Source organism: Trueperaceae bacterium (assembly GCA_023954415.1).
In the GTDB taxonomy this organism is placed as follows: domain Bacteria; phylum Deinococcota; class Deinococci; order Deinococcales; family Trueperaceae; genus JAAYYF01.
Genome location: JAMLIB010000003.1, coordinates 286,093 through 334,094 on the forward strand (window position 1 = coordinate 286,093; position 48,002 = coordinate 334,094).

General features: G+C 70.6%; 42 protein-coding genes (1 of these 42 running past the window's edge). 26 read left to right on the forward strand and 16 right to left on the reverse strand.

Going from position 1 to position 48,002, the window contains the following annotated elements; all coding sequences use genetic code 11:
• A protein-coding gene (locus M9914_05430; protein ID MCO5173617.1) for an Hsp20/alpha crystallin family protein crosses the window boundary here: on the forward strand, positions 1-313 show its 3' portion. Its footprint begins 167 nt before the window's first position; only the last 313 of its 480 coding nucleotides appear in the window; its start codon lies off the left edge, out of view; it ends in the stop codon at positions 311-313.
• A 15-nt stretch (positions 314-328) separates the two neighbouring features.
• Here the strand turns inward: M9914_05430 and M9914_05435 are convergent, their stop codons facing one another.
• The gene (locus M9914_05435; protein MCO5173618.1) at positions 329-1,120 is read right to left on the reverse strand and encodes an SDR family oxidoreductase; all 792 of its coding nucleotides are present in this window, start codon (positions 1,118-1,120) and stop codon (positions 329-331) included.
• A gap of 324 nt (positions 1,121-1,444) precedes the next feature.
• On the opposite strand from M9914_05435, the gene M9914_05440 reads away from it, so the two are divergent.
• On the forward strand, positions 1,445-1,858 hold the full coding sequence (locus tag M9914_05440) for a hypothetical protein (protein MCO5173619.1): 414 nt from the start codon (positions 1,445-1,447) through the stop codon (positions 1,856-1,858).
• Between the two features lie 155 nt (positions 1,859-2,013).
• On the opposite strand, the gene msrA is transcribed toward M9914_05440, so the two are convergent.
• Positions 2,014-2,565 carry a peptide-methionine (S)-S-oxide reductase MsrA gene (gene msrA / locus M9914_05445; GenBank protein ID MCO5173620.1) on the reverse strand — a complete coding sequence of 184 codons (552 nt, stop codon included), beginning with the start codon at positions 2,563-2,565 and terminating at the stop codon, positions 2,014-2,016.
• 26 nt (positions 2,566-2,591) lie between these two features.
• Complete coding sequence (locus M9914_05450) at positions 2,592-4,151, reverse strand: leucyl aminopeptidase (GenBank protein ID MCO5173621.1); 1,560 nt, start codon at positions 4,149-4,151, stop codon at positions 2,592-2,594.
• A gap of 210 nt (positions 4,152-4,361) precedes the next feature.
• Here M9914_05450 and M9914_05455 point away from each other — a divergent pair, with 210 nt between their 5' ends.
• The 9 genes from M9914_05455 to selD all read left to right on the forward strand — a co-directional run bounded on the left by M9914_05455 (position 4,362) and on the right by selD (position 14,339).
• Positions 4,362-5,132 (forward strand): IclR family transcriptional regulator, encoded by a 771-nt coding sequence (locus tag M9914_05455; GenBank protein ID MCO5173622.1) that lies wholly within the window; start codon positions 4,362-4,364, stop codon positions 5,130-5,132.
• A gap of 20 nt (positions 5,133-5,152) precedes the next feature.
• Positions 5,153-6,751, forward strand: a complete 1,599-nt coding sequence (locus M9914_05460; protein ID MCO5173623.1) for an ABC transporter substrate-binding protein — start codon at positions 5,153-5,155, stop codon at positions 6,749-6,751.
• Between the two features lie 19 nt (positions 6,752-6,770).
• Positions 6,771-7,718 (forward strand): ABC transporter permease, encoded by a 948-nt coding sequence (locus M9914_05465; GenBank protein MCO5173624.1) that lies wholly within the window; start codon positions 6,771-6,773, stop codon positions 7,716-7,718.
• Positions 7,711-8,595: an ABC transporter permease gene (locus M9914_05470; protein MCO5173625.1), complete on the forward strand. Its 885-nt coding sequence runs from the start codon at positions 7,711-7,713 to the stop codon at positions 8,593-8,595. Before M9914_05465 ends, M9914_05470 begins: the two co-directional genes overlap by 8 nt.
• 24 nt (positions 8,596-8,619) lie before the next feature.
• Positions 8,620-9,822, forward strand: coding sequence for a dipeptidase (locus tag M9914_05475; GenBank protein ID MCO5173626.1), 1,203 nt, complete (start codon positions 8,620-8,622; stop codon positions 9,820-9,822).
• Positions 9,819-10,718: an alpha/beta fold hydrolase gene (locus M9914_05480; protein MCO5173627.1), complete on the forward strand. Its 900-nt coding sequence runs from the start codon at positions 9,819-9,821 to the stop codon at positions 10,716-10,718. Before M9914_05475 ends, M9914_05480 begins: the two co-directional genes overlap by 4 nt.
• Positions 10,715-12,001 (forward strand): Xaa-Pro peptidase family protein, encoded by a 1,287-nt coding sequence (locus M9914_05485; GenBank protein MCO5173628.1) that lies wholly within the window; start codon positions 10,715-10,717, stop codon positions 11,999-12,001. Before M9914_05480 ends, M9914_05485 begins: the two co-directional genes overlap by 4 nt.
• Positions 12,002-12,096: 95 nt before the next feature.
• Positions 12,097-13,230: a hypothetical protein gene (locus M9914_05490; protein MCO5173629.1), complete on the forward strand. Its 1,134-nt coding sequence runs from the start codon at positions 12,097-12,099 to the stop codon at positions 13,228-13,230.
• Positions 13,209-14,339 carry a selenide, water dikinase SelD gene (selD, locus tag M9914_05495; GenBank protein ID MCO5173630.1) on the forward strand — a complete coding sequence of 377 codons (1,131 nt, stop codon included), beginning with the start codon at positions 13,209-13,211 and terminating at the stop codon, positions 14,337-14,339. The genes M9914_05490 and selD overlap by 22 nt, the downstream gene beginning before the upstream one ends.
• A 90-nt stretch (positions 14,340-14,429) precedes the next feature.
• Here selD and M9914_05500 read toward each other — a convergent pair whose 3' ends face one another.
• The 4 genes from M9914_05500 to M9914_05515 all read right to left on the reverse strand — a co-directional run bounded on the left by M9914_05500 (position 14,430) and on the right by M9914_05515 (position 18,128).
• Positions 14,430-14,753: a hypothetical protein gene (locus M9914_05500; protein ID MCO5173631.1), complete on the reverse strand. Its 324-nt coding sequence runs from the start codon at positions 14,751-14,753 to the stop codon at positions 14,430-14,432.
• Between the two features lie 19 nt (positions 14,754-14,772).
• Entirely contained in the window at positions 14,773-15,567 is a 795-nt protein-coding gene (locus tag M9914_05505) for an ABC transporter permease (protein ID MCO5173632.1), read from the reverse strand.
• Positions 15,564-16,502 carry an ABC transporter permease gene (locus M9914_05510; protein ID MCO5173633.1) on the reverse strand — a complete coding sequence of 313 codons (939 nt, stop codon included), beginning with the start codon at positions 16,500-16,502 and terminating at the stop codon, positions 15,564-15,566. The genes M9914_05505 and M9914_05510 overlap by 4 nt, the downstream gene beginning before the upstream one ends.
• Positions 16,503-16,634: 132 nt before the next feature.
• Positions 16,635-18,128 (reverse strand): ABC transporter substrate-binding protein, encoded by a 1,494-nt coding sequence (locus M9914_05515; GenBank protein ID MCO5173634.1) that lies wholly within the window; start codon positions 18,126-18,128, stop codon positions 16,635-16,637.
• A gap of 328 nt (positions 18,129-18,456) precedes the next feature.
• Here M9914_05515 and M9914_05520 point away from each other — a divergent pair, with 328 nt between their 5' ends.
• A complete protein-coding gene (locus M9914_05520; GenBank protein MCO5173635.1) occupies positions 18,457-20,388 on the forward strand; it encodes an EAL domain-containing protein in 1,932 nt (643 codons plus the stop codon).
• 4 nt (positions 20,389-20,392) lie between these two features.
• Here M9914_05520 and M9914_05525 read toward each other — a convergent pair whose 3' ends face one another.
• The 3 genes from M9914_05525 to M9914_05535 all read right to left on the reverse strand — a co-directional run bounded on the left by M9914_05525 (position 20,393) and on the right by M9914_05535 (position 25,367).
• The gene (locus M9914_05525) at positions 20,393-22,393 is read right to left on the reverse strand and encodes an ABC transporter substrate-binding protein (protein MCO5173636.1); all 2,001 of its coding nucleotides are present in this window, start codon (positions 22,391-22,393) and stop codon (positions 20,393-20,395) included.
• A gap of 302 nt (positions 22,394-22,695) precedes the next feature.
• A complete protein-coding gene (locus M9914_05530) occupies positions 22,696-24,504 on the reverse strand; it encodes a PQQ-dependent dehydrogenase, methanol/ethanol family (protein MCO5173637.1) in 1,809 nt (602 codons plus the stop codon).
• An 89-nt stretch (positions 24,505-24,593) separates the two neighbouring features.
• Positions 24,594-25,367 carry a c-type cytochrome gene (locus M9914_05535; protein MCO5173638.1) on the reverse strand — a complete coding sequence of 258 codons (774 nt, stop codon included), beginning with the start codon at positions 25,365-25,367 and terminating at the stop codon, positions 24,594-24,596.
• A 1,409-nt stretch (positions 25,368-26,776) separates the two neighbouring features.
• Here M9914_05535 and rpoD point away from each other — a divergent pair.
• Complete coding sequence (gene rpoD / locus M9914_05540; protein MCO5173639.1) at positions 26,777-27,988, forward strand: RNA polymerase sigma factor RpoD; 1,212 nt, start codon at positions 26,777-26,779, stop codon at positions 27,986-27,988.
• Between the two features lie 67 nt (positions 27,989-28,055).
• Here rpoD and M9914_05545 read toward each other — a convergent pair whose 3' ends face one another.
• On the reverse strand, positions 28,056-29,024 hold the full coding sequence (locus M9914_05545; GenBank protein MCO5173640.1) for a HAMP domain-containing histidine kinase: 969 nt from the start codon (positions 29,022-29,024) through the stop codon (positions 28,056-28,058).
• 1 nt (position 29,025) lies between these two features.
• The gene (locus M9914_05550; GenBank protein MCO5173641.1) at positions 29,026-29,685 is read right to left on the reverse strand and encodes a response regulator transcription factor; all 660 of its coding nucleotides are present in this window, start codon (positions 29,683-29,685) and stop codon (positions 29,026-29,028) included.
• Positions 29,686-29,917: 232 nt separating this feature from the next.
• Here M9914_05550 and M9914_05555 point away from each other — a divergent pair, with 232 nt between their 5' ends.
• The 5 genes from M9914_05555 to M9914_05575 all read left to right on the forward strand — a co-directional run bounded on the left by M9914_05555 (position 29,918) and on the right by M9914_05575 (position 35,403).
• Entirely contained in the window at positions 29,918-31,174 is a 1,257-nt protein-coding gene (locus tag M9914_05555) for an ABC transporter substrate-binding protein (GenBank protein MCO5173642.1), read from the forward strand.
• A gap of 136 nt (positions 31,175-31,310) precedes the next feature.
• Positions 31,311-32,357: a beta-propeller fold lactonase family protein gene (locus M9914_05560; GenBank protein ID MCO5173643.1), complete on the forward strand. Its 1,047-nt coding sequence runs from the start codon at positions 31,311-31,313 to the stop codon at positions 32,355-32,357.
• Positions 32,347-33,429: a hypothetical protein gene (locus M9914_05565; GenBank protein ID MCO5173644.1), complete on the forward strand. Its 1,083-nt coding sequence runs from the start codon at positions 32,347-32,349 to the stop codon at positions 33,427-33,429. The genes M9914_05560 and M9914_05565 overlap by 11 nt, the downstream gene beginning before the upstream one ends.
• 103 nt (positions 33,430-33,532) lie before the next feature.
• A complete protein-coding gene (locus M9914_05570) occupies positions 33,533-34,477 on the forward strand; it encodes an ATP-binding cassette domain-containing protein (protein ID MCO5173645.1) in 945 nt (314 codons plus the stop codon).
• The gene (locus tag M9914_05575) at positions 34,474-35,403 is read left to right on the forward strand and encodes an ABC transporter permease (protein ID MCO5173646.1); all 930 of its coding nucleotides are present in this window, start codon (positions 34,474-34,476) and stop codon (positions 35,401-35,403) included. Before M9914_05570 ends, M9914_05575 begins: the two co-directional genes overlap by 4 nt.
• Before the next feature lie 30 nt (positions 35,404-35,433).
• Here M9914_05575 and M9914_05580 read toward each other — a convergent pair whose 3' ends face one another.
• From M9914_05580 to M9914_05590, 3 genes are read right to left on the reverse strand one after another with little or no spacing between them, the layout of a single operon-like run.
• Positions 35,434-36,183 carry an ABC transporter ATP-binding protein gene (locus tag M9914_05580; GenBank protein MCO5173647.1) on the reverse strand — a complete coding sequence of 250 codons (750 nt, stop codon included), beginning with the start codon at positions 36,181-36,183 and terminating at the stop codon, positions 35,434-35,436.
• Positions 36,183-36,965: an ABC transporter permease subunit gene (locus M9914_05585; GenBank protein ID MCO5173648.1), complete on the reverse strand. Its 783-nt coding sequence runs from the start codon at positions 36,963-36,965 to the stop codon at positions 36,183-36,185. The genes M9914_05580 and M9914_05585 overlap by 1 nt, the downstream gene beginning before the upstream one ends.
• A gap of 11 nt (positions 36,966-36,976) precedes the next feature.
• On the reverse strand, positions 36,977-37,972 hold the full coding sequence (locus tag M9914_05590) for an ABC transporter substrate-binding protein (GenBank protein MCO5173649.1): 996 nt from the start codon (positions 37,970-37,972) through the stop codon (positions 36,977-36,979).
• Positions 37,973-38,268: 296 nt separating this feature from the next.
• Between M9914_05590 and M9914_05595 the strand changes: the two genes are divergently transcribed.
• Both M9914_05595 and M9914_05600 read left to right on the forward strand, forming a co-directional pair.
• Complete coding sequence (locus M9914_05595; protein ID MCO5173650.1) at positions 38,269-39,207, forward strand: glycerophosphodiester phosphodiesterase; 939 nt, start codon at positions 38,269-38,271, stop codon at positions 39,205-39,207.
• Positions 39,208-39,297: 90 nt separating this feature from the next.
• The gene (locus M9914_05600) at positions 39,298-40,518 is read left to right on the forward strand and encodes a CoA transferase (protein ID MCO5173651.1); all 1,221 of its coding nucleotides are present in this window, start codon (positions 39,298-39,300) and stop codon (positions 40,516-40,518) included.
• A 95-nt stretch (positions 40,519-40,613) separates the two neighbouring features.
• Here M9914_05600 and M9914_05605 read toward each other — a convergent pair whose 3' ends face one another.
• Entirely contained in the window at positions 40,614-41,258 is a 645-nt protein-coding gene (locus tag M9914_05605) for a hypothetical protein (protein ID MCO5173652.1), read from the reverse strand.
• 215 nt (positions 41,259-41,473) lie between these two features.
• Here M9914_05605 and M9914_05610 point away from each other — a divergent pair, with 215 nt between their 5' ends.
• From M9914_05610 to M9914_05635, 6 genes are all read left to right on the forward strand, one after another.
• On the forward strand, positions 41,474-42,157 hold the full coding sequence (locus tag M9914_05610; protein MCO5173653.1) for a Crp/Fnr family transcriptional regulator: 684 nt from the start codon (positions 41,474-41,476) through the stop codon (positions 42,155-42,157).
• Positions 42,158-42,202: 45 nt separating this feature from the next.
• Positions 42,203-42,787 carry a NifU family protein gene (locus M9914_05615; protein MCO5173654.1) on the forward strand — a complete coding sequence of 195 codons (585 nt, stop codon included), beginning with the start codon at positions 42,203-42,205 and terminating at the stop codon, positions 42,785-42,787.
• Positions 42,788-42,962: 175 nt separating this feature from the next.
• Positions 42,963-44,513, forward strand: a complete 1,551-nt coding sequence (locus M9914_05620; protein MCO5173655.1) for an ABC transporter ATP-binding protein — start codon at positions 42,963-42,965, stop codon at positions 44,511-44,513.
• Complete coding sequence (locus M9914_05625; GenBank protein ID MCO5173656.1) at positions 44,510-45,637, forward strand: ABC transporter permease; 1,128 nt, start codon at positions 44,510-44,512, stop codon at positions 45,635-45,637. The genes M9914_05620 and M9914_05625 overlap by 4 nt, the downstream gene beginning before the upstream one ends.
• Complete coding sequence (locus M9914_05630) at positions 45,637-46,566, forward strand: ABC transporter permease (GenBank protein MCO5173657.1); 930 nt, start codon at positions 45,637-45,639, stop codon at positions 46,564-46,566. The genes M9914_05625 and M9914_05630 overlap by 1 nt, the downstream gene beginning before the upstream one ends.
• A gap of 158 nt (positions 46,567-46,724) precedes the next feature.
• On the forward strand, positions 46,725-47,855 hold the full coding sequence (locus M9914_05635; GenBank protein MCO5173658.1) for a BMP family ABC transporter substrate-binding protein: 1,131 nt from the start codon (positions 46,725-46,727) through the stop codon (positions 47,853-47,855).
• Positions 47,856-48,002: the final 147 nt, after the last annotated feature.

The window sequence follows — 48,002 nt, forward strand, 5'->3', positions numbered from 1 at the left end:
GAGCGGCGACGATGTCGTCCTGGAGATGGCCGTCCCCGGGCTCAAGCCCGAACAGCTCGACATCAGCCTCGAAGGCCGTCAACTCAGCATCCGCGGGACGGTTCCCGAGGTCGAGGAAGGCGACGGCGAGGGGGGCGGTCGGCGCTACTGGTCGCGCGGCATCGTGCGCGGCGAGTTCCAACGCACCGTCACCATCCCGGCCGGCGTCGACCCGGAGAAGATAACGGCGCGCGTCGACCAGGGCCTCCTGGTCCTCACGATGCCGAAGGCCGTCGAGGCCAAGGCGCGCAGGATCGCCGTCCAGGCCCAGTAGGACTCGCCGGAACGCTCAGAGCGACGTGACCAGGCCGCCGTCCACCAGCAAGCTGACGCCGGTCACGTAGGACGAGGCGTCCGAGGCGAGGAAAGCGGCCACGCGCCCGAACTCCTCGACGGTCCCGATGCGACCGAGGGGGATGGCCGCGACGGACCGAGCGCGCGCCGCTTCGAGGCTGATGCCCTCCCTCTCGGACGCCTTGCCGTCCAGCTCCCGGATGCGCGGCGTGTCGATACGGCCGGGCGATACCACGTTCACCCTGATCCCCTCGCCGGCCAGGTTGGTGGCGAGGTCCTTGCATAGCGCCTGCACCGCGGGCCGGTAGGCGTTGGACAGGGTCAGGTTCTTGATGGGCGCGCGCACGCTCGACGAGCCGATGACGACGATGGAGCCTCCGCCGGCCGAGCGCATGTGGGGAAGCGCCAGGCGCACCGAACGCACCACGCTCATCAAGGTGAGCTCGAAGGCCTGGGCCCAGGCCGCGTCCGTCAGTGTGTCGAACCCGCCGGCGGGCGGCCCGCCGGCGTTGCCAACGAGCACGTCGATGCCACCGAGCTCCGCCGCCACCGCCGCGAACAGCCGCTCCAGGTCCGCACCGTCGGCGACGTCGCACTGGAAGCCGGTCACGCTTTCGTTGCCCGTCGCTTCGGCGATCTCGCCGGCCACGACCCGGGCGCGCTCGAGCGATCGTCCGCAGATGGCGACCCGGGCGCCTTCGCCGGCCAAGGCGGTGGCCGTGCCGCGGCCGAGGCCGCTCGTTCCCGCGAGGACGAGCGCCCTCTTGCCTGTCAGTCCAAGGTTCATCTTCGCCTCCGTAACTCGTTGAGCACGAGATCATCACAGCCTAGCCCCCGGCGGGCGCCTCGGTGGCGGTGAGGAGCGGTAGACCCGGCCACCCCCGACCCGGCCCCGACCGCCCGGGCCGCGGCCGACGGCCTCGCCGGGTTGGACGGTACCGGATGGTACGGTCGCGTTGCCCTTCGGCGACGACCGCTAATCGTTACGGAGTTTCGCCTGGGAGTAGTGCCCATCGGATGGTCGCTCGGGGTGTATGCTAGTAACCGAGCCTTCAGTTGGAAGACTCGCGTCAAAAGTCTGGTTCGGAAGAGCAAGCGATAGGAGATTCCCATGGCATTGACAGAAGTGATCGTGCTGATCCCCGAGGAGCGCGTAGGCGATTTCTACCGTGTCGTCGGAGCCTGGATGGGCGGCGCCAACCTCGTCGACGAGTCGAACGTCGGGCGCGGCCGTCGGCGCAACAACCCCAGCTCCACCCCGCTGGTGCTGTCCAACAGCAGCCGGTACTACCCGCTTCACCGCCACCTCGCCAACGTGAGCAAGGACACCAAGTCCTACGAGATGAGCTTCGACGAGATCACGACGGTCATGGGCGACAGGCTGCCGAAGTCCGCCGAGGACCACCGCGCGTGGTGGGCGAACACGGAATCGCACTCGCAGGCGCTCGCCTGGATCTCGGCCGGCTGGAAGGTCGACGGCGTCGACCTCGTAGGTCGCCTCATCCACTTCACGCGCCCCAAGTAATCACTCTCGACGGCCAGGGGGATCTTTCCGCCGCACCGATGGCGTGAAAGCGAGAGCCCGGGCACCATGGAGTTGGTGCCCGGGCTCTCGCTCGCGTTCGACAGGTCGTCGCGTCGGATGATCCGGCTCGTACGGGACGCGCGGCTGATTGCCGCTCAGGCGTACCCCGGCCGCAGCCTCTCGAGGTAGAGCTTGCGGAACTTCGCGACCTTCGGCGCGATGACGGCCGCGCAGTAAGGCTGCCGCGGGTTACGTGCGAAGTAGTCGTCGTGGTACTCCTCGGCCGGGTAGAAGTTCGTGAGAGGTTGGAGCTCGGTCACGATGGGGGCGTCGTACATGCCCGAGTCGGCCACCTCGCGTAGCACGGCCTCGGCCGTCCTACGTTGTTCCTCGTCCTGGTAGAAGACGGCCGAGCGGTACTGGGTACCGATGTCGTTGCCCTGCCTGTCCTTGGTCGTCGGGTCGTGCATGGTGAAGAACACGCGCAGGATGTCGGCGTAGGAGACGACGCTCGGGTCGAACACGAGGCGCACGACCTCGGCATGCCCGGTCCTGCCCGTGCAGACCTGCTCGTAGCTCGGGTCGGCCACCGTGCCGCCCGAGTAGCCGGATTGCACGCTCTCGATGCCGTTCAGGCCGGTGAAGATCGCTTCCATGCACCAGAAGCAGCCTCCGGCCAGTACCGCGGTCGACGTTCTCTCGCTCATGCCCTTCACCCTAATCCCGTCCGCGCTCACGCCCAGTCGCGCAAGAACTCGACGAACAGCCGCACGCCGTAACCGGTGGCGCCCGGCGTCAGGTAGCCGCGGCCCTTGGGGTTCTCGATCAGCCCCATGCCCGCCATGTCGACGTGCGCCCACGGGTACTCCGTGAACGCCTGCAGGAAGGCGGCCGACGTGCCGATGCCGCCCTTCGCGCCTCCACTGTTCTTGAGGTCCGCGACCTTCGACTCGATGGCTGCGCGGTACTCGGGGAAGAGGGGCATCGGCCACACGCGCTCGCCGGTAGCTTCCGACGCGGTCTCGATCCTGGCCCGCAACGTCGGATCCGTGAAGAAGAGCGATGCCGCCACGCCCTCGCCGAGCGCAGTGGCGCTCGCGCCGGTGAGGGTCGCGATGTCGATCACGGCGGCGGGGGCGTACCCCTTGGCGTGCACGAGCGCGTCTGCGAGAGCAAGGCGCCCCTCCGCGTCCGTCGAGATGACCTCGACCGAAAGCCCGTTGCCGGCGACGAGCACGTCGGAAGGCCGGTACGCCGCCCCGTCGGGCATGTTCTCGACGCACGGGGCGAGCCCAAGGACGCGCACGTTCAGGTCGAGCTCGGCGACCGTCTGCATCGCCCCTATGACGGCGGCGGCGCCCGACATGTCCGACTTCATCGGGACCATGCCGTCGCGCGTCTTCAGGGAGAGGCCGCCGGAGTCGAACGTGACGCCCTTGCCGACGAGGACGACGAGCGGCAGGTCCGTACGCGCCTCGTTGTGCGCCAGCTCGATGAACCTTGGCTCGAGGGCGCTGCCCTTGGCGACGGCGAGGAAGGCGCCCATGCCGCGCTCCTCCGCCCAGGCGCGGTCGCCGATCGTCACGCGCAGGCCCGTGCGCTCGGCCATGGCCGCCGCCGCATCCGCCAGGTACTCGGGCGTGGCATGGACGGGCGGGAGGTTGACGAGGTCGCGGGCGAGGGCGACGCCGCGGGCTATAGCCGCCGCGGCCGCGGCGCCTTCCCGGACCTGCGGCAGGTGGCCGCCGTCCAGTTCGACGAGCGCGACCTGGGTGAGGGCCCGCTCCGGCGCCTGGTCCTGGGCGCGCCACCCGCCGAAGCGGTAGCTCGCGAGCAGCGCGCCCTCCAACGTGGCCTGCGCCGCCTCGCCCGCGACCAGCCCGCCCCCGCCTGCGCCGTGGACGAGCGAGGCCAAGGTGGAGGCGCCCAGCTCGCGCGCCTTGGCCGCTGCCGCCGCGGACGCGCGCCGCACCGCCTCCAGGCCGAAGGATGTGCGGCTCCCGAGCCCCGCGACGATGACGCGCGGCGCTACGACGCCGCCCGACGGGTAGAGGACGGTGACCTCGCCGAGCTTCCCGGTGACGTCGCCGCTCGCGATCAGGCGGGAGATGGTGCCCCCCATGGCGGCGTCGACCGCGCCCGTCGCCCCGGTCGGGGCGGCCACGCCGGCGAACAGGTTGACCACGATGGCGTCCGCGGCGACGTCCTGGATCTTGCCGCTGATCACCTCGCTGGCCGGAAGCGTGCCTAGGCCGAGGCGCGGCGTGCGCCGGTCGCTGAAGTGGTCCGTCATGTTCCCTCCTGGGGCGCTCGAAGCGCCGAGGCCGGCCATGCTAACGCCGCCGGTCGCCGGTCGTTTGCATTCTGATCGGCGGCCGTCTATAGTCTCCCAATCGCTGGTCGTATGGCAGTGTGAAAACGTATCACCATCCGAGATGACGCGCTATCGCAGATAGCGACGCTGCTCGAGATAGCGGCGGTACTACCAGGGAAGGAGGCGGACATGAACCAGTACGTGATCCAGTCGGCCCTACGCACGCTCCAGGTCCTCCTGGCGTTCGGGAAGCCTCCGCACCGCTTCGGGCTATCCGATCTGATGCTAGTGACACCGTTCGAGAAGAACCAGCTCTACCGCTCGCTAAGGACCCTCGAGGCCGCCGGCTTCATCGTGGCGGACAGTGGCGGTCGCTACACCGTCACCCCCGTCGTCAACGTCCTCAGCGCCGCCAGCGCCCACGGGCGCCCGTTGACGCTCGTCGAGGTCGCGTCGCCGCATCTGGACGCCCTCGCCGAGGAGACGGGGGAGGCCATCAACCTCAACGTGCTCGCCGGCGACCAGGCCGTGTGCCTCGACCGGCGCGAGAGCCCCCACCGCGTGCGGCTCGCGTCCGTCCTCGGCCAGGCGTACCCATTGCACGCCGGGGCTGGTCCCAAGGCCATCCTCGCCTTCCTCGACGAGGAGCTGCGCGCCCAGGTCCTGCGGAAGCTCGATACCTACCCCAGCTACACCGCCACCACGCAGCGCGACCCCGCGTTGCTCGCGCGCGAGCTGGAACTCACGCGCGAGCGCGGCTACTCGATCAGCGACGGGGACTTCGACGATAACGCCAAGGGGATCGGAGCGCCCGTCTTCGACGGTCCCGGTCAGGTCGTAGGCGCGATCAGCATCGGAGGACCGTCTTTCCGCGTCGGCGAGGAAGAGCTGACGCGCTACACGCCGCTCATCATCCGGGTAGCCAAGGCCATCTCCAACGGCCTCGGGTACTCGGGGTGAGGAAGTTCAAGGAGGACCGCATGCCCCCGATCCGTGTCCGCTTCAAGCTCCTCAGGTTGCTGACCGCGCTGCTGGCGTCCATGGCCGTCGTCGTCGCGAGCGCGCAGGACCACGACCCCAACGGGTCGCTCACCTTCGCGACCAACGCCGACCCGACGCTCAACCCGTGGAACGCCTCCGCGGTCATCGAGTCCAACCTCATCAACACGATCCTGTTCGACCAGCTCGTGCGCTACGACCCGACCGACCTCCGCCCCGCCCCGGGTCTGGCCGAGAGCTGGGAGACGGCGGCCGACGGCCTCTCCTGGACGTTCCACCTGCGCCCCGAGGCCAAGTGGTCCGACGGCGTGCCGTTCACGGCCGACGACGTCGTCTTCACCTTCAACGACGTCGTCCTCAACAAGGACCTCGGAGCGCGGAGCGCCTCGGGCTTCGCGCCCGTCGACCGCGTCGTCAAGGTCGACGATCACACCGTCGTGTTCGAACTGAACCGCCCGTTCTCCTCCTTGCCCTACTTCCTCGCCTACTACGCCGGGATGATCCCCGCGCACGTCCTTGGCGACGCCGAGAACCCCCTCACGGTGGCCTCGTTCAACAAGGGCAACCCCGTGGTCACGGGCCCGTACCGCGTCGGCGAGTTCGTGCCGGGCGCCTACGTCAAGCTCGTGCCGAACGAGAACTACTGGGGGCCGGCGCCCAAGCTCGCGTCCATCACCTTCAACATCATCCCCGACGGCAACGCTCAGATCGCGCAGCTCCTGGCCGGCGGGCTCGACATGGTCTCGATCACGAACCCTGCGCTACTCGCGGGCGTGGCGAACAACCCCAACCTCGAGGTCATCAGGCAGAGCCAGAACATCTGGTACTTCGTGGCGCTCAACCTCAACGACGAGCGTTTCCAGGACGTGCGCGTGCGGCAGGCGCTCCTCAGCGCCATCGACCGCCCGGCCATCATCGACGCCGTCCTCGAAGGTTACGGCGTGGTCGCCACCGGCCCCATCGCCCCGCTGCAGCAGGCCCTCTACGACGACGACGTCGCGCAGTGGCCCTTCGATCCCGAGAGGGCCAAGGAGCTCCTGGCGGAGGCCGGCTGGACGCCCGGCCCTGACGGCGTGCTCCAGAAGGACGGCCAGCGCTTCGTCATCGACATGCCCACCGGGCAGTACGGCTACCTCGTGCCCTCCACGCTTCTCGTGCAGCAGTACTGGCAGGACATCGGCGTAGAGGCCAACGTCGAGACCATCGAGTGGAACGCCTTCATCCAGAAGGCCGTCGTGAACCGCGACTACGACGCCATGCTCGCCTGGTGGAGCACCCCGCCGACCCCGGACCAGTCGAGCTACTTCGCCTCCTCGAGCGCCGTCACGGGCAACAACATCCCGGACTACCGCGATCCCGTCCTCGACGAGATCTGGGAGCGCGGCCGCGCCGCCACCAGCCAGGACGAGCAGGTCGCCGTCTACCGCGAGGCGCAGGAGCGCATGGCGGAACAGCTGCCCTACCTCTTCCTCTGGTACCCCGACATGATCGCCGTGCAGAACAAGCGCATCGGCGGGATGCACGACATCAACAGCGCCGCGAACTTCCAGTACTCCTTCGACTGGTACGTTACGCGCTGAAGCCGCCGAGGAGCCGTAGATGACCGCGTTCATCGTCCGCAGGGTGCTCATGGGCGCGGTCGTCTTGTGGCTCGTGTCGGTCGTGACATTCTTCCTCATCCACCTCGCGCCGGGCGGCCCGTCGGCGGCCATCAGCTTCGACAGCACCGCCGAGCAGCGTGACGCGCTCTTCAAGCAGTTCGGCCTCTACGACCCGCCCCTCGTGCGCTACGGGAAGTGGCTCGCCGGCACGGTGCGAGGCGACCTAGGGGTGAGCTACAACCAGGGCCTCCCCGTCGGCCGGCTCCTCATGCAGCGCCTGCCCAACACGCTCACGTTGGGGCTCGCCGCCCTCGTCACCGCCACGCTCCTCGGTCTGCTGCTCGGGACCCTGGCGGCGGTCTACCGCAACGGCTGGGTCGACCACGTCGTCAGCACGATCTCCACGCTCGGCATGTCGATCCCCGGCTTCTGGCTGGGGATCGTCGCCATCATCCTCTTCGCCGTCGAGTTGCGCTGGCTGCCCGCTTCCGGCATCGTCAGCGCCAGCGGCGCAGGGAGCCTCGTCGACCGCCTGAGCCACCTCGTGCTGCCGGCCGGCGTGCTGGCCTTCACGCTCATGCCCAACGTCGTGCGCGTAACGCGTTCGGCGCTGCTCGAGGTGAACCGCGCCGACTACGTGCGCACCGCCAAGGGCAAGGGCCTGGCTCCCGGCACGGTCCTCTTCAAGCACGCCTTCAAGAACGCGCTCGTCCCCGTCCTCGCCGTCCTCGGCCTCGTGACCACCGCGCTCTTCTCCGGCTCCGTCGTCATCGAGAGCGTGTTCGGCTGGCCGGGGCTCGGGCGCCTCGCCATCGAGGCGGCGAACGGACGCGACTACCCCGTCATCCTCGGCGCAACGCTCCTGGCGGGCCTCATCGTCGTGGTCGTCAACCTGCTCGTCGACCTCCTGTACGCCGCCGTCGACCCGAGGATCCGCCATGAGTGACGCGCCGGGCTCGCTCGTAGCGGAGAGCAGGAACGACGCGCGCAGAGCGCGGCGGCTGCGCTTCTGGCGGCACGTGCGGCGCCAGCCCCTTGGCGTGATCGCCCTCGCCGTGCTCGTCCTGCTCGCCGCCGCCGTCTGGCTCGGACCGCTCGTCTACCGGACGGCGCCCAACCGCACGGACGCCCGCAACATCCTCAAGGCCCCGACCATCACGCACCCGCTCGGCACCGACGAGCTCGGCCGCGACGTGCTCGCGCGCGTGCTCGCCGGAGGGCGCGTCTCGCTCAGCGTCGGCCTGCTCGCCATGGTCGTCGGCCTCGCCATCGGCATGGTGGCCGGCGGCCTCGCCGGCTACTTCCGCGGCCGCGTCGAGGTCGTCGTCATGCGCCTCGTCGACGTGTTCATGGCCATCCCCAACTTCTTCCTCATCCTGGTCGTCGTCACGGCCTTCGGCAACCATCCTGTCACCGTCATCGTCACGGTCGGCATCGGCTTCTGGGCCCAGATGGCCAGGGTCGTGCACGCCGAGTTCGTCAAGGTCAGGGGCTTCGAGTTCGTCGAGGCCGCCCGCGCCTTGGGCGCCACCCACCCGCGCACCATGCTCAGGCACGTCATGCCGCAGGTCGCGCCCCAGGCGATCGTCCTCGCGTCGCTCGGGGTCGGGTGGGCCATCCTCACCGAGGCGGGCCTGTCGTACCTAGGCCTAGGCATCCAGCCGCCCCTCGCCTCTTGGGGCAACATGCTCCAGAACGCCCAGTCGTACCTCTGGCTCAAACCGGAGCTCGCCATCTACCCGGGCCTGTTCATCGCCGTGACGGTGCTGGCCTTCAACGTGCTCGGCAACGCGCTGCGCGACGTGTTCGACCCGCGCGGCTAGAGGCGCCCCGACCAAGGAGATCCGATGCAGAAGAAACGTTACGACGGCTACAAATCGTTCCAGTACCTCGAGCCTGGAGTCGACTACAAGGAGTTCGAGCTCGCCGCGGTGGTGAACCGCGTGCCGTCGAAGCAGGTGGAGGTGACGCCCGCCGAGGAGGAGCGGGTGAAACGCCTCTTCCAGGAGAAGCTCATGATCTCGCTCCACGACCACTGCTTCGTGGCGCCGAAGGACCTGCGCCAGTTCTTCGAGTTCCGCAGGTGGGGCCGCGACTTCACCGGCTACGAGGGGCTGGCCGTGAGCGGCCTCGACGCCGTGTTCGACAACATGATGGACGGCACCGCCATGGTCCACTCCCGCGGCGGCTGGAAGTGGGACGACGTCATCACCGACATCGGCCTGCGCCTCTCCGACATCGCCCACCAGGACATGGTCGAGCTCTGCACCACGACCGAGCAGATCGTCAGGGCCAAGGCCGATGGCAAGATCGCCTTCATCATCAGCATCGAAGGCGCAGCCATGATCGAGAACGAGCTCGACCGCCTCGACGTCCTCTACGGCCTCGGCGTGCGCTGCATCGGCATCGCGTACAGCGAGGGCAACGCCCTCGGCGCCGGCCTCAAGGAGCCGCGCGACGGCGGCCTCACCGCCTTCGGCCGCAAGGCCGTCGAGCGCATGAACAAGCTTGGCCTCGCCATCGACGTGAGCCACTCGGGCGACGTCACCGCCATGGACACGATCGAGCTCTCCAGCAAGCCCGTCTTCATCACGCACGCCGGCGCTCGCAGCCTGTGGGACTCGAGGCGCCTGAAGCCGGACGACGTCATCAAGGCCTGCGCCGCCAAGGGCGGGGTCATCGGCATCGAGGCCGCGCCCCACACCACCATCACGAGGAACCGGCCCCGTCACACCATCGAGTCGTTCATGGAGCACTTCGAGTACTGCGTCGACCTGGTCGGCATCGACCACGTCGCGTTCGGCCCCGACGTCCTCTTCGGCGACCACGTCGGCCTGCACACGACGCTCACGGAGGCCCTCTCGATCGGGGCGTCGCGCGGCCAGCTCGAGTACCCGCGCGTCGAGTTCGTCGACGGGCTCGAGAACCCCTCCGAGGCGTTCCCGAACATCGTGCGCTGGCTCGTCAAGCACGGCTACAGCGACGACGACATCGGCAAGGCGGTCGGCGGCAACGTCATGCGCGTCCTCAAGGCGACGTGGGCGAGGTGAGCGCTCCGGGCACCGGCAGGGCCGAGGAGGCGCCCACCACGCGCAGGCTCGAGATCAACGGCGCCACGTTGGCGGTCGACGACAGCGCGCTGAGCGACCCGGCGGCGGTGTCCAAGCCGGCGATCATCACGCTGCACGGCGCGCCCGGCATGGGCAGCCGCAGGAACGACTGGGAGGTCTACGCGGCGTTCACGGACCGCTTCCGGGTCGTGAGCTACGACCAGCGCGGCTCCGGGTCAAGCTCCGACACCCCGCCGTACACGCACGAGCAGTTCGCCGCCGACACGGACGTCGTGCGGCGGACGCTCGGCCTGGGCGACAAGGTGGTGATCGCCGGCGGCTCGTACGGCGGCTACCTCGCCCAGGAGTACGCGCTGCGCTACCCCGAGCACGTGAGCGCCGTGGTGCTGCGCGACACGGCCGCGCACTCCGGCCACAAGGGCGAGGCGATGCGCATCGCCCTCGAGAGCCCCTACCCGATGGACGAGGGCGAGCTCGAGCGGCTCTTCGAGGGCAGGACGACGTCCGACGACGACTTCCGGGCCCTCATCGCCATGATCATGCCGCTCTACACGACTACTTACGACCCGGCCCGCGACGCCGAGCAGGTCGCCGCGATGCAGATCCACCACGCCACCCACAACTACGCGTTCGCGCACAACCAACAGGGGTTCGACCTGCGCGACCGCCTGGGCGAGCTGCGCGTGCCCGTGCTCATCACCGTCGGCCGGCACGACTGGATCACGCCGCTCGTCGCGAGCGAGGAGCTCCACGCGCTGATCCCCGGCTCCGAGCTCGTCATCTTCGAGAACAGCGGTCACGGCCCGCAGAACGAGGAGCGCGAGGCGTGGCGCGCCGCCGTGAGGCGGTTCTTGGACCGCGTCGTGCCGGCGTGAGCGGACCGGCGGCGGCCGGGCCCGGACCGGGTCCTGCCGCCGGCCGCTCGACCGGGACCGGCGGAGGCGGGCCAGCCACGTCTGCGCTGGCCCCCATCGGGGCGGCGGAGTACGCGGAGCGCGCCCGGACGGCCTACGCCAGCGCGCAAGGCGCGGCCGGGCGTGGCGCGGACGTCATCGTCCTCTTCGACGACCAGTACATCCAGTACTTCACGGGCTTCGTCTTCAGCCCGACGGAGCGGCCGATAGCGCTGGTCGTCGGGCCGGGCGGGGAGCGCGTCCTCTTCGTCCCACGCCTGGAGCTCGAGCACGCGGAAGCCTTGGCGGACGTCGACCGCGTCGTCGCCTACCCCGAGTACCCCGGCGAGGTACACCCCCTCGAGCTGCTGCTCCGCGAGGTGCGCCGGCTCGGGGTGGGCCGCCGCGCCATCGCCGTCGACCACGACGGCTACCCGCCCGTCATGGGGTACGCCCCGGTGAGGCTCGGCGAGCTGGCCGGCGTCGACGTGGTGAGCTTCAGCGTGACCCTGGACGAGCAGATGGCCCGCAAGTCCGACCACGAGGTCGCCCTGGTGCGCGAGAGCGCCCGCTGGGGCGCGCACGCGCACAGGCTCCTGCAGGCCGGCACCAAACCGGGGCTGACGGAGGACGCCGTCGTCGGGGCCGCCTGCGCGGCGGCCACGCGCGCGATGAACGAGGCCTTCGGCGTGCCGTACCGCCAGCGCAACAAGTGGGTGAGGGGCGCCCTGGCCATCTACCGCGGCCAGATCGGTCCGGCCGGCGCCTTCCCGCACGCCTTGGCGCACGACGCCACGTTCCGGGTCGGCGACACGCTGGTGACGGGCGCGGCGGCGGACGTGTGGGGCTACCTCAGCGAGCTCGAGCGCACGCTGTTCCTGGGCGCGCCGAGCGCCGAGCAGCGGCACTACTTCGACCACATGCTCGCCTTGCAGGACCTCTGCTTCACCGCCATCCGGCCCGGGGCCGCCGCGGCCTCCGTCGACCTCGCGATGCGCGCCTACGTCGACGAGCACTCCTTGTGGCCTCACTGGCGCCATCACGTCGGGCACGGCCTGGGGCAGCGCATCCACGAGAGCCCGTTCCTCGACCTCGGTTACCGGGGGACCATCGAGGCCGGCATGGTCCTCTCCGTCGAGCCGGGCCTGTACGTGCCGGGGCTCGGGGGCTTCCGCCACTCGGACACGGTGCTGGTCACCACGTCGGGCATCGAGCTGCTGACCGACTACCCGCGCGACATCGCGAGCCTGACCCTCGACGTCTGAGGCCCGGCACGCGCGCGACCGTGAGCGCGGCCCACCAGCAGGCGGCCGGCCCCGAGGTCCAGGCACGCGCGCGACCGCAAGGCTATCCTGGCGCGGTGGACATAGCTCCCCGGCACGTCTACCCGTTGGGCGGCCGCGTGTCGCCCTACACGCTGCTCGACGTGCGCTCGCCCATCGAGGTCGGGCGCGGCGCCTTGCCGGGGGCGGTCTCGCTGCCGCTCATGACGGACTCGGAGCGCCACCTGGTCGGCATCCGCTACAAGGAGGCCGGCCAACAGGCGGCCATCGAGCTCGGCTACGAACTCGTCGGCGACTCCCTCGCCGAGCGGGTCACGGCCTGGCGCGGCGTGATAGACGCCGGCCGGCCGCAGACGGCCGTCGCCTGTTGGCGCGGCGGACTACGCAGCCGCCTCGTCGTCCAGTTCGCGGACCGCGACCGGGCGGCGAAGGTCGCGGGCGGCTACAAGGCCCTCCGCGCCCACCTCATGGACACCCTGCCAAGCGCCCTGGCGCACAAGCGGCTCGTCGTGCTGAGCGGCCTCACGGGGGCCGGCAAGACCCGGCTGCTGAGACGCCTCGCTGACGGCGCTCATGGCCGTGGCGCCGCGGCGCCGGCCGCGGCAGGCGTCGGCCCGGCGCCCGGCGCGCCGGCCTTGCAGGCGCTCGACCTCGAGGGCCTCGCCCGCCACCGGGGCAGCGCCTTCGGGCACGGCCAGGCCGCCCAACCGAGCCAGCAGACGTTCGAGAACGCCCTCGCCGCCGAGCTGGTCCTCGACCCGTCCGAGAGGCTCGTGGTCGAGGACGAGTCGCGCTTCGTCGGCGTGCGCGCGCTGCCCGACGCGCTCTTCGCCGCCATGTGCGCCGCGCCGGTCGTGGTGCTCGAAGCCGGGCTCGTCGAGCGGAGCACCGCGATCTACGACGAGTACGTGGCGGAGCCGACCACACGCCTCGGGCGCGAGGCCGTTGCCGCCGACCTGATGAGCTCGAGCCTCAAGCTCAAGCGGCGCCTGGGCGCGGCCGGCGTGCAGGACGTCATCGCCCGGATCGAGGCGTTGGCGGGGAGCGACGCGAGCTGGGCGGACCCGGAGGCCCACACGCCCTGGATCGGGGCGTTGCTTGAAGGGCATTACGACCCCCTATACCGCCGCTCGCTGGTTAAGCTGGCCAGGCCCGTGCTGTTCGCGGGCGACGAGGAGGCTGTGACCGGATGGCTGAGGACGGAGTGGTGACGGGGCACCGGACGGCGATCAAGGTGAGCTTGGAGGCGGCGGAGGCCACGCCGCCCGCTGACGCCGCGACGGCGCCCGTGCGCCTCACCAGCACGGTCAAGAAGGGCGGCTGCGCCGCCAAGATCGCGGCGGGCACGCTCTCGCGGCTCGTGCGCTCGCTCCCGGTGAGCACGCACCCCGATCTCCTCGTCGGCGCCGAGCACCTCGACGACGCCGCCGTCTGGCGCCTCACGCCGGAACTGGCCCTCATCCAGACGCTCGACTTCTTCACGCCCATCCTCGACGACCCCCGCGACTTCGGCGCCGTGGCCGCCGCCAACGCCATCTCCGACGTCTTCGCGATGGGTGGCCGGCCGCTGTCCGCCATGACGATCCTCGCCTACCCCCTCGGCATGCTGCCCGACTCGGTCCTGACAGAGCTGATGGAGGGCGCGGCGGAGGTCATCGAGGAGGCCGGCGCGGTCCTCGTGGGCGGGCACTCCATCGAGGACGACACGCTAAAGTTCGGCTTCAGCGTCGCCGGCGTCGCCCATCCGGACCGACTGTGGACGAACGCCGGCGCGCGGCCGGGCGATGTCGTCCTGCTCACGAAGGCGATCGGGACCGGCACGCTGTCGGCCGCCTTGAAGGCGGGCGAGGTGGGGACCGCCGCGCTGAGGGAGGCCGTCGCCTCCATGCGGCAGGTGAACCGGTCGGAGCTGCCGGACGACCTCCACGCCGCCGTCCGTGCCGCGACCGACGTCACGGGGTTCGGCCTGCTCGGTCACGCCTTGCACGTCGCCCGCGCCTCCGGGGTGGCCATACGGATCCACCCCGGCAGCGTCCCCCTGTTGCCCGGTGCCCGCGAGGCCCTCGCGGGCGGGAGCCTGACGCGGGCCCACCGCACCAACGGCGAGTACGTCGCCGAGGCCGTCGAGGGCCGGGACGCGCTGGACGAGGTCGCGTGGTTGACGCTCGTCGACCCGCAGACGAGCGGCGGTCTGTTCCTATGCGTCGCGCCCGAGCGGGCCGACGCCGTCGCCGCGCGCCTCGCGACGCGCTTCCCGTGCACGAGCCGTATCGGCGTCGTGGAGGAGCTCGGGTCCGGCCGGCCCCTCCGGCTGGCCTGAGGGTCGTCGGGGAGGTGAACGTCCGGCGCGAGGGCCGGGCCGGCCCGTCGCCTCACGGCGACCGGGAGCCGGCGGCCCGCCTAGCCCGGCCTAGTTATGCGACTGGCGTTCGCGTTCGAGCAGGTCGGCCACGGAGGTGACCTCGCGCACTTGCGTCCCGTCGCGGTAGGTGCCCCGCGCCAAGGTCGCGGTGATCAGGTCGTAGGCGAGGAACGCTTCCTGCTCGTCCTCGCAGGCGTGAACCAGGGCCTCGTCGCCCGAGGCGAGCACGGCCACGACCTCGAAGTAGTCCGGCTCGACGAGCTCGGCCTCGATGTCCTGCGGGTCGACCTCGTCCGGGTAGGTCTCGACGACCTCGAGGCTCTCGATCTGTAGGGAGTTGATCACACGGTCGTCGAGGGTGCGGATCCACATGCGCCGATCATACGACCGGTCAGGAACGGCGGTCGAGCACGTCGCGCAGGCCGTCCGACATGAACTGGAACGACAGCGACGCGCCCGCGAGGAAGAGGCCAGGCCCGACGGCGGCCCACGGCTGGGTGGTGAGGTACGAGCGGGCGTCCTGCAGGACGTTGCCCCAGCTTGGCGTCGGCAGCGGCACGCCGAGGCCGAGGAACGAGAGGGACGCCTCGACCAGGAGGAAGGCCGCCGCCGTGCTGGCCATCTGGACCACCACGCTGCCGAGGAAGTTCGGCACGGCGTGGCGCAGCAGCTGCCGCCCACGGCCTGCGCCGAGTGCCCGCGCGGCCGTCACGTACTCGGAGCGGAGCTCCTGGCGTGTGAACGACCTGGCCAGCCGGAAGAACACGGGCGCCCCGGCCACCCCCATGGCCATGACGGTCTGCAGCGAGCCGCCGCCGAGGGTAGCGACCACGATGAGGATGAGGAGGAAGCCCGGGAAGGCGAGGAGCGCGTCGAACACGCGGGAGAGCAGGAGGTCGGTGGCGCCGCCGACGCCCGCGGCCAGCACGCCTAGGGAGGCCCCGATAGCGAACGTCAGGAGGGTGGCCGAGAGGGCGACGACCAGTGAGACCCTGCCGCCCGCCAAAGAGCGGGCGAGCACGTCGCGGCCCAGCCCGTCCGTGCCGAGCGGGTGCTCGCTGCTCGGGCCGACGTAGCGGGCGCGGTAGTCCGGCTTGATCGGGTCGTGGCCCGTCAGCTGCGGTGCGAAGACGGCCGAGATCGCGATCAGCACGAGGAGGATGACGCCGAAGCGCGCCTGGTTCATGAGGCCCTCAGCCTTGGGTCGGCGATGACCTGCGAGAGATCGGCCAACCAGTTGACGAGGACGTAGACGCTCACGGCGAGGATGGTGACGCCCTGCACCACGGGGTAGTCGCGCGCGCCGATGGCGCCGAGGATGGTCGCGCCCAACCCGGGAAGCCCGAAGACCTGCTCGACGACGATGGTGCCGGTGAGGAGCCCGCCGAGCTCCAGTGCGAGCAGTGGGATGACGCCGGGGAGCGAGTTGCTGGCGATGTGCCTACCGACGGACGTGGGCTTGAGGCCCTTGCTGCGCGCCGTGCGGACGTAGTCGGACCGGCGCTCCTCGAGGACGCGGGCCCGCGCGAGGCGCGCCACCTGGGCCGCCCTCGGGATGGCGAGGGTGATGGCGGGGAGGAGCAGGTGCCAGCTGGCGGCCAGAGTCAACCCTTGGGGCGGCAGGCCGATCACGGGGAACCAGCCCAGCTGTACGGCGAACAGGAGGATGAGCAGGAACCCGAACCAGAACTCCGGCAGGGCGAGCGCGATCGTCGTGAAGAGCAAGGCGATCCGGTCGAACGGGCCGCCTGGTCGGAGCCCGGCGAGGAGGCCGAGGCCCAGCCCGATGACGAGCGCGAGCACGAACGAGATACCGGCGAGCGTCACGGTCACGGGCAGCCGGTCGACGAGCACGCGGACGACGGGCCGCCGCTCGCGCAAGGAGTTGCCGAGGTCGCCTTGTACGACGTCGGCCAGGTAGCCGACGTACTGGGCGGGCAGCGAGCGGTCGAGCCCGAGCTGCGCGCGCAGCGCGCTCGTCTGCGACTCGGTCGCGTCCAGCCCGCCCATGATCGTGGCGGCGTCGCCCGGCAGCGCGCGCATCGCGACGAACACGAGCGTCAGCACCGCCCACAGGGTGACGATGAAGGAGAGGGTCTGTACGAGCAAGTACCTTGGCACGGTGGGTTCGCTGGTCGGCTACGGCGCCAGGGCGTCGGCGACTACGGATGGGGTGCCTGACGGCTGACCCATCCGTAGTCGCCTCGAGCCTCGGCTAGTGACTCACGCCGCCACGCTCGGGCGGCCGGACCGTCACTGGAAGCTGGTCGTCCTGAAGTCGAAGGAGTCGAGGAGCGGCGTGATCCAGAACCCTTGGACGCTCGCCTTCCTGGCGTACACGCGTTCGGCCGTGCCGAAGTAGATGAACGGCGCGTCGTCGTGCAGGCGGATGAGGGCCTGGGAGTACAGCGAGCGGCGCATGGTCGGATCGGGGTTCGAGTTGGCCTGGGCGATCCAGTTGGCGACGTCGTCGTCGATCACGCCGGTGTAGTTCCGGTCGGTGCCGAGGCCGGTGACGCGACCGGAGGGGTCGAGCTTGCCCGTGTGGCCGATGACGGTGATGTCGAACTCGTGCGGGCCGCCGTAGACGTCGGAGAGCCACACGCCCCACTCGACGATGGAGATCTCGGCCTTGACGCCGACCTGGCTGAGGAAGTCCTGCACGATCTGGCCCGCCTGGATGTGCTGCGGGTACGGCTGCGGGAGGACGAGCCTGATCGTCCAGTCGGCCGGCACGCCTGCGTCCTTGAGGAGGGCCTTGGCCTTCTCGGGGTCGTACGGGAACGGCTGCACGGAGTCGGGGTACCAGGGGCTGCCCGCTTCCATGAACGTGCCGACCTGCGGGCCGCCGCCGTAGGCGACTTCCATGACGATCTCGGTGTCGACGGCCATGTTGAGGGCGCGGCGCACGCGCGCGTCGTTCAGGTACGGGTTGCGGGCGTTGAGGGCGGCGACGAGGACCGTGCCGGACGGCTCGCGCACGAGGGTGAGGGAGGGGTCGGCCTCGACAGTGGGCTGCTGCGCCTGGGGCACGTTGTCGATGATGTCGAACTCGCCGGTCACGAGGCCCTGGTACTGCACGGCGTTGTCCGTCACGAAGCGGATGACGACCTGCTCGAGGGCCGGGGCGCCCTGGTAGTAGCTGTCGTTGCGCTGGAGCGTGATGGCGTTGTCGCGGACCCAGGAGACGAGCTTGAAGGGGCCGGTCCCGATCGGCTGGTTGCCGAAGTCGTGGCCCTCGGCCAACTTCTCGCTCGGGAGCATGGCGCCCCAGCCGGAGGCGAGGCTGGCGAGGAGCGCGGGGCTCGTCTGCGACAGGGCGATGGTGACGGTGTGATCGTCAACGGCCGTCACGCTGGTGATGCTGGCGAACTCGCTGCGCTTCGAGGAGCCGGTGGCCTCGTCCCTGATGCGGTCCAGGGTGGCGACGACGTCTTGGGCGTCGAAGGCCGTGCCGTCGTGGAACGTGGCGTCGTTCAGCTCGAAGGTGTAGCTGAGGCCGTCGTTGCTGACGGTGTACGACTTGGCGAGGGCGGGCACGATGTTGCCGGCCTGGTCGACCTCGACGAGCCCGTCGTAGATGGACTTGCTCACCTGGAAAGCCGCCGTGGCGGCGGTGACCTGCGGGTCGAGCGTGTCCGGTTGGGCGCTCATCGCGATGGTGAGCGTCTGCGCCGAGCTCCAGCCGCCGACCGTGAGGGCGGCGACGAGCAGCACCAGCGCGCGTGGTACGACCTTGATCTTCATCCACTTCCTCCTTGGTCTCCAGACCTGCGGGTAGGCCCGCCGGGCGCTCGTGGTATCCGGTGTACCCCTCGACCGGAAGTAGCTTCCATGCCAAAGCGCCTCGCTGGAGATTGCCTCAATGCTACCCGCTTTGGCGCCTCCCAGTCACTACCTTCTGGTGTGAGCGACGCGTCTCCCCATGTGAGACGCCACGGTTCTACCGCGCGCGTGTCATCGGTCCGTGATGACCGGCGTTGGGCCGCCACGTCCGGCGGAGACGTCGGCGCGTGAGAGTTGTCACCTGGCGCGTAAGAAGCCCGTCACGCGGCCCGGCTAACCTGCTTGCAAGATGCCTGGTTGGCTCAAGAGACTGTCACCGCTGCTCCTATGGGGCGCCTACCTCGTCGGGTACGGGGAGATCGTCGAGCTGGCCGGCTCGTACGCCCCGCTCGTCGCCTTGCTCCCGGTGGCCGTCTCCGGCTGGAGTTGGGGCCCGGTCGGCGGGCTGGCGAGCGGCGTGCTCGGCTACCTCGCCGTGCAGGTCCGCATGGACGCGCTCGGGGTCGCGACGTGGAACCCGCTTAGCCTCCTGCAGGCCGATCAGATGTTCGCGTTCCTCGCCTGTTCGGGCGCCGGCCTCGTCGTCGGTTGGATGCGGCGCCTGGAGCACAACCTCCACCACGAGCGCGCCGCCCGGCGCAAGGCGCTCGTCGACCCCTTGACCGGCACCCTGGTACGCCAGGCCTTCGAGGAGCGCCTCAGGGCGGAGCTCGACGCCGCCACGGCCACCGGCAGCGGGCTGGCGCTCCTGTTCGTCGACCTGGACCGCTTCAAGTTCGTCAACGACACCTACGGTCACGACCTGGGCGACAAGCTCCTCAGGGAGGTCGGCCAGATCCTGCTGAGCAACGTGAGGGACGAGGACCTCGTCGGCAGGGTGGGCGGCGACGAGTTCATGGTCGCCCTCGTGGGGGTGCGCGACGAGCAGGCCGCCGGGCAGATCGCCAGGAGCTTAGTGCGCGAGCTGAGCACCCCGTTCACCGTCGACGGCCGCGAGTTGCAGGTCTCCGCCTCGATAGGCGTCGCCCTCTACCCGCGCGACGGGGGCGAGGTCGAGGCGCTCCTCCAGTCGGCCGACGCCGCCATGTACCAGGTGAAGGTCGCCGGCAAGAACGCCTACAACTTCAGCACGGTCGAGGTCCGCACGCGCCTCACGCGGCGTCTGGAGCTCGAGCGCGTGCTCAGGCGTGCCCTGGCGGAGAACGAGTTCAAGGTCGTCTACCAGCCACAGTTCCGGATCGTCGACGGCTCGCTCGTCGGCTTCGAGGCGCTGCTCCGCTGGCACTCGCCCGATCTCGGCAAGGTCTCGCCGGCCGAGTTCCTCCCCGTGGCGGAGGAAGCGGGCATGATCGCCCCGATCGGACACTGGATGCTGCGCGAGACCGCCATGCAGCTGCGCGCGTGGCTGCGCCAGGGTTTCGTGCCCGTGCGCGTCGCCGTCAACGTGTCGACGCTGCAGTTCCATCAGTCGAACTTCGTCGACACCGTGAGGGGCGCGCTCGACGACTCCGGCATCGACCCGGGCCTGTTCGAGCTCGAGGTCACCGAGAGCGTCCTCGAGCGCGACAACGACCTGGCGGTCCGCATCCTGAGGCAGCTCCAGCGGCTCGGCGTGCGCATAGCGCTCGACGATTTCGGGACGGGCTACTCGTCGCTCGCCTACCTCCAGAGCCTCCCGATCGGCACGCTGAAGATCGACAGGTCGTTCGTCCAGAGGCTCGCCCAGGGGCCGCTACGGGGTGCGCCGCCGGCGGCGGAGGTGGACCCGGCGGTCAGGAGCGCCCTGCAGCGCAACGTGGTGCGCACGTCCGGCGGCTCCGAGGACGCCGCCCCCATCGTCGAGGCCATCTGCGCCATGGCGCACAAGCTGAACAAGGAGGTCGTGGCCGAGGGCGTCGAGACGGCGTATCAACGCGACTTCCTCCGCAGGCTCGGCGCCGACACCGCGCAGGGCTACTTCTACGCCAAGCCGATGATGCCCGCTCAGGCGGAGGAGCTCCTCAAGCGCGTCACGACCGTCACGGCCGAAGCGATCGCCGCCGCCCGCGCCTCGGCCATCAGGCCGCCTCGGACCCCGAGCGACGCCCGAACCATCGATCCGTTCGGGGCGCGGGTCGTGCCGGAGACGACGATGGAACCGATCGCCCCGGCCAGGCACGACATCCCCTTGCGGGAGCTCGAGCGGGCGTCCTCGTTCGACGAGCTCGTCATCTGGAAGTGAGCCGCTAGAACCCGCAGGAGGGCGCGCCCGCGCCGCCGAGCGCGTCGAGCTCGACCGCGCCCAACGACCCTTCCGGCAACGTCCCCACCAGGCGACCGGCCGCGAGCCGCTGCGAGAGCGTCGTCCCCCACTGGGCGTTCCGGTCGACCGACACCACGTACATGGGCTGGCGCAGCTCGTGATCGCTCGAGCGGAAGGCCACGTCACCCGCCTTGCCGCCGAGGCTCCCCGCGTCCACCTCGAGCAGGGCGGCCGCCAGCGCGGCGCCGTCCGCGCTGTTCGCCAGCCGCGCCGCGGCCGTGAGCACGGCGACGGCCTCGTACGCCGCCCACGCCGGGGCGTCGAACGGCTGACCCCAGCGGGCCGCGAACCGTTCGTTCATGTCGGCCGCGGCGGAGCCGAGCGTGGGCTCCCAGAGCTGGATGCGCGGTACGTCCCTGCCTGCCCCGTAGCGGTTGGTCGACGCCAGGAACTCCCTCGTCTGCGTGACGGGGTCGGGGAAGGGCGCCATGCGCAGGGTGTAGCCGCCATCCTCCGCCTGACCGATCAGCGCCACCTGATCGGCGGCGTCGAGCAGCACCGCCACCGTGTCGGCCCCCAGGCTCTTCGCCTCGTCCAGGAGGTCGAAGTAGACGGGCCGCCCTGGCGGCACGGCGCGGCTCCCGGCGACGACGTCGCCGACGGTCTCGGCTGCCAGCGCCGCCCTGGCGAGGAGCGCCCCGCCTTCACCCCCCTCCGGGTAGACGACGTACCACCGCTGCGGGGCCGTCCCGTTCCGGTAGAGGCGCACCAGCGCGTCGAGGTAGGCCCCGGCGGACGGTTGCACGTGGAAGGTCGTCGGCCGGCACTCCGCCCGCAGCGCGAGGCTCGGCGAGCCGATGTTGACGAACGGCACGCCGTGCGCGGCGGCGAGCTCCGCGAGGGCTTCCGCCTGGCCGTCGCCGACGCCGCCGACGAGGGCGTCCACCTCGCCAAGCGCGAGCATGGCGTCCGCCGCCCGTGTCGCCGCCGCCGCGCTCGGGCTGCTGGCCAACAGGACGCGCACGTCCCGGTCGGTCGCGGCGCCGGACTGGTTGACGACCCCTTCCGCCTGCAGCGCGCCCATGCGGGCCGCGTTGCCGACGAGGTCGTTGACGCCGGCTATGAACGTGCGTCCGCCGGTCGGCATGGGGATCACCGCGCCGACCCGCAGCGTCGTCGGCGGCAGCGTGAAGTCGCCGAGGAAGGGCGCTGGCATGTCCATGAGGGGCACGAGGTACTCGCGCAGCACGGCCTGGATGTCGTCCCACCTGGCGACGATGGCGCGGTTGAGGCGCTCCTGCATGGCGACGTCGTTACGCCGCACCGCCACCGTCATGGGGATGTACTGGAAGATGGAAGGGAAGTCGAAGGCGGGCTCCACCGGCTTGACGACGAGCTCGACCGGGCTCAGGGCGGCGTAGTACGCCATCACGGGACCCCAGCCGAAGCCGACGTCGATGGCGCCGGATGCGACGTCCCTGACCACGACGCCGAGCCGGTCCTTGCCTTCTTCCCCGCCGTAGATGCGCGCCACCCTGTCGATGAGCCGGCGCTGCCGCAACGCCTCGTGGGGCGGGATGCCGAGCCCCTGCACGCCGAGCCTCAGGTCGGCGAGGTCAGGGTCGTCCATGTCGTCGATGTCGAAGCCGGCGTCGGCCCGGTAGACGAGCACGTAAGGGCTCTGGTAGTAGGTGATGGTGTTGAGGCCCTTCTCGAAGCCGTCCGGCACGCCCATGATCACGTCACACGTGCCTTCCGCGAAGTGCAGGTTGATGAGGTCGGAGGTGAAGGCCGTCCAGTCGTACGTCAGGCGCGCGCCGAGCTCATCGGCCAGGATGTCCGCGATGCGGTTCTCGAAGCCTTCTTCCGCCTGGTTGGAGAAGGGCATCTCGTCCGGGGCGGCGCAGACGCGCAGCTCCCATGCGTGGTCGGTGGCCTGCGCCGCGCCGGTCGAGAGCGTGGCCAGGGTCAGGGATACGAGCAACGTCAGATAAGTGGCGCCGAGCCTGCGGGCGGCGGTGCCTCGCGGGTGCCGGAGGGCGGTGGGGTGCCTTGGCCTCCGTGCGGTAGATGGGTCCTGTGCGGTAGATACTGTCGCGTTCGCGCCTCGAAGCATGGTCGGCTGCCTACTCTTTCATCTCGTCGCGTTTGGCTGTCGCGGTGCGGTTGCGGTGCGGCTGTGATGCAGGCGCGGTTTGTAAGAGAGCGTGCGGGCAGTCGCGACTGCCCGCACGCTCGTCTCAAGCTAGGCCGCCTCGCGGTGCTCGAGAGGCGGTTCGAGCATGCTCAGGGCAGCCCGAAGACGTACAGCGTCGTACCGGCGCGGCGGTAGCGCCCGGCGGCGTCTGCCGTCGTGTCCGTGCCGATCTGCGGGTCCGTCGGCGCCTGGCTCGTGACGACCGCCAGGTACTGCTTGCCGTCAGGGCCCGTGTAGCTCATGGGGGAGCCGCGGAAGTTGGAGCCAGTGCGGAACGTCCAGAGGACCTGGCCGCTGCGGGCGTCCACGGCGCGGAACTCGCCAGTGTCGGTGCCGCCGAAGACGAGGTTGCCTGCCGTCGCGAAGACGGGCTTGGCGTCGTTGCCGGTCGAGGTCTTGAGACCCCAGGCCTTCTGACCCGTGACCGGGTCCCACGCCTGCAGCTCGCCGGTCCAGCCGCCGGGGCCGTTCCCGATGTCCGTGAAGCTCATCAGGATGTAGCTCTCGCCGGGGGTGTACTCGGCTTCCGTGCCCGTGAACGTCGCGCAGCGGTTCTCGGCCTGGAAGTAGACGAGGCCCGTGGCGGGCGAGTACGCGTCGTTGTACCAGTTGTTACCGGCGATGAAGGGGCAGACCGAGATCGGGGTCGGGATGTCCGTGTAGGTCAGGGCGTCCTCGTTGTAGATCGGCATGCCGGTCTCGCGGTCGACGCCGGAGGCCCAGTTGACGTTCGTGTACGCGAAGACGTCGCGCACCAGCTCGCCCGTCAGGCGATCGAACACGTAGAAGAAGCCGTTGCGAGCGGGCTTGATGAGGGCCTTGACGACCTGGCCGTCGATGGTGAGGTCGGCCACGAAGTTCTGGCCCGGCTCGTCGAAGTCCCACTGGTCCTGCGGCGTGTTCTGGTAGGCCCAGACCATCTCGCCCGTCGTCGCGTCACGCGCGATGGTCGAGGCGCAGTACTTGGACAGGTACTGGTCGAGGCCGGGCGCGGTGGCCGGGTCGCGGCGGTAGTCCGGGTTCCACGGACCGCAGTTGGCGGTGCCGTAGTAGAAGAGGTTCGACTCGGGGTCGTACGTGAAGTAGCCCCACGCCGTGCCGCCGCCGAGCTTCCAGGAGTCGCCGTACCAGGTGTCGACGCCCGGCTCGGTCCACTTCTTGTCGATCTCGTAGAAGGGGTTCCAGCGCTCGCCGATGCCCATGTCGGCGTTCGGGCCCGTGTTGTAGAACTTCCAGACCTGTTCGCCGGTCTGGAGGTCGTAGGCGGCCACCCAGCCACGCACGCCGCGCTCGCCGCCTTCGTTGCCGATCAGGATGTTGCTGCCGACGATGAGGGGGGCGTTGGTCGTCGTCTCGGTGATGCTCAGGTCGGTGACCTGGGTGTTCCAGAGGACGGCGCCCGTGCCGGCGTCGAGGGCCATGAGCTGGCCGTCGAGCGAGTTGAGGATGATCTTGCCGTCGGCGTAGCTGATGCCGCGCGACTGGGCGCCGCAACACGCCTTGGCCTGCGAGAGGTTCGGCTGGTCGACGCGGTACGACCACTTGATGAACCCTTCGCGCGTCAGGTCGAGCGCGTACACCGTGTTCGGCTTCGGCGTGAGGATGTACATGGTGTTACCGACCACGATGGGCGGAGCTTCGAGGGAGTCCGTGACGCCGAGCTGCAGCGTCCACTTCACCTGCAGGTTCTTGACGTTGTAGCTCGTGATCTGGTTGAGCGTGCTGTAGTTCCAGCCCTGGTAGTTGCCGTTCGCCATCACCCACTGGCCGGCATCGCGCTGGATCCGGATGAGCTCGGCGTTGGCGAAGGCCGCACCGACCGTGAGGAGGACGGCGAGCGCGCAGCCGAGCGCGATGGAGCGCCTGCCGTTGCGTCTGGCGGGTTGCGTATACGTCATTCTGGTTGCCACCAATACCTTTCTAGAGTACGTGGAAGGTCGGGCGAGATCTGGGACACTTCGCTGCTTGGGCCTGGTGCGTCAGGCCCTTACCGCCGAGTGCTCACCTCCTCTGCGAGAACGGCACCGTAGTCGTTGCCGAAGGAGGTGCGTACGAAGGTGATAACTCCAGCGATCTGCTGGTCGTCGAGGGCCTTGAAGGGCGGCATGCCGTGCTCGATGAAGCCGTTGAGCACGCGCTCGACGATGAAATCGGTGTTGCCGACGATGCTGTTGTTCGCCAGCGCAGGTCCGATGCGGCCCTCGCCGTTGTCGCCGTGGCAGACGGCGCAGTTGGCGGCGAAGACGGCGGCGCCCGTCGCCTTGAGGGCGTCGAGATCGGACTCCGAGATGTCGGCCTGCTGCTCGGGGAGCTTGTCCTCGATGGCGGCGGCGGTCGGCGACACGAGGAAGAACTCGCCGCCGAGCTTCTGGCCGCGGGTCGTGCCGGGGGCCGTGTCGCGCTTGAAGGTGTAGAGGGGGTGGCCGCCGTACGTGACCTGGACGCCGCCGTCAGCGCGCGTGGTCGTGCCGACCAGGCTCTGGTCTACGCCCTCGCCGGCCGTGGCCACGCCGTCGTCTCCCGCCAGCAGGGCGATCCAGTTGTTGGCACAGGCGTCAACGCACGCGCTGACGCCGCCTTCGTCCTTGACGTAGAGGTACAGGGAGTGCCCGTCGGGGGTGACCAGGTAGGTGCCGTAATCGGCCGTCGTGGCGACGGTGAAGTCCGCTGGTGCGGCTTCCTGCGCCATGACGTAGAAGGTGAGACCAGCCATGGCCGTCGCCGCAAGCAGGGCGAGACGCTTGAATTGCCTGTCTATCATCTACTTCGCCTCCGTCAAGTTCGCGTGGGTTTGGCCGGTCACGGTTCTCGGCTGGCCTCGCTCTCGCGGGGGGAAGCTTGGGGTTCGCTGGGCAGGGGTAACTCTCCGAGAGCCCGTATGACCTGCGTGGCCGACCCCTTCGGATGGTGGGGTGCGAAGCCCAAACGCAAACAGATTTGAGGAAGATGATATTCGGGACATAAGTCCCGCGCAAGTAGCAAGGCCTCGTGCACGACGATGCGCAGTCGGTGGCTGCCGTGAGGGACGCTCAAAGCGCGAGGGCCCAGCATCGGTGGGGGCCGATACGAGAGCGGTAGCGCATGCCCGGGTCCGGTCTCGGGCCGCGTGCTATCCTGCTTGTTCGCGGCCCGCGTTCACGCCTCGCAACGTAACGGGCGGGTGCGGGTGTCGGAGCAGGGCTCCGCATCTCGTTCAAGCGAGCAGGTGACAGGAGTAAGAGCTTCTGTGCGGGGTCAAGTGAGAACGGTTGGACGGCCCGGGTGGTCGTCCATGGTCTCGTGTCGTGACATCGAACCGTGCGCTGTACGGCAGCGAACGCTTCCCGGGAGGTAACGGTGGCCAGCAAGAACAAGACGGGCAAGACTGGGACGAAGGGCGCGGCCGCCGCGGGCGCGCCGAAGCAGCCAGCCGAGCCGGCTGCCGCCGGGGCGGTGGCCGCCAAGTCTGCGGCCGCCAAGTCTGCGGCTACCAAGTCCGTGGACGTGAAGGCCAAAGCGGCGGGGGCCGGAGCGGCCAAGGAGCCGCCCTCCACCGGCGCTGCCAAGACGGGAAAGGGCGCACCGAAGAACGCCGCACCGAAGAGCGCCGCTACCAAGAGCGCCTCCGCCGGCGGCGCACCGGCCAAGAGCGCCTCCGCCAAGAGCGCACCTGCCAAGAGCGCGCCCGCCAAGAGCGCACCTGCCAAGTCCGGCTCCGCCAAGTCGGCCAAGCCCGCCGCCAAGCCGGCGGCCGGCAAGGTGATGACGGCGAGCGAGCCGACGAAACCGGCCGGCAAGGCGCCGACCGCGAAGCCGACCAAGAGCGGGGCCGGCACGGCCAAGGCGGCCTCCGCGCCGGCGCCGGCCGCCGCGGCTAAGTCGGCCAAGAGCGCCGCCGGCTCGGCCAAGCCCGCGGCGAAGGGCGAGAAGAGCGAACCGGCGACGAAGGCCGCGAAGGCGGGCGAGGCGCCGGAAGCCAAGTCCGCGCCCAAGTCCGCCACCAAGTCCGCCACCAAGGCGAGGACCTCCAAGCAGACGCCCTCCGAGGCCCCCGCGGCCGTGAGCGCCGAGAAGCCTGCCGGCAAGGCGTCCGCCAAGCCGGCCGGCCAGAAGCAGTCCGCCGCCAAGGCGGAGAAGGCCAAGAGCGCCGACCAGGGCGGCGGTTCGAGCGCCTGGCTCCAGTCGCCCGTCATCGCATCGCTCGTCGCGCGTGGCAACGACGGCGGTCAGCTCGACTCCGAGGAGGTCAGCGACGCCTTCAGGCGCGCCGTGGAGAGCGCCGGCCTCGATCCCGAGGAGCAGAGCTTCGAGGAGCTGATGGAGCTGCTCGAGTCGAAGGGGATCATCGTCGCCGACCTGGCGGACGACGAGATGCTCGACGAGGACGAACTCGACGAGGACGAGCTCGATGAGGAGGGGGAGGAGGACCTCGACCGCGAGGAGCTCGAGGCGCGCGCGGAGGCCATGGCCGACGCCCGCCCGAAGACGAACGACCCCGTCCGCCAGTACCTGCAGGAGATCGGGCGCGTCAAGCTCCTCACACTGGACGAGGAGATCGACCTCGCGCGGCGCATCGAGGAAGGCGAGAACTCGCGCGCCCTGCTGCAGGAGTGGGACGGCGCGGGCGAGGAGCGTGAGCGCAGGCGCCACCAGCGGGTCGTTGAGGACGGCGACCTGGCCCGCAAGCACTTGATCGAGGCCAACCTGCGCCTCGTGGTCAGCATCGCGAAGAAGTACAACGGCCGCGGCATGAGCTTCCTCGACCTCATCCAGGAGGGCAACCAGGGCCTCATCCGCGCCGTCGAGAAGTTCGAGTACCGCCGCCGCTACAAGTTCTCGACGTACGCGACCTGGTGGATCAGGCAGGCCATCAACCGCGCCATCGCCGACCAGTCGCGGACCATCCGCATCCCGGTCCACATGGTCGAGACGATCAACAAGCTCACGCGCGCGAGCCGGCGCCTGCAGCAGGAGTTGTCGCGCGAGCCGACCTTCGCCGAGATCGCCGATGCCATGGGCCCCGACTGGAACGCCGAGAAGGTCGAGGAGGCGTTCAAGCTGACGCGCGAGCCGTTCTCCCTCGAGACGCCCATCGGCGACGAGGAGGACAGCTTCTACGGCGACTTCATCCCCGACGACAACATCGAGTCGCCGGTCGACGAGGCCTCGAAGAACATCCTCAGCGAGGAGCTCGAGGAGGCGCTGAACAAGCTGAACGAGCGCGAGGCGATGGTCCTCAAGCTGCGCAAGGGGCTGGTGGACGGCCGCGAGCACACGCTCGAGGAGGTCGGCAGCTACTTCGGCGTCACGCGCGAGCGCATCCGCCAGATCGAGAACAAGGCGCTGCGCAAGCTCAAGTACCACGAGAGCCGGACCCGCAAGCTCAGGGACTTCCTGGACTGAGCGGCCCGACTCAGGCAGGTCGGTGAGCGCCGCCCCTCCCGCGCGGGGCGGCGCTCACCGTTGCGGATCACGGCGCTGCGGACGCCGCGACGATCGGGAGCGAGAGCTCCGCCATCAAACCCCTTTCGGAGTTGGAGAGGTTGAGGTCGCCCTCGAGCGCCTTCGCCAGGAACGCGACGAACGAGAGGCCCAAGCCCATGCCGTCGCTCTCGCCTGCCCGGTAGAAGGGCTCCGTGGCGCGCTCGAGATAGGGGGAGGCGAGCCCGGGCCCTTCGTCGTTGACGTACAGGGTTACGAAGCGCTCGCCGACGCGCAGTTCGACCGTCGCGGCACCGCTCCCGTGCCGCAGGGCGTTGTCGAGCAGGTTGGTCACCGCTTGCTGGAAGAGGCGCGCATGCCTGACGGGGGTGTCCGCGACGGCCGGCAGGAGCCTGACGCGGCCGCGTTCATCGGGGGTGAGGCCGGAGATCACGTCGGTGACGACGGCCGAGGCCGAGCGCGTGTCCGGCTGCGGCTCCGAGGCGCGCGCGAGCGCCAGGAGCGCCGCCAGGATCTCCTCCAGCTGCGCCACGCCGCGCGCCAGAGCCGGCATGACCTCGGTGGCGGGGACGTAGCCGAGTTGGGCGCGCTCGATCTGCAGGCGCATGGCGCTCAAGGGCGTGCGCAGTTCGTGGGAGGCGTAGCGGGTGAAGGCACGTTCGCGCTCCACGTACCCCTCGATGGTCGCCGCCATGGCGTTGAAGCTGGCCGCCAGCTCGGCGAGCTCGTCCCTGCCGGCCGGGACCTGGAGCGGTCGGTCGAACGACTGCTCCGCGACGTGCCGGGTGGCTGCGGTCAGCCGGCGCAGCGGCGCGCCTATGCGGCGTGCGAGCAGCCAGGCGGCGAGGACAGCGATGCCGAGCATGATCGGGATGTCGATGAGGTCAAGGAAGAGGCGCTCGTCCTCGAACTGGTCGATCCATACGTCGAGGGTCCCCTCCACGAGGATCGCGCTGACGACCGCGCCGAGCACTGCGACGAAGACGGCGCGCCGCACGTCAGGCCGGCCCCAGCCGGTAGCCGCCCGGCACGGTCTGGATGATCCCGTCCGAGATCTTGTGGCGGAGCTGGCTGACGTAGACGCGCACCACGCTGGCGCCCGACGTCGCCTCAGGGAAGAAGCGGTCGAGGAGCTCGTCCGTGCTGAACGTGCGGTCTGGGTAGTGGGCGAAGTACTCGAGCATGACGAACTCGCGCTCGGTCAGGTCCACGTTGGAGCCGCCCCACAGGACCCGGCGCGTGGTCAGGTCGATGCGCAGCTCGGCCCTCTCGAACACGGTGCGCTTGTTGTCCGCCGCGCGGCGAAGGAGCGCGCGTACCCGCGCCATGAACTCGCGCAGGCCGAACGGTTTGTAGAGGTAGTCGTCGCCGCCGAGGTCGAGGCCCATGACGGCGTCGCCCTCCGTGTCGCGCGCGCTCATGAACATGACGGGCGCCACGAAGCCCTGGCTCCGCAGCGTGGTGGCCACCTCGAAACCCGCGTCGTCGTTGCCGGGGAACATGACGTCGAGGATGGCGAGGTCGAAGCCGCCGCTGGTGAACTCCTGGAAGACGTCGTCCGGGCGTTCGACCCACCTGACGTCGTAACGCTGCGACTCGAGGGCTTCGACCAGCGGCTCGGCGATGTCGCGGTTGTCTTCCAACAACAGGATGCGCATGGCGTCCCTCGTGCGTGGCGTTGACTGCTTTGGAGGACCGGGCCTACGCAGGTCATCCTATATCATCGCCTCCTGGAATCGGAAGCGTTCCGTCGACCCCAACGCCGGCGGAATCGCCTCGTGCACGCTAGGGGAACGGGATGGAGGCGGAACGAAGTTGAACGGAGTCGTCAGATCATCGATCGGTGACGATGAAGCGCGTAACGCGACCGCACGGCGGATGGCGCGGGTCGTGACGTCCGCGGTCGCGGCGCTCCTGCTCCTGGTCGGGACGGTCCGGGCGCAGGAGGGCTTGGAGGCGGGATTCGGCGTCGGGATCATCCTGCCAGGACCGGGTGTGGAAAGCGATGGGATCGGCGGGGCGCTGGCGCGAGCGGCCGCGCAGGGCGCCGAGATGGCGAACGACGAGTTCGGTTTCAACGCCGAGATGCTCGGCTACGCGTTCGCGGCCGACACGGTGGTGGCCGACGGACCGCAGGCGGTCGTGGACGCGGCGCAAACGTTGCTCGACGAGCACGGGGTGTACGGCATCGTCGGCGGCTTCGACCTTGCGGAGGCGGAGGCCCTCGCCCTCTGGGCCGCAGACGCCGGGGTGCCGTTCATCAACGTAGGCGCCTCGGCCGACGTGCTTCGCAACGAGCAGTGCGCTCCGACGACCTTCCACGTCGAGCCGAGCGCGGCCATGTACCTGGACGCCATGGCGGGCTGGTACGTGCGTTCCGGCCTGCGCGACTGGTACTTCCTCTTGGGTGACGACACCGAGTCGGCCGCGCAGCTCGACCGGATCCAGCGCACCCTGTCGGAGCGCCACTTCGCCGCCAACGTCGCCGGGAGTTCCGTCGTCGGGCCCACCGCTGATTGGGCCGACATCGTCTCGCGCATCGCCCGCTCGCGGGCCGACTTCGTCGTCCTGCTCATGCCGGCGGAGGACCAACTCGTCGCCGTACACGAGCTGGACGCCCGTGGGGTCTCCGCCATGGTGACCGGCTACCCGTACGACGAGGCGCAGACCAGGGACTTCTACCGCGCATGGCGAGCGGCCGCGCCGACGCTGGGCGCGGGTCACCGCATCTCGGCCTGGGAAGCCACCCTCGATGCCTACGGCGCGCGCGAGCTCAACGCTCGTTACCGCATGACGTACGGCGAGCCCATGGACACTAGCGCCTGGGCCGTCTACCAGGGCGTCAAGATCCTCTACGAGGCGGCGTTCTTCGGCAACTCCGCCGACCCAGGCGCCGTCCTGGCCTACCTCAACGGCTCGCAGTCCGTGTTCGACGTCTGGAAGGGCATCGGCACGAGCTTCAGGCCATGGGACCGTCAGCTCCGTCAGCCCCTCTACCTCGTCAAGATCGACCGGACCGAGGAGGCGGGGTTCACCCTCGCCACGTTGGTGGGCGAGCTCCCGGCCATCTACATGCCCGGGACGGAGGTCGTCGAGCGGCTCGACCAGTTGGGCGAACTGGCGGCCGCCACCCGCTGCGGAAGGTAAGGCCGGCTCACTTACGTTCGCCTTACGCACCGGCGATAACGTGGTGCGGCACGACCCTCGTGACCCGCCGTGCCGGCGTCGTCGCGTCACTCGCTCGCACGTGCTCGCGCTCGTTGGACGCGAGCGGAAGGAGACCATGAAGCGCCCGAAACGTCTCGCCGCCGCCATCCGGGTAGGCTTGCTCGCTCTGGTCGTCGGCCTGGTGTCGGCCGCCGGTACCGCGCTGGCCCAAGACTCGTACCGGCTGTACGTCGCCAATGAGTTCAGCGCCGACATCACCGTCATCGACACCGCAAGCGGTGAGGTCATCGACACCCTGTCCATCTCCGGCAGGCCCGGCGAGGTCCGGCCGCGCGGCATGGCGGTCAGCCCCGACGGCACGATCGTCTACGCCTCGGTGAGCGACTTCAACCCGGTGCTCGAGACGCCGGAGGACAAGATCCTCGCCATCGACGTGCGCACCAACGACGTCGTGCGCGAGTTCCGCGCCGGCGGCAACCCCGAGCGCGTCGCCGTCAGCCCCGACGGCACGCAGGTCTGGGCGGCCCTCGAGGCCATCGCCCAGGGCGCCGGCTACGACGCCGTCACGGGTGAGCAGCTCGCCAGCTTCCGCGTGGGCGTCGAGGCCGAGGGCGTGGCCGTCAGCCCCGACGGCAAGTGGGTCTACATCACCGCCGAGGCCACCCATACGGTCACGGTCGTGGACCGCGAGGCGCTCAAGGTCGTCACGCACGTGCTCGTCGGCAACCGGCCCCGCGTCGTCGAGTTCTCCAACGACGGCGGCCGCGCCTACGTCACCGCCGAGATCGGCGGCACCGTCTCCGTCATCGACACGAGCACGCACAAGGTGATCGACACGATCAACCTCGGGTTGGACTCGCGGCCCGTCGAGATCGCCGTAGACCCGACGAGCTCCCTCCTCTACGTGGCGGGCGGCGGCACGAGCGCCGTCTACGTCATCGACACGGCCACGAACCAGGTCGTCGACACGATCAAGGAGAACATGGGGCGGCGGCCGTGGGGCATCGCCATCACGCCGGACGGCAAGACCGTCTTCACCGCCAACGGCCTCTCGGACAGCGTCAGCGTCATCGATACGGCCTGCGGCTGCGTCGTGAAGAACATCCCTGCCGGCCGGGGCGCGCACTCGGCCGAGATCGGAGTGATCCCTGGTGGTCTCTAAGCTCTTCCGCGGCGCCGCCTTCTCCCTCGTCGCCGCCCTCATCGCCACGGCGCTCGCCCAGTACGGCTACCAGCCGTTCTTCAGCCAACCGCTCGTGCAGAGCCGCGCGTACGGCATGGAGCTCATCCTCGTGCGGCTACGCGCCATCGACCAGTTCGACGCTCCGCTCGACGACGACCTCATGGAGCTGGTCGAGATGCTCGAGAGCGACGCCAACCGCTTCATCGGCACGCTGCGTGCCGCCGATCCGGAGCTGGCCGCCGAGCTGCAGGACGAGATCGAGGAGCTCGAGGAGAAGGTCGAGGAGGGCAGGAACCACCACGGGTCCGTCAAGGAAGTCACGGAGCTGACCCAGCGCGCCTACGACCTGATCATCCCCGCCGAGGTCCGGAAGTCGCCCGCCTTCATCGCGGCCCTGATCGCCGACCTGACGCTCGGCGAGGGCGGCGTCGCGGAAGGGTACGAGGAGGCCATCCTCGACGAGGAGCCCTTCCTGTTCACGGGCGGCTGGTCATCGCTGCAGAGCGTCAAGGCGCTGTGGGCGCAGCTCGGGAGCTACGCCACGCCGGCGCAAGCCGCCGACGTCGACGAGATGGTCGCCCAGTTGGACGACATCTACTTCGCCCCTGAACCGCCCGAGCCTCTCGTCGGCAACCCCGAGGAGGCCGAGGCCCCGGCGCAGCGCATGTTGGGCCTGATCGAACCCATCGCCGATGCCGAGGTGTTCGCCGGGCGCGACATGCCGGCCCTGGCCGTGAGCCTCGTCGCCACGCAGGCGCAGGCGTGCCGCGCCTACGCCGCCGGTACCGCCGAGGTCGGCCTCGAGGGCGTCTACGCGGTCGGCGAGATGTACGCCCGTTACCTGGCCGGGTTCCTCGGCTTCATGGCCCCCGACGTGCACGAGGAGGCGGCGGAGGTCATCTACGCCCTCACCGGCATCCAGGACGAGGGGGCGGAGGACGAGGAGGACGAGGACGACGAAGACGAGCGTCCGGAGGTCGCGGACCCGGCGGCCGCCTGCAGGGAGCTCCTCGAAGCGCTCGAGGAAGCAGTAGAGGTTCTGGGAGGCTGAAGCGCCGGCGGCGGCGCGTGGCGCCGGGGTGCGTCCCGGCTCCGCGCGCGGCGCTTGGGCGCCTCGACCACCTCGCGAGGATGAGCGCGGTACTCTCCACTGGATGAGCCCGACCGGCAGCGCCACCACTGTCATGGGCGGACCTGGGGACGACCAAGCGGCCATACTTGCAGACCGGCTCGGCCGCCGTTACGGAGACGTGACGGCGGTCGAGTCCGTTTCGCTCGCCATCCGGCCCGGCGAGTTCTTCGCCCTCCTCGGTCCCAACGGTGCCGGCAAGACGACGACGCTGCACATGCTCACGACCATGGTCCGGCCCACGTCGGGCACCGCGTCCGTCTTCGGCTTCGACGTCGTGCGGCAACCGCACGAGGTTAGGCGCCTGCTCGGCATGGTCTTCCAGGACCCCGCTTTGGACGACCGCCTGACCGCCAGGGAGAACCTCGAGATCCACGCCGTCCTGTACGGCATCGGGCGTAAGGAGCGTGAACAGGTGATCGAGCGGGCCCTCGAGTGGGCGGCGCTCACCGAGGCGCGCGACAGGCGGGTGCGCTCGTTCTCGGGCGGCATGAAGCGGCGCTTGGAGCTCGCCAGGGCGCTCACGCACTCCCCCAAGGTCCTGTTCCTCGACGAGCCGACCATCGGCCTTGACCCGCAGGGGCGGCGCAACCTCTGGGAGCACATAGACGCGCTCCGCGAGGGCGGCATGACGGTCCTGATGACGACCCATAACCTACCCGAGGCCGAGGCGTGCGACCGCGTCGGCATCATGGACGCCGGCCGCCTCGTCGCCGTCGGCACGCCGCGGGAGCTCGTCGCGCGTCACGGGGGTGGGGCCGACGGCGACGAGGCCGGTGACGGCGGAGCCGAGCCCGGAGCGGTCGATCGGGGAGGGGCCGACCGGAGAGCGCCCGAGCCCGCACCCCGGGGCGCCGACCTCGAGGACGTGTTGATAGCCCTAACCGGGAAGCAGCTGCGTGACGAGCAGGCGACGGCCCGCGACCGGCTGGTGAGCTTCGCCAAACGCGGTGGGGAGCACACGCGATGAACGCGGCGGCCAACCAGGGAGCCTCGGGCACCTTCGGCGCCAAGGCGGTCGGCATCCGCTCCTGGGCCGGCATCGCCCCGGCCGTCGTGCTCGTGATGTGGCGCCGCGAGATGAAGCGTTACCTCCGCGACCGTTCGCAGATCTTCGGCGGCTTCTCCCGCACCGTCCTGTGGCTCGTCATCCTCGGCTACGGCCTCGGCGCCTCGCTGCGCGAGATCGAGGGCTACACGTACGGCCAGTACATCCTGCCCGGCGTGGTCGTCCTCAACGTGCTCTTCGCCGCCCTGCAGTGCGCGATCTCCCTCGTGTGGGACCGCGAGGTCGGCCTGCTGCGCGAGGTCGTGGTCTCGCCCGCGCCGATGCTCTCCGTGACCCTCGGCAAGCTCCTGGGCGGCGCGACCATCTCGCTCGTCCAGGGCTCCATCCCGCTCCTGTTCGCACCGCTCATCGGCGTGCGGCTCAGCGTCGGGGGGCTGCTCGGCGCGTGGGGCGTGATCTTCTGCCTCGGCGCCTTCATGACGGCCATCGGCGTCATCATCGCCACGCGCCTGAAGACGTTCGAGGGCTTCGGCAGCATCTCGAACGGCGTCATCCAGCCGCTCTACTTCTTGTCGGGCTCCATCTTCCCGCTGCGGGGCGTCATCGGTGGCGTCGGCTTCCTCGACATCCCCGACCACCTGCGCGACGAGCTGCGGCGCATCGGGGTGTTCGCGATCGGTGGCGGCTGGGTCGTGCAGCTGCCGGAGTGGCTCAAGGTCCTCGTGTACGTGAACCCCGTGAGCTATCAGCTGGACCTGCTGCGCCACGCGCTGCTGCGTTTCCACCAGTTGCCCATGCGCGCCGATGTCCTCGTCACGGTCCTGGCGCCGGTCTTGGCGGCCGTCGTGGCCGCCGCGCTCATGCGGAGGATGACCGCGCAACGTTGACGTGGGGCGTCGCGCGTCGCGAAGCGTCCGCTAACGCCCCTCCGCCCCACCGCGCAACGCCGCCACGGCTCGCCTCGACAGCTCCCAGAGCCGCGCGTCGTCTGGGTCTCGCGGGCGCGCGAGCACGTCGGCAGGGCGGATCTCCTGGACGATGCGGCCCGGTCCGGGGCTCATGACGAGTATGCGGTCGGCCAGCAGCGCCGCTTCCAGCGGGTTGTGGGTGACGAACACGACCGTGCAACGCAGCTCGTTCCAGAGGGCGAGCAGCTCGACGCGCATGCGCGAGGCCGTCAGTTCGTCCAGGGCGGAGAACGGCTCGTCCATGAGGAGCACGTCCGGCTGCACGATGAGGGCGCGCGCCACGGCGACGCGTTGGCGCTGCCCGATGGAGAGCTGGCGCGGATAGTCGTCGCCTCGACCGGCCAGGCCGACGCGCTCGAGCCAGGCGTCGACGAGGGCCCGTGCGTCCTGCCTAGCGTCCAGGACGAAGCGTAGGTTCGAGCTGACGGTGGACCACGGTAGCAGCCGCGGCTCCTGGAACACGTAGCTCGTCACGGGCTTCGGGCCGCGCCCGCCCGTGATCTCGACGGTCCCGCCGTCCGGCGAGTCCAGCCCCGCCAACACGTTGAGGAGTGTCGTCTTGCCGCAGCCCGACGGCCCGATGATGCACACCAGCTCACCGCTCGCGACGTGGAGGTCGACGCCGGCGATGGCGCGCCGCTCGGCGGCGGTGCCGTTCGGGTACGCCTTCGTGAGGCCGCGCGCTATCAGCTCCGCCATCAGCCGACCGCGTTGACCTTGACGGGTGCCCGCCAGCGGAAGGCGAAGTGCTGGACGGCCCCCATGAGACCGAGGTCGATGACGGCCAGCAGGAGCATCATCGTCACTCCGTAGGCGAGGACGCCGGTCATGTTGAAGAACTGGAAGTAGAAGGAGATCTGGTAGCCGACGCCGGACGTACGCCCGAGCAGCTCGCCGAGGACCACCATCTTCCACGTGAGCGCCAGCGCTCCTCGCGCCGTGCCCACCAGGTAGGGCGTCAGCTGCGGGAAGACGACGCGGCGCCAGATGCTCGCACGCGAGCGGCGGAAGGCCACGGCCATCTCGATGAGGCCGCCGTCTAGCGCCCTCGCTCCCTCGCGCACGGCGACGACGACGGTAGGCATGATCGTGATAACGAGGGCCAGCACGAGCGCGCGGTCTGACAGGCCGATGCTCAAGTAGGCGACGACGAACAGGACGATGCGCGGGACGGTGAGGGCGACCACGAGCCAGCCCTGCAGCAGGTCGTCGACCCGGCGCGACGACCCCATGGCGGCGCCGAGCAACGTGCCGGCCAACATGCCGACGGCGAACGCCGTGAGCACCCGTTGGGCGGTGATCCATAGGTTGGGGAGCAGCACGCCCCTAGCGACCTCACGCGCCACGAACGCGAAGGTCTCGCCAGGGCCGGGCAGCACGTTCGAGCCCAGGAGCCGGGCGCCGACGACCCACAGTAAGAAGATGGAGGCGTACGAGACGAGACGGAGGGCGGTCCGCGCGCCCCGGTTAGGCGAACGCACCGCTGCCCGGCTCAGTCCGGCAGGAACTCGAGGGTGTACGCGGCCGGGTCCACCCCGTCGACGCCGACCACCTCGGGGCCGGCCAGCTCGACGAGGCGGTCGACCATCGCCGTCAGACCGTCGATGGACTCTTGCGTCCACGTGGTCGTTGTGCCCATCTTCCAGCGCTCGACGACGCTAGGGAACTGGCTCTGATCGGGCAGCGAGTAGAGCCCCAGGTCCAGGATCTCCTGCCAGAACGGGTCGTCGGAAGGCGTGGCGAGCATGGCCGCGAAGGTGTCGCGCAGGGCGGCGACGAAGGCGGTCTTGAGGGCCGGGTCCATGTCGTCGCGGGCCACGACCACCAGGTTGGGGAGGTCGGAAGGCAGCCCGAGGCCGGCGAGCATGTCGGCCACGCTCATGACCTCGCGCGCGCCGCTCGCTTCCATCCGGGGCACCCAGTGCCACAGGGGCAGCGCCGCGTCCACCTCGCCCCGCGCCGTGAGCTCGGCCATGAGCGGCGGCGCTGCCGCCACGACCTCGGCATCGACCTGCGGGTCGAAACCGAACTGCGAGACGGCGAGCGCCCTGAGGATGAGCAGGCTCTTGTCCCGTAGGCTGCCGGCGGCCACGGTCTTGCCCACCAGGTCGGCGATGCCGGTTATCTCCGAGCCGGCCGGCACGACGAGGCCGCCGACGGAGGTCGCGTAAGGGTAGATGCCGCTGGCCATGATGCCGGCGTCGCGCAGCAGCACGGGCCCGAGGAAGTCGTCCACCTTGACGTCCGCCTCGCCGGAGCGCAAGGCGATCTCCGTGGCCTGCTTAGAGGCGTAAGGCGTGGCGACGACGCGGATGCCGTTGGCCTCGGCCGTGCCGAAGTGCTCCATGCCGTGGAGGACCCAGGAGAACGTCCCCGTGGCCTCCATGGCCGCGTTGACCACCGGCGGAGAAGACGTGCCCTCCTGGGCGTTGGCGAACGAGAGACCGACGGTGAGGATCGCGAGTAGTACGAGACGATGTCCAGGCACCTGTCCTTCACTCCTTCCCACACGTTCGAACCTGTGGCGGGCCGCTGGGCGCTGAGCATGCCGCAAGGAACCACCACGGTCGGAGGGCGCGTGACAGGCGCCAATGATACAGCCGCCCTCGCCGTGAGGGTCGCGTCTCGAGGCACGGAGCGGCTCGGAGCGCGACCAGAACGACGCGTATGCGCCGCGCCGCGGCGCCGGTGACGTGACGGGCGACCACTTCGCGCATAGACTCTCTTCGAGAGGTACGTCAGCCAAGCTCCCCTCGCTCCTCGCCCCGGATAGGACCGGTGATCATGCGTCTCCTCAAGGCCCTCCTCGCCAGCGTAGTCGTCCTTGCCGCCGCCTACGGCGTCCTGGCCCTCGTCAACGGCCCGCGTGCGCCGCACCCTTACTACTCGCGGCTCGGCGCCGGGCCGCTGGTCCTCGCGCACGGCGGCGGTCAAGGGCTGTGGCCGGACAACACCATGCGCGCCTTCACGGGCTCGGACGCGCTAGGGGCCGACGTGCTCGAGCTCGATGTCCAGCGCGACGGCGACGGCGCCTTCAGGGTGATCCACGACGCCACGGTCGACCGGACGACCGACGGGACGGGGCTCGTCTCGGGCATGCGCGCCGCTCGGATCGAGGCCCTCGACGACGGCTACCGCTGGACCGTGACGGGCCCCAGCGCCGCCGGCCAGGACGCCGACTTCGCCTACCGCGGCCAGGGGGTCGGCATCCCGACCCTCGACGAGGTGCTCGCCGGTTTCCCCGCAGCGTCCGTGAACATCGAGATCAAGGAGGAGACGGCGGACGCCGGCACGGCGCTCTGCGAGCTGCTGCGGCGCACCGGCAGCGGCGATCGGGTCCTGGTGGCCTCGTTCAACAGCGCCCCGATGCAGGCCTTCAGGCAGGCGTGCCCCGACGTCGCCACGTCCGCCACGCGCTCCGAGGTCACGCTCTTCTACGTGCTGGCGCGCGCCCGCCTCAGCGCCGTCTACACGCCCCCGTTCGTGGCCGTGCAGGTGCCCGTCCAGCAGGGGAGCCTCACGGTCGTCACGCCGCACTTCATCGCGGCGGCGCACGCCCGCGGCGTGAAGGTCGAGGTGTGGACCGTGAACGACGCCGCCGAGATGCGGCGCCTCCTCGCCATGGGCGTCGACGGCCTCATAACCGATCGCCCCGACCGCGCGTTGGCGGTCCTCGGCCGGGCGTTCGACGCCGGGCTCGTCCCGGACTTCGTGGCGCCTTGAGCGGAGCGCCCGGTCTGGCGTCTCGCCCCTCGCCCCGCCCGCCCTGCCGGCCCGCGACCGCGGGCCGCGGCTAGGTTCGCGGTCGTGGGCATGCTCGACGACCTCCTTGTTCTCGACCTGACGCGGGTCCTCGCGGGCCCGTACTGCACCCTGCTGTTCTCGGACCTCGGCGCGCGCGTCGTCAAGGTTGAGTCGCCGTCCGGCGACGACACGCGGCGGTGGGGGCCGCCGTACCCGGGGGGCGAGAGCGGCTACTACCTGTCGGTCAACCGGGGCAAGGAGAGCGTGGTCGTCGACCTCAAGGACGAGCGGGGCGCCGCCGTCGTCCGCGGGCTCGCGCGCAAGGCCGACGTGATCGTCGAGAACTTCAAGGTCGGCGACCTGGAGCGTTACGGGCTCGACCACGCGAGCGTCGCGGCCACCAACCCACGCGTCGTCTACGTGTCCATCACGGGCTTCGGCCAGGACGGGCCGCGGGCGAAGGAGCCAGGCTACGACGCCGCCATGCAGGCGCAGTCGGGCCTACTGGCCATGACGGGCGAGCCGGACGGGCCGCCCGTCAAGCTCGGCGTGGCGTGGATCGACGTGCTGACGGGACTGCATGCGGCCACCGGGGCGTTGGCGGCGTTGCACCGGCGGGAGAGGACGGGCGAGGGCGCGCGCCTGGACGTGTCGCTCTTCGACGTCGCGCTCGCGAGCCTCGTGAACCAGGCCCAGAACGCCTTGCTGACGGGCGAGGTGCCGCCCCGCCTCGGCAGCGCTCATCCGACGATCGTGCCTTACCAGTCGTTCGAGGCGGCCGACGGCGGCGTGGTGGTGGCGGTCGGCAACGACGGCCAGTTCGCGCGCCTCTGCGCCGTCCTGGGCACCGGGGAGCTGGCGGCCGACCCGCGGTTCGCGACCAACGACGGGCGCGTGGCGAACCGCTCCGCCCTCGTTCCCCTCCTGGCGGACGTCATCAGGCAGCGGCGGGCTGCCGAGCTCCTGGCGGCCTGCCGCTCCGCCGGGGTGCCGGCCACGCCGGTCACGACGTTGCCCGACGCCCTCGCCGACGAGCAGGCGACGGCCCGCGGCATGGTCGTCGAAGGGGCTCACCCGACCATCGGCGCCCTGCCGATGGTGGCGAGCCCCCTCTGGCACGCGCAAGGCCCGGACGGGCGCTCGCTCGGCCTGGCGCCGGCGCCAGGCGCGGCACCCGTGCCGCCGCTGCTCGCGCAGCACACGCGGGCCGTGCTCGAGCGCGAGCTGGGCCTGAGCGCCGCCGAGATCGACGCGCTCGCGGCAGCGGGCGTCGTGCGGGTCCTAGGGTAGGCGCGGACGGCGGTGCGTCGTACGCGACCGCCGCGGGCGGCCGCGCCGCGCTCGCCGCGGGGTCTCGGGGCGCGGCCTGGCCCGGCGCGCGCCCATCACTCCCGGAGCAGCAACGCCTCCGCCACCGTGCCCCTGAGCAGGCCGCGGTAGACGCCGTCGACCGCCAGTCGTTCGCCGGTCACCTCGAGCGTCGGGTAGTCGGGGTTGTGCGGACGCAACGCGAAGCGGCCGCCTCCTAGGCGGTCGAGGTACTTCAGCGTCACCTCCTCCTCGGCCACCCTGACGGCGCAGATCTCGCCGCTGCGCTGCGGTTGGCGTTGGGCCAGGAGCACGACGTCGTCGTTCTGCAGGAGATCTGCCATGGAGTCGCCGTGGACGCGGAGCGCGAAGAGCGACTCGGCGTGGCCGCCCCCGGCCGCGGCCGGCAGGTAGGCCTCCGCGTGGGCGGCGGCGATGGCGAGGGGGCCGGCGGGGATATCCCCGAGGAGAGGGATGCCCGTGGCCAAGGCGGGGAGCTCGAGCACCGGGGAGCGCCCGCGCCCGCGGCTCTCGAAGCGCAAGTAGCCCTTGGCGTGCAGCGCCTCGAGGTGTTGGCGCAGCGAGACGTAGTGAACGCCGAGCTCCCGCGCGAACTCCGCCAGGTCGGGCGTGGCGCCCGTGCGCCGCGCGTGCTCGAGGAGGCGCTGGTAGACCCGCGCCTGCGCGGGGGGTAGGGGACGGTTGCTCGGGGACTGGTCCATCGTTACCTAAAATGCTAAGGTAGTTGCCGTGGCTTGTCAACGGGCGAGCGGGAGGCGCGTCTGAGCCGTCCAGAACGGCTCTAATGCGGTTCTCACCCTGCTGGCGGGCTGTGGACAAAGCCGGGTCGCCCTGCTATAGTTTCTGTAGTTGAGCGCACCCACCTCACCCGGGCGGGTCGTCCGGGGCCGCGCCGACTCGAAAGGAACCGCGAACAATGCTCGAAACGTTCGAACGACTCGATACGGCGAGCACCTGTCAGGTGGCAAGCATCGTTCCCTCCGGCTTGGCGCTGCCCACGCGCACGCTGGAGCCCGGTCAGGTGCTCTACGAAGCCGACCGCGAGGCGAGCAGCCTCTACATCGTCAACCAGGGCGTCCTCAAGGCGGTCGTCCCCACCAGCCTCGGCCGCGACCGCATCGCCGACCTGTACGGTCCCGGCGACGTCTTGGGCCTCTCCTCGCTGGACGGCGGCAACCACGCCGAGACCGTCGTGGCCGTCCACGAGGCGTGCCTCACGCCCATCGACCCGCAGCAGGCCATGAACGACCGCGGCCTACGCGACTACGTGCTCCGCAGCCTGGCGCGCCAGCTCCGCCGCAGCCGCGAGATGCTCGACGAGGCCGAGATGCCCGTCGGCGCCCGCGTCACGCGCGCGCTCCTGCGCCTCGCCAAGCAGTTCGGCCTGCCGGCGGACGACCAGCAGGGCGGCATCAAGCTCCCGCTCGCGCTCACGCACGAGGACCTCGCCGACCTCACCGGCTCCAGCCGCGTGACGATCACCCGCATCCTCGGCGAGCTCCGCAGCGAGGGGGCGCTGTCCGGCACGCGCGGCGTGTACGTGGCGGATGTGCCCGGCCTGGAGCGCGCCACGGACCACTACGTCATGCAGGTCCTGTAAGGCCGCTTGGCGCACGGCGCCGCGAGAACGGAGTACGCTCTTCTCATGTTGAAGTTCACCGACATCGCCAAGGAACGCGTCCTCCGCTTCCTGGACGCGCAGAGCAGCCAAGGCATGCGCGCCCTGCGCATCGCGGGCAACCGCGCCGAGCAGCGCCTCTGGCTGGTCAGGGCCGAGGACGAACGCCCTGACGACCGCGTCCAGGCGGAAGCGGGCTTCGCGGTCTTCCTCGACCCGGCGACGGCCGGCCAGTTGGACGGCGCCGTCGTCGACTTCGTCGAGGGCGTGATGCAGTCCGGGTTCCGCATCTATCACCCCAGCCCCAGCTGGGACGACCCGCTCGCCCAGCGCGTGCAGGACGCCATCGACAAGCACATCAACCCCGGCGTGGCCGGCCACGGCGGCACCGTGACGCTCGAGGGGGTCGAGGACGGCATGGCCATCATCCGCTTCGGCGGCGGCTGCCACGGCTGCGGCGCCGCCGACCTGACCCTCAAGCAGGGCATAGACCGCATCCTCAAGGAGCAGGTCCCCGAGATCCGCGGGGTCATGGACGCCACGGACCACGCCACGGGCGAGAACCCCTACTACGAGCGCGACACGCGCCGGGCCGAGTCGCCGCTGACCTGAGCGCCGCCGCACGCTCCGGCGCCGGTCCGCCGCCAGCGGCCGCCGGCCGAGTCGACCCCCGCCCTGGTCACGCCAGTGCGGGCCCATGCACGATATCCGCGCCCGACCTGCCCACCGGTCGGGCGCGCTTCATGCCCCGGCGCCCGCCGAGCGCACCGTGTGTTACCTTGACCAGGTGCGACCGCCCGACGACCTACCGGGTGTTCGTTCCGTCCCGCTGATCAGCGTTCGCGAGCTCACCAAGCGCTTCCCAGGAGTGGTAGCGAACGACTCCGTGAGCCTCGACCTGCTGCCGGGCGAGGTGCACGCCCTGTTGGGCGAGAACGGCGCCGGCAAGACCACGCTCATCAGCATGCTCTACGGGCTGCTGCAGCCCGACGGCGGCAGCATAGCCATGGACGCTCAGCGCGTGACCATCAAGAACCCCAGGCACGCCATGGACCTCGGGATCGGCCTGGTGGCCCAGCACTTCAACCTCGCCAGGCGCCACACCGTCGCCGAGAACCTGGCGGTCGGCCTGCGCGGCACGCCGTTCTGGCGCCCCACCAGGGCGCTGCAGAGGCGCGCGGCGGAGCTCACCGAGCGCTACGGCCTCGCGGTGCGCATGAACGCGCAGGTGGCGGCCCTCTCGCCGGGCGAGCGGCAACGCGTCGAGATCCTCAAGGCCGTCATGCAAGGTGCGCGCCTCCTCATCCTCGACGAGCCGACCAGCGTGCTCACGCCACAGGAGGCCGACGCCCTCCTGAAGGTCGTCACCGACATGCGCAGGGACGGCCGGGGCATCCTCTTCATCAGTCACAAGCTCGGGGAGGTCCTCCGGGTCGCGGATCGCATCACGGTGCTACGTGGCGGCAAGGTCGTCGGGCGCCGCGCGCGCGGCGGGGTGGAGGCGAGCGAGCTGGCGCGCCTCATGGTCGGCGCGCCGACCGCCACCCCGCAGCGGCTCGGCATCCCGCCGGAAGGGGAGCCCGTGCTCCGCGTGAGCGGCGTGTGGGTCCGCGGTCGGCGGGGGCCGGCGCTGCGCGGCCTCGACCTGGAGGTCCGCCCCGGAGAGGTCCTCGGCGTCGCCGGCGTGGCCGGCAACGGTCAGAGCGAGCTCGCCCAGGTGCTGACGGGCCTGGCGCGGCCGGAGAAGGGCAGCGTGACGCTGGCGGGCGCCGACATCGGCCGCCTCTCACCCCGGGAAGTGCGGAAGCTGGGCGTCGCGTACATCCCCGAGGACCGGCGCGCCGAGGGCGTGGCCGGCACCATGAGCGTCGCGGAGAACCTCGTGCTCAGGCAGGTGCGCGACAAGGAGTTCGCCCGCGGTCCCGTCATCGACTGGCGCAAGGCGGAGGCGTTCGCCGCGGCGGCGGTCACGCGCTTCGACATCCGCACCCCCTCCCTCGCCACCGCCGCGCGCACCCTCTCCGGCGGCAACGTGCAGAAGATCGTGCTGGCGCGCGAGCTCTCCGGCAGGCCGAGCCTGGTCGTCGCCTCCCACCCGACCTACGGGCTCGACGTCGGCAGCGCCGCCATGACCCACGAGCGGCTCCTCGCGCAGCGCGAGCGCGGCGCTGCCGTCGTCCTGATAAGCGAGGACCTCGACGAGCTCAGGGCGCTGTCTGACACCATCGTGGTCCTCTTCGCCGGGCGCGTCGCGGGCACCCTCCCGATCAGCGAGGCGGTCACCGAGGCCGGTTGGGAGCGCCTCGGACTCCTCATGGGCGGGAGCGCTGCGGCATGACGCGCTTGCGGTGGGTGAGGCGCGACGCGGAGCCGCCGCTCCTGACGTTCGGCGTGAGCGCCGCGTCGTTCCTGCTGGCCCTGGGCGCGGCGCTCGTCGCCTTCGCGGCGTACGGTCTCGACCCCTGGGAGGCGGGCGCCACCGTCGTTAGGCGTACTCTCCTCGACGGTCGCGGCCTCGGCGAGGTAGTCAGGCGCAGCATCCCGCTCCTCCTCACGGGCGCAGGCCTGGTACTGGCGCTGCGAGCGCGCTTCTGGAACATCGGCGCAGAGGGGCAGATCCTGGCCGGCGCGGTGGCGGCCAGCGCGGTGGCGCTCTTCGCGCCGGGCCTCGGCGTCATGACGATCCCCGCGCTCTTCGCCGCGGCGTTCGTCGGCGCGGCCCTCTACGGCCTCGTGCCCGCGCTCCTCAAGGCGCGCCTCGGCGTGAACGAGATCATCACGACCCTGATGTTCAACTACGTCGCGCTGTACGCCGTCCGGTGGCTCATCAACGGACCCTGGCGCGGCAAGTCCGTCACGGGCTTCAGCTACTCGGACCGCTTCCCGCGCGAGACCTACTTGAGCGTGCTCGACGGCACGCGCGTTCACGTCCCGACCTTGGTGATAGGCATCGTGCTTGCGCTCGGCCTCACCTGGCTCCTGCGCTACACGCGCCTGGGCTTCTCCATCCGGCTGCTCGGCGAGGCACCGGACGCCGCGCGCTACGCGGGCGTCAAGCTCCTGCCGACCACGCTCGCCCTCGCGGCGCTCTCGGCCGGCGCCGCCGGGATGGCAGGCGCGGGCGAGGTGGCGGGCATCCATCACCGTCTCATCGAACCGACGAGCATCTCCATGGGCTTCGGCTACACGGCCATCCTCGTGGCGCTCCTGGCCCGCGGGCACGCCTGGGCGACGCTCATCACGGCCCCGCTCCTCGGCTGGGTGCTCGCCGCCGGCGACGTCGTGAAGGTGAGCCTGCAACTGCCGTTCCAGCTCACCGACGTCATGACCGGGCTCACGCTCCTGCTCCTCGTTGCCTCCGAGCCGCTCCTCACCTACCGCCCCGTGCTCGTGCGCCGGCCCGCGCCGCCCGACGCGGGCCAGGCGGGCAGGCCGACCCCGCGCGCCTCCGGCGGCGAGTGATGGAGCTCGAGTTGCTGACCACCACGTTGGCGCGCGCGCTCGCCTTCGGCACGCCCCTCCTCCTCGCCGCGCTCGGCGAGGTAGTGGCCGAGCGGGCCGGCGTGGTCAACCTCGGCATGGAGGGCATGATGATGCTCGGCGCCGTCGCCGGCTTCATGGTGGCCGCCGCGACCGGGTCGCTCCCGCTCGCGCTCCTCGTCTCCGTGCTCGCGGGCGTCGCCGTGGCCGCGCTGCACGGCGTTATCGCCACCTTCCTCCTCGCCAACCAGTTCGTCAGCGGGCTCGCCATCACGATCGGCGGGGTGGGGCTGGCCAACCTCCTCGGCAAGGAGTGGGTGGGCAAGCCGCTCGCCGCGCCCATGCTGCCCTTCGACGTGCCCGTCCTGTCCGGTATCCCGCTGCTGGGGCCCGCGTTCTTCACGCGGCAGTACGCGCTGACGTACGCGGCGCTCGCCTTGGCGCTCGTCGTCTGGCTCGTCCTCTTCCGCTCGCGCGCCGGCCTGACGTTGCGCACGGTGGGGGAGTCGCCCGCCGCCGCGGACGCCGCCGGCGCGAACGTGCGGCGCGTGCGCTTCCTCGCCGTCCTGGTCGGCGGGGCCATGGCGGGGTTGGCCGGCGCCTACCTCTCCCTCGCCTACCGGCCGGCCTGGGGCGAGAACATCACCAACGGGATGGGCTGGATCGCGCTCGGGCTCACGATCCTGGCGCTCTGGCACCCGCTGCGCGCGGTGCCGGCCGCCCTCCTCTTCGGCGCCTTCTTCACCCTCTCCTTCCGGCTCCAGGCCGTGCTGCCACCGGAACTCCTCACGCTCCTCCCGTACCTCGTCACGGTGCTCGCCCTCACGCTCATCGCCTGGCGCGGTGGGCGGGGTGCGGTCGGCGCCCCCGAGGCCCTCGGCGTGCCTTACCGGCGCGGGGAGCGCGAATGACCATCAGCCACGACCGCCGACGGAGGGTCGGCGGTGGGCGAGCCGAACGCGGCGCGTTCGGCTTTGCAGTCACGGCGCGTCGTTACCGGGAGACGAGAGCCCCGGCCGGCGCGACCTCGGAGGTCTTCATAATGCGGTTCGCCCGTCAACTAGCCGTCTTGGCACTCATCACCGTCTTCTGCGGCGCTGCCGCGCAGGTCAGCGAGACCGACGTCAAGGCTTGCTGGCTCTACGTCGGCCCGGTAGGCGACTACGGCTTCTCCTACGCCCAGGACCTCGGTCGCAAGGCCACCGCCGCCGACCTGCCTGGCATCACCACCGCCTACGTCGAGGCCGTCGCCGAGGCCGACGTCGAGGCGACGGTCGATCAGCTCGTCGCCGACGGCTGCAACGTCGTGCTCGGTACGTCCTTCGGCTTCGGCGACGGTCTGCTGGCCGCGGCCGAACGCTACCCCGACGTGATCTTCGGGCACGCGACCGGCGTCGAGCGCGCCCCGAACCTCCTCACCTACATGGCCGACTTCTACCAGGTCTACTACGTGAACGGCCTGATCGCCGGGGGCCTGAGCAGCTCCGGCATCGTCGGCTACATCGGGGCGTTCCCCATCCCCGAGGTCAAGCGCCACATCGACGCCTTCGCCATCGGCGTCAAGGAGGCCAACCCCGACGCGAAGGTCGTGGTGCGCTGGCTCTACAACTGGTTCGATCCCGCCGGCGCCAAGGAGGCGACCGAGGCCCTCATCGCCGACGGCGCCGACGTCTTCGCCTTCACCGAGGACACCCCGACCGTCGCCCAGACGGCCGCCGCGCACGGCTACCCGAGCTTCTCCCACTACGCCTCCATGCTGCCGTACGCGCCCGACACCATCGCTTCCGGCCAGCTCGTCAACTGGGGCGTCCTCACGACCGACATCCTGAGCAAGGTCATCGACGGCACCTACACGAGCACCAACCTCGAGGACGTCGACTACTTCTGGCTCCTCGCTCAGGGCGCCGTCGAGGTGGGCGCCGAGCCGGGCATGGTCATCAACCCGGCGTACGAGGAAGCGCTCAAGGAGCGGACCGTCGAGCTCGCGAACGGCGACAGGCTCTCCGTCTACGACCTCGCGCTGCTGCGCATCGAGCAGATGGCGACCGACCCCGTGGCGTTCGACCCCTTCACGGGCCCCGTCTACGACCGCAAGGGCAACCTCGTGTACGGGGTCGGCGTCACGCCAAGCGTCGAGGAGCTACTCGGCCTGCAGTGGGCGGCCGACAACGTCGAGGGCCCCTGGGAAGGCGAGCCCTGAGCTCTAGGCCGGGCCCAAGGCCCTGTCCGGCCTGAGCCGGGGGGCGTAGGCTCGAGCCGGACCGACGAGAGGGTCGGCGCCCCGGGGGGGGGGGCCCCCCCCCCCCCCCGCCCCGGGGGGGGGGGCACGCGGCCCCCGGCGGGGGGC

Bases quoted from the DNA above. Each gene is read 5' to 3' on its own strand.
- M9914_05530 (MCO5173637.1), bottom strand. From the start codon at position 24,504: ATGACGTATACGCAACCCGCCAGACGCAACGGCAGGCGCTCCATCGCG.
- M9914_05535 (MCO5173638.1), bottom strand. From the start codon at position 25,367: ATGATAGACAGGCAATTCAAGCGTCTCGCCCTGCTTGCGGCGACGGCC.
- M9914_05505 (MCO5173632.1), bottom strand. From the start codon at position 15,567: ATGAACCAGGCGCGCTTCGGCGTCATCCTCCTCGTGCTGATCGCGATC.
- M9914_05470 (MCO5173625.1), top strand. From the start codon at position 7,711: ATGAGTGACGCGCCGGGCTCGCTCGTAGCGGAGAGCAGGAACGACGCG.
- M9914_05600 (MCO5173651.1), top strand. From the start codon at position 39,298: ATGCTCGACGACCTCCTTGTTCTCGACCTGACGCGGGTCCTCGCGGGC.
- M9914_05450 (MCO5173621.1), bottom strand. From the start codon at position 4,151: ATGACGGACCACTTCAGCGACCGGCGCACGCCGCGCCTCGGCCTAGGC.
- M9914_05550 (MCO5173641.1), bottom strand. From the start codon at position 29,685: ATGCGCATCCTGTTGTTGGAAGACAACCGCGACATCGCCGAGCCGCTG.
- M9914_05440 (MCO5173619.1), top strand. From the start codon at position 1,445: ATGGCATTGACAGAAGTGATCGTGCTGATCCCCGAGGAGCGCGTAGGC.
- selD (MCO5173630.1), top strand. From the start codon at position 13,209: ATGGCTGAGGACGGAGTGGTGACGGGGCACCGGACGGCGATCAAGGTG.
- M9914_05575 (MCO5173646.1), top strand. From the start codon at position 34,474: ATGAACGCGGCGGCCAACCAGGGAGCCTCGGGCACCTTCGGCGCCAAG.
- M9914_05605 (MCO5173652.1), bottom strand. From the start codon at position 41,258: ATGGACCAGTCCCCGAGCAACCGTCCCCTACCCCCCGCGCAGGCGCGG.
- M9914_05580 (MCO5173647.1), bottom strand. From the start codon at position 36,183: ATGGCGGAGCTGATAGCGCGCGGCCTCACGAAGGCGTACCCGAACGGC.
- M9914_05570 (MCO5173645.1), top strand. From the start codon at position 33,533: ATGAGCCCGACCGGCAGCGCCACCACTGTCATGGGCGGACCTGGGGAC.
- M9914_05615 (MCO5173654.1), top strand. From the start codon at position 42,203: ATGTTGAAGTTCACCGACATCGCCAAGGAACGCGTCCTCCGCTTCCTG.
- M9914_05560 (MCO5173643.1), top strand. From the start codon at position 31,311: ATGAAGCGCCCGAAACGTCTCGCCGCCGCCATCCGGGTAGGCTTGCTC.
- M9914_05630 (MCO5173657.1), top strand. From the start codon at position 45,637: ATGGAGCTCGAGTTGCTGACCACCACGTTGGCGCGCGCGCTCGCCTTC.
- M9914_05455 (MCO5173622.1), top strand. From the start codon at position 4,362: ATGAACCAGTACGTGATCCAGTCGGCCCTACGCACGCTCCAGGTCCTC.
- M9914_05515 (MCO5173634.1), bottom strand. From the start codon at position 18,128: ATGAAGATCAAGGTCGTACCACGCGCGCTGGTGCTGCTCGTCGCCGCC.
- msrA (MCO5173620.1), bottom strand. From the start codon at position 2,565: ATGAGCGAGAGAACGTCGACCGCGGTACTGGCCGGAGGCTGCTTCTGG.
- M9914_05460 (MCO5173623.1), top strand. From the start codon at position 5,153: ATGCCCCCGATCCGTGTCCGCTTCAAGCTCCTCAGGTTGCTGACCGCG.
- M9914_05625 (MCO5173656.1), top strand. From the start codon at position 44,510: ATGACGCGCTTGCGGTGGGTGAGGCGCGACGCGGAGCCGCCGCTCCTG.
- M9914_05465 (MCO5173624.1), top strand. From the start codon at position 6,771: ATGACCGCGTTCATCGTCCGCAGGGTGCTCATGGGCGCGGTCGTCTTG.
- M9914_05435 (MCO5173618.1), bottom strand. From the start codon at position 1,120: ATGAACCTTGGACTGACAGGCAAGAGGGCGCTCGTCCTCGCGGGAACG.
- M9914_05610 (MCO5173653.1), top strand. From the start codon at position 41,474: ATGCTCGAAACGTTCGAACGACTCGATACGGCGAGCACCTGTCAGGTG.
- M9914_05595 (MCO5173650.1), top strand. From the start codon at position 38,269: ATGCGTCTCCTCAAGGCCCTCCTCGCCAGCGTAGTCGTCCTTGCCGCC.
- M9914_05475 (MCO5173626.1), top strand. From the start codon at position 8,620: ATGCAGAAGAAACGTTACGACGGCTACAAATCGTTCCAGTACCTCGAG.
- M9914_05520 (MCO5173635.1), top strand. From the start codon at position 18,457: ATGCCTGGTTGGCTCAAGAGACTGTCACCGCTGCTCCTATGGGGCGCC.
- M9914_05500 (MCO5173631.1), bottom strand. From the start codon at position 14,753: ATGTGGATCCGCACCCTCGACGACCGTGTGATCAACTCCCTACAGATC.